The 57,671-nt window shown below is 53.9% G+C and carries 52 protein-coding genes and 4 tRNA genes (1 of these 56 running past the window's edge); 17 read left to right on the top strand and 39 right to left on the bottom strand.

Features of this window, described 5'->3' with window-relative positions; all coding sequences use genetic code 11:
* Positions 1-21 precede the first annotated feature (21 nt).
* The 17 genes from KCR01S_RS14445 to mngA all read right to left on the bottom strand — a co-directional run bounded on the left by KCR01S_RS14445 (position 22) and on the right by mngA (position 14,953).
* Positions 22-97 (bottom strand) — tRNA-Val (locus KCR01S_RS14445).
* 52 nt (positions 98-149) lie between these two features.
* Positions 150-225: transfer RNA gene (locus tag KCR01S_RS14450), tRNA-Lys, on the bottom strand.
* 2 nt (positions 226-227) lie between these two features.
* A tRNA-Val gene (locus KCR01S_RS14455) sits at positions 228-303 on the bottom strand.
* Positions 304-328: 25 nt separating this feature from the next.
* Positions 329-404: transfer RNA gene (locus tag KCR01S_RS14460), tRNA-Lys, on the bottom strand.
* Positions 405-569: 165 nt separating this feature from the next.
* The gene (gene cpoB, locus KCR01S_RS14465; RefSeq protein WP_061283403.1) at positions 570-1,355 is read right to left on the bottom strand and encodes a cell division protein CpoB; all 786 of its coding nucleotides are present in this window, start codon (positions 1,353-1,355) and stop codon (positions 570-572) included.
* A 9-nt stretch (positions 1,356-1,364) separates the two neighbouring features.
* Positions 1,365-1,886: a peptidoglycan-associated lipoprotein Pal gene (pal, locus tag KCR01S_RS14470; RefSeq protein WP_061283404.1), complete on the bottom strand. Its 522-nt coding sequence runs from the start codon at positions 1,884-1,886 to the stop codon at positions 1,365-1,367.
* Between the two features lie 38 nt (positions 1,887-1,924).
* Complete coding sequence (gene tolB, locus KCR01S_RS14475) at positions 1,925-3,217, bottom strand: Tol-Pal system beta propeller repeat protein TolB (RefSeq protein ID WP_052284871.1); 1,293 nt, start codon at positions 3,215-3,217, stop codon at positions 1,925-1,927.
* 132 nt (positions 3,218-3,349) lie between these two features.
* Positions 3,350-4,621 carry a cell envelope integrity protein TolA gene (tolA, locus tag KCR01S_RS14480; RefSeq protein WP_061283405.1) on the bottom strand — a complete coding sequence of 424 codons (1,272 nt, stop codon included), beginning with the start codon at positions 4,619-4,621 and terminating at the stop codon, positions 3,350-3,352.
* A gap of 94 nt (positions 4,622-4,715) precedes the next feature.
* Positions 4,716-5,141 (bottom strand): colicin uptake protein TolR, encoded by a 426-nt coding sequence (gene tolR / locus KCR01S_RS14485; protein WP_061283406.1) that lies wholly within the window; start codon positions 5,139-5,141, stop codon positions 4,716-4,718.
* Between the two features lie 3 nt (positions 5,142-5,144).
* On the bottom strand, positions 5,145-5,837 hold the full coding sequence (tolQ, locus tag KCR01S_RS14490) for a Tol-Pal system protein TolQ (protein WP_112203650.1): 693 nt from the start codon (positions 5,835-5,837) through the stop codon (positions 5,145-5,147).
* Entirely contained in the window at positions 5,834-6,238 is a 405-nt protein-coding gene (ybgC, locus tag KCR01S_RS14495; protein WP_035892730.1) for a tol-pal system-associated acyl-CoA thioesterase, read from the bottom strand. The genes tolQ and ybgC overlap by 4 nt, the downstream gene beginning before the upstream one ends.
* A gap of 146 nt (positions 6,239-6,384) precedes the next feature.
* Positions 6,385-6,681, bottom strand: a complete 297-nt coding sequence (gene ybgE / locus KCR01S_RS14500) for a cyd operon protein YbgE (protein WP_061283407.1) — start codon at positions 6,679-6,681, stop codon at positions 6,385-6,387.
* The gene (cydX, locus tag KCR01S_RS14505; RefSeq protein ID WP_003858598.1) at positions 6,681-6,794 is read right to left on the bottom strand and encodes a cytochrome bd-I oxidase subunit CydX; all 114 of its coding nucleotides are present in this window, start codon (positions 6,792-6,794) and stop codon (positions 6,681-6,683) included. Before cydX ends, ybgE begins: the two co-directional genes overlap by 1 nt.
* A gap of 14 nt (positions 6,795-6,808) precedes the next feature.
* Positions 6,809-7,948 (bottom strand): cytochrome d ubiquinol oxidase subunit II, encoded by a 1,140-nt coding sequence (cydB, locus tag KCR01S_RS14510; protein ID WP_061283408.1) that lies wholly within the window; start codon positions 7,946-7,948, stop codon positions 6,809-6,811.
* 15 nt (positions 7,949-7,963) lie between these two features.
* Positions 7,964-9,532, bottom strand: a complete 1,569-nt coding sequence (gene cydA / locus KCR01S_RS14515; protein ID WP_061283409.1) for a cytochrome ubiquinol oxidase subunit I — start codon at positions 9,530-9,532, stop codon at positions 7,964-7,966.
* An 845-nt stretch (positions 9,533-10,377) separates the two neighbouring features.
* Positions 10,378-13,011: a mannosylglycerate hydrolase gene (gene mngB / locus KCR01S_RS14520; RefSeq protein ID WP_061283410.1), complete on the bottom strand. Its 2,634-nt coding sequence runs from the start codon at positions 13,009-13,011 to the stop codon at positions 10,378-10,380.
* A gap of 25 nt (positions 13,012-13,036) precedes the next feature.
* The gene (gene mngA, locus KCR01S_RS14525) at positions 13,037-14,953 is read right to left on the bottom strand and encodes a PTS 2-O-a-mannosyl-D-glycerate transporter subunit IIABC (protein WP_061283411.1); all 1,917 of its coding nucleotides are present in this window, start codon (positions 14,951-14,953) and stop codon (positions 13,037-13,039) included.
* 181 nt (positions 14,954-15,134) lie between these two features.
* Between mngA and KCR01S_RS14530 the strand changes: the two genes are divergently transcribed.
* On the top strand, positions 15,135-15,851 hold the full coding sequence (locus KCR01S_RS14530) for a GntR family transcriptional regulator (RefSeq protein WP_167348829.1): 717 nt from the start codon (positions 15,135-15,137) through the stop codon (positions 15,849-15,851).
* A gap of 98 nt (positions 15,852-15,949) precedes the next feature.
* On the opposite strand, the gene sucD is transcribed toward KCR01S_RS14530, so the two are convergent.
* From sucD to sdhC, 8 genes are all read right to left on the bottom strand, one after another.
* Positions 15,950-16,819, bottom strand: coding sequence for a succinate--CoA ligase subunit alpha (sucD, locus tag KCR01S_RS14535; RefSeq protein ID WP_052284862.1), 870 nt, complete (start codon positions 16,817-16,819; stop codon positions 15,950-15,952).
* Positions 16,819-17,985 carry an ADP-forming succinate--CoA ligase subunit beta gene (gene sucC, locus KCR01S_RS14540; RefSeq protein WP_003022927.1) on the bottom strand — a complete coding sequence of 389 codons (1,167 nt, stop codon included), beginning with the start codon at positions 17,983-17,985 and terminating at the stop codon, positions 16,819-16,821. Before sucC ends, sucD begins: the two co-directional genes overlap by 1 nt.
* A 108-nt stretch (positions 17,986-18,093) precedes the next feature.
* The gene (gene odhB / locus KCR01S_RS14545) at positions 18,094-19,314 is read right to left on the bottom strand and encodes a 2-oxoglutarate dehydrogenase complex dihydrolipoyllysine-residue succinyltransferase (protein ID WP_061283412.1); all 1,221 of its coding nucleotides are present in this window, start codon (positions 19,312-19,314) and stop codon (positions 18,094-18,096) included.
* Positions 19,315-19,327: 13 nt separating this feature from the next.
* Positions 19,328-22,129: a 2-oxoglutarate dehydrogenase E1 component gene (gene sucA / locus KCR01S_RS14550; protein WP_061283413.1), complete on the bottom strand. Its 2,802-nt coding sequence runs from the start codon at positions 22,127-22,129 to the stop codon at positions 19,328-19,330.
* 261 nt (positions 22,130-22,390) lie between these two features.
* Complete coding sequence (gene sdhB, locus KCR01S_RS14555) at positions 22,391-23,107, bottom strand: succinate dehydrogenase iron-sulfur subunit SdhB (protein WP_061283414.1); 717 nt, start codon at positions 23,105-23,107, stop codon at positions 22,391-22,393.
* Between the two features lie 15 nt (positions 23,108-23,122).
* Positions 23,123-24,889: a succinate dehydrogenase flavoprotein subunit gene (sdhA, locus tag KCR01S_RS14560; RefSeq protein ID WP_052284858.1), complete on the bottom strand. Its 1,767-nt coding sequence runs from the start codon at positions 24,887-24,889 to the stop codon at positions 23,123-23,125.
* A complete protein-coding gene (gene sdhD, locus KCR01S_RS14565; protein ID WP_052284857.1) occupies positions 24,889-25,236 on the bottom strand; it encodes a succinate dehydrogenase membrane anchor subunit in 348 nt (115 codons plus the stop codon). The genes sdhA and sdhD overlap by 1 nt, the downstream gene beginning before the upstream one ends.
* A complete protein-coding gene (gene sdhC / locus KCR01S_RS14570; RefSeq protein ID WP_052284856.1) occupies positions 25,230-25,634 on the bottom strand; it encodes a succinate dehydrogenase cytochrome b556 subunit in 405 nt (134 codons plus the stop codon). Before sdhC ends, sdhD begins: the two co-directional genes overlap by 7 nt.
* Positions 25,635-26,271: 637 nt before the next feature.
* Between sdhC and KCR01S_RS14575 the strand changes: the two genes are divergently transcribed.
* The gene (locus tag KCR01S_RS14575; protein ID WP_061283415.1) at positions 26,272-27,555 is read left to right on the top strand and encodes a citrate synthase; all 1,284 of its coding nucleotides are present in this window, start codon (positions 26,272-26,274) and stop codon (positions 27,553-27,555) included.
* Positions 27,556-27,631: 76 nt separating this feature from the next.
* Here the strand turns inward: KCR01S_RS14575 and nei are convergent, their stop codons facing one another.
* The 6 genes from nei to KCR01S_RS14605 form a co-directional block, all read right to left on the bottom strand.
* The gene (gene nei, locus KCR01S_RS14580) at positions 27,632-28,423 is read right to left on the bottom strand and encodes an endonuclease VIII (RefSeq protein WP_061283416.1); all 792 of its coding nucleotides are present in this window, start codon (positions 28,421-28,423) and stop codon (positions 27,632-27,634) included.
* A gap of 77 nt (positions 28,424-28,500) precedes the next feature.
* The gene (locus KCR01S_RS14585; protein WP_167348830.1) at positions 28,501-29,370 is read right to left on the bottom strand and encodes a DUF1266 domain-containing protein; all 870 of its coding nucleotides are present in this window, start codon (positions 29,368-29,370) and stop codon (positions 28,501-28,503) included.
* A 217-nt stretch (positions 29,371-29,587) separates the two neighbouring features.
* Complete coding sequence (gene pxpA, locus KCR01S_RS14590) at positions 29,588-30,322, bottom strand: 5-oxoprolinase subunit PxpA (protein WP_061283418.1); 735 nt, start codon at positions 30,320-30,322, stop codon at positions 29,588-29,590.
* Positions 30,312-31,244 carry a 5-oxoprolinase subunit PxpC gene (gene pxpC, locus KCR01S_RS14595; protein WP_061283419.1) on the bottom strand — a complete coding sequence of 311 codons (933 nt, stop codon included), beginning with the start codon at positions 31,242-31,244 and terminating at the stop codon, positions 30,312-30,314. Before pxpC ends, pxpA begins: the two co-directional genes overlap by 11 nt.
* Positions 31,238-31,894, bottom strand: a complete 657-nt coding sequence (gene pxpB / locus KCR01S_RS14600; protein WP_061283420.1) for a 5-oxoprolinase subunit PxpB — start codon at positions 31,892-31,894, stop codon at positions 31,238-31,240. The genes pxpC and pxpB overlap by 7 nt, the downstream gene beginning before the upstream one ends.
* A gap of 15 nt (positions 31,895-31,909) precedes the next feature.
* Complete coding sequence (locus tag KCR01S_RS14605; RefSeq protein WP_061283421.1) at positions 31,910-32,653, bottom strand: type 2 GTP cyclohydrolase I; 744 nt, start codon at positions 32,651-32,653, stop codon at positions 31,910-31,912.
* 281 nt (positions 32,654-32,934) lie between these two features.
* Here KCR01S_RS14605 and dtpD point away from each other — a divergent pair, with 281 nt between their 5' ends.
* Positions 32,935-34,416 (top strand): dipeptide permease DtpD, encoded by a 1,482-nt coding sequence (gene dtpD, locus KCR01S_RS14610; RefSeq protein WP_061283422.1) that lies wholly within the window; start codon positions 32,935-32,937, stop codon positions 34,414-34,416.
* Between the two features lie 70 nt (positions 34,417-34,486).
* On the opposite strand, the gene phrB is transcribed toward dtpD, so the two are convergent.
* Both phrB and KCR01S_RS14620 read right to left on the bottom strand, forming a co-directional pair.
* A complete protein-coding gene (gene phrB, locus KCR01S_RS14615; RefSeq protein WP_061283423.1) occupies positions 34,487-35,908 on the bottom strand; it encodes a deoxyribodipyrimidine photo-lyase in 1,422 nt (473 codons plus the stop codon).
* A gap of 170 nt (positions 35,909-36,078) precedes the next feature.
* On the bottom strand, positions 36,079-36,285 hold the full coding sequence (locus KCR01S_RS14620) for a YbfA family protein (RefSeq protein WP_061283424.1): 207 nt from the start codon (positions 36,283-36,285) through the stop codon (positions 36,079-36,081).
* Positions 36,286-36,591: 306 nt separating this feature from the next.
* Here KCR01S_RS14620 and kdpF point away from each other — a divergent pair, with 306 nt between their 5' ends.
* The 10 genes from kdpF to KCR01S_RS14665 all read left to right on the top strand — a co-directional run bounded on the left by kdpF (position 36,592) and on the right by KCR01S_RS14665 (position 49,055).
* Positions 36,592-36,681 carry a K(+)-transporting ATPase subunit F gene (gene kdpF / locus KCR01S_RS24920; RefSeq protein ID WP_077625464.1) on the top strand — a complete coding sequence of 30 codons (90 nt, stop codon included), beginning with the start codon at positions 36,592-36,594 and terminating at the stop codon, positions 36,679-36,681.
* Entirely contained in the window at positions 36,681-38,360 is a 1,680-nt protein-coding gene (kdpA, locus tag KCR01S_RS14630; protein ID WP_061283425.1) for a potassium-transporting ATPase subunit KdpA, read from the top strand. Before kdpF ends, kdpA begins: the two co-directional genes overlap by 1 nt.
* A gap of 20 nt (positions 38,361-38,380) precedes the next feature.
* Positions 38,381-40,429: a potassium-transporting ATPase subunit KdpB gene (gene kdpB / locus KCR01S_RS14635; RefSeq protein ID WP_061283426.1), complete on the top strand. Its 2,049-nt coding sequence runs from the start codon at positions 38,381-38,383 to the stop codon at positions 40,427-40,429.
* Positions 40,430-40,439: 10 nt separating this feature from the next.
* On the top strand, positions 40,440-41,015 hold the full coding sequence (kdpC, locus tag KCR01S_RS14640; RefSeq protein ID WP_061283427.1) for a potassium-transporting ATPase subunit KdpC: 576 nt from the start codon (positions 40,440-40,442) through the stop codon (positions 41,013-41,015).
* A gap of 2 nt (positions 41,016-41,017) precedes the next feature.
* A complete protein-coding gene (gene kdpD, locus KCR01S_RS14645) occupies positions 41,018-43,705 on the top strand; it encodes a two-component system sensor histidine kinase KdpD (RefSeq protein WP_061283485.1) in 2,688 nt (895 codons plus the stop codon).
* A complete protein-coding gene (gene kdpE / locus KCR01S_RS14650; protein WP_061283428.1) occupies positions 43,702-44,379 on the top strand; it encodes a two-component system response regulator KdpE in 678 nt (225 codons plus the stop codon). Before kdpD ends, kdpE begins: the two co-directional genes overlap by 4 nt.
* Before the next feature lie 279 nt (positions 44,380-44,658).
* On the top strand, positions 44,659-44,763 hold the full coding sequence (gene speFL / locus KCR01S_RS25165; protein WP_006819052.1) for a leader peptide SpeFL: 105 nt from the start codon (positions 44,659-44,661) through the stop codon (positions 44,761-44,763).
* A gap of 242 nt (positions 44,764-45,005) precedes the next feature.
* The gene (gene speF, locus KCR01S_RS14655) at positions 45,006-47,201 is read left to right on the top strand and encodes an ornithine decarboxylase SpeF (RefSeq protein WP_061283429.1); all 2,196 of its coding nucleotides are present in this window, start codon (positions 45,006-45,008) and stop codon (positions 47,199-47,201) included.
* Complete coding sequence (potE, locus tag KCR01S_RS14660; RefSeq protein WP_061283430.1) at positions 47,198-48,514, top strand: putrescine-ornithine antiporter; 1,317 nt, start codon at positions 47,198-47,200, stop codon at positions 48,512-48,514. The genes speF and potE overlap by 4 nt, the downstream gene beginning before the upstream one ends.
* 64 nt (positions 48,515-48,578) lie before the next feature.
* Positions 48,579-49,055 carry a pyridoxamine 5'-phosphate oxidase family protein gene (locus KCR01S_RS14665; protein ID WP_061283431.1) on the top strand — a complete coding sequence of 159 codons (477 nt, stop codon included), beginning with the start codon at positions 48,579-48,581 and terminating at the stop codon, positions 49,053-49,055.
* Between the two features lie 35 nt (positions 49,056-49,090).
* Here the strand turns inward: KCR01S_RS14665 and KCR01S_RS14670 are convergent, their stop codons facing one another.
* The 3 genes from KCR01S_RS14670 to seqA all read right to left on the bottom strand — a co-directional run bounded on the left by KCR01S_RS14670 (position 49,091) and on the right by seqA (position 51,840).
* A complete protein-coding gene (locus KCR01S_RS14670) occupies positions 49,091-49,423 on the bottom strand; it encodes a DUF1294 domain-containing protein (protein ID WP_061283432.1) in 333 nt (110 codons plus the stop codon).
* A 174-nt stretch (positions 49,424-49,597) separates the two neighbouring features.
* Positions 49,598-51,238 (bottom strand): phosphoglucomutase (alpha-D-glucose-1,6-bisphosphate-dependent), encoded by a 1,641-nt coding sequence (pgm, locus tag KCR01S_RS14675; protein WP_061283433.1) that lies wholly within the window; start codon positions 51,236-51,238, stop codon positions 49,598-49,600.
* Between the two features lie 32 nt (positions 51,239-51,270).
* Entirely contained in the window at positions 51,271-51,840 is a 570-nt protein-coding gene (seqA, locus tag KCR01S_RS14680) for a replication initiation negative regulator SeqA (protein WP_061283434.1), read from the bottom strand.
* A gap of 182 nt (positions 51,841-52,022) precedes the next feature.
* On the opposite strand from seqA, the gene ybfF reads away from it, so the two are divergent.
* The 4 genes from ybfF to fur all read left to right on the top strand — a co-directional run bounded on the left by ybfF (position 52,023) and on the right by fur (position 54,642).
* Positions 52,023-52,787, top strand: coding sequence for an esterase (gene ybfF / locus KCR01S_RS14685; protein WP_061283435.1), 765 nt, complete (start codon positions 52,023-52,025; stop codon positions 52,785-52,787).
* A 130-nt stretch (positions 52,788-52,917) separates the two neighbouring features.
* Positions 52,918-53,211: a LexA regulated protein gene (gene ybfE / locus KCR01S_RS14690; RefSeq protein ID WP_052284878.1), complete on the top strand. Its 294-nt coding sequence runs from the start codon at positions 52,918-52,920 to the stop codon at positions 53,209-53,211.
* Between the two features lie 151 nt (positions 53,212-53,362).
* Positions 53,363-53,893 carry a flavodoxin FldA gene (gene fldA / locus KCR01S_RS14695; RefSeq protein ID WP_061283436.1) on the top strand — a complete coding sequence of 177 codons (531 nt, stop codon included), beginning with the start codon at positions 53,363-53,365 and terminating at the stop codon, positions 53,891-53,893.
* A gap of 296 nt (positions 53,894-54,189) precedes the next feature.
* On the top strand, positions 54,190-54,642 hold the full coding sequence (fur, locus tag KCR01S_RS14700; protein WP_061283437.1) for a ferric iron uptake transcriptional regulator: 453 nt from the start codon (positions 54,190-54,192) through the stop codon (positions 54,640-54,642).
* A gap of 114 nt (positions 54,643-54,756) precedes the next feature.
* Here fur and KCR01S_RS14705 read toward each other — a convergent pair whose 3' ends face one another.
* The 3 genes from KCR01S_RS14705 to glnS all read right to left on the bottom strand — a co-directional run.
* Positions 54,757-55,092, bottom strand: coding sequence for a ChiQ/YbfN family lipoprotein (locus KCR01S_RS14705; RefSeq protein WP_061283438.1), 336 nt, complete (start codon positions 55,090-55,092; stop codon positions 54,757-54,759).
* 50 nt (positions 55,093-55,142) lie between these two features.
* Complete coding sequence (gene chiP, locus KCR01S_RS14710) at positions 55,143-56,549, bottom strand: chitoporin ChiP (RefSeq protein ID WP_061283439.1); 1,407 nt, start codon at positions 56,547-56,549, stop codon at positions 55,143-55,145.
* Positions 56,550-56,976: 427 nt separating this feature from the next.
* Positions 56,977-57,671, bottom strand: partial view of a glutamine--tRNA ligase gene (gene glnS, locus KCR01S_RS14715; RefSeq protein WP_061283440.1) — the final stretch only. Its footprint extends 964 nt past the window's final position; 695 of the gene's 1,659 nt are visible here — the last part of the coding sequence; its start codon lies off the right edge, out of view — the gene reads right to left on this strand; its stop codon occupies positions 56,977-56,979.

A 57,671-nucleotide genomic window follows, 5' to 3' on the forward strand; every position in this document is an offset into this window, starting at 1 on the left:
CAACTGAGCTAACGACCCGAGTGGTGGGTGATGACGGGATCGAACCGCCGACCCCCTCCTTGTAAGGGAGGTGCTCTCCCAGCTGAGCTAATCACCCAATACTGCGCTGGATACTACCGGTACTGCTTCCACCGTGCCCACCGATGAAATGGTGGGGCGTGCAGGATTCGAACCTGCGACCAATTGATTAAAAGTCAACTGCTCTACCAACTGAGCTAACGCCCCGGTGGTGGGTGATGACGGGATCGAACCGCCGACCCCCTCCTTGTAAGGGAGGTGCTCTCCCAGCTGAGCTAATCACCCGATACTGCGCTGGATACTGCTTTAGTGGTGGGGCGTGCAGGATTCGAACCTGCGACCAATTGATTAAAAGTCAACTGCTCTACCAACTGAGCTAACGCCCCACTATTTTCGTCACTTTCGAGCTGTTTGATATCCCTTGGCAACGGCGGCATATATTACTGAATTCAGAATTCTGCGCAACAAAAATTTCGACAAAGATCACTTAACTGCTTATGTTTCATGCGGCAAGACCAGAAATAACACGATTTCTGGTCTTCCTTTACGCATTACAGTCCGCTAAGACGTTTTTGCGCTTGTTTCGCACCATCAGTACCTGGGTACTTGCTGACAACCTGCTGGTATACCGCTTTCGCTTTTGCGGTGTCACCCTTGTCCTGCATGATAACCCCAACCTTAAACATTGCGTCTGCCGCCTTCGGCGACTTCGGATAGTTTTTCACCACCGATGCAAAATAAAAGGCCGCATCATCTTTTTTACCCTTGTTGTAATTCAACTGTCCCAGCCAATAGTTAGCATTTGGCTGATAGGTTGAATCAGGGTACTTCTTGATGAAGTTCTGAAACGCCACAATTGCGTCATCCTGACGAGCGCTGTCCTTCACCAACGCGATCGCCGCGTTGTAGTCGGTATTCGCATCGCCGGTTTGCGCAGGCACGCCGGAGGCCGCCGTAGCGCCGCTAGCAGGCGCTGCTGTCGCCGCCGCATTGCTTTGGTCACCCGAAGCTTGCTGCGTCTGGGCACCGCCGCTGAGGCTGTCGATTTGCAGCATGATCTGTTTTTGACGATCCACAATCTGATTCAGCTGATACTGACTTTCCTGGATTTGGCCTCGCAGGGCGTCAATATCGGTCTGATTATCGGAGAGTTGTTGCTGGAGTTGGGTCAAAAGCTGACTGTGAGCATTAGAAATACGCTCGAGTTGAGTGACACGGTCTTCGACCGAGCCTGAGCCGACACTACTGATTGGCGCCTGAGCAAAAGCGGCCCAAGGGGCCGCTATGCCAACCAGTAACGACAGACTCAACAGGTGATGTCTGAAGTTACTGCTCATGCAATTCTCTTAGTAAACCAGTACGGCACGACGGTTTTTGGAGTAAGCCGCTTCGTCATGACCCAGTACTGCAGGTTTTTCTTTACCGTAAGAAACGATGGAGATCTGGTCAGCAGAAACGCCTTTACCCTGCAGGTACATCTTAACGGCGTTAGCACGACGTTCACCCAGGGAGATGTTGTACTCAGGAGTACCACGTTCGTCCGCGTGACCTTCTACGGTGACTTTGTAAGACGGGTTGCTACGCAGGAAGTTTGCGTGAGCATCCAGCATTGCAGCGAAATCAGAACGGATATCGTACTTGTCCAGATCGAAGTAAACGATGTTGTTCTGCTGCAGCTGCTGCATCTGAAGACGCGCTTGCTCTTCGGATGACATGTTGCCGTTACCGTTCGCATCCATACCAGTGCCGGCACCCAGCATGCCTTCGCCGCTCTGGTCATTGCTAGCGTTCTTGTTAGAAGAACATGCCGCGATTGCCATTACAGGCAGAGCGATCATCAGCCCTTTCAGCACTTTGTTCAGTTGCATTTCTATGATTCCTTTAGTAATCAATTCATTAATTATTATTACAGATACGGCGACCAGGCAGGGAATTTAACCTGTCCATCAGTTGCCGGAAGACGCGCTTTGAAACGCCCATCTGTAGAAACCAGATTCAGCACGGATCCCATCCCCTGAGAAGAGCTGTAGATTACCATAGTGCCGTTAGGTGCCAGACTTGGCGTTTCGTCCAGGAACGTTGACGACAGTACTTGTACGCCACCTGCTCCCAGATCCTGCTTAGCAATGTGCTGCTGGCCGTTAGCCGAGCTGACCATTACCATAAACTTACCATCGCTGCTGACATCAGCATCCTGGTTCTGTGAACCTTCCCAGGTAATACGCTGCGGAGCACCGCCGTTAACATTAACTTTATACACCTGCGGACGACCTGCCTGGTCAGAGGTAAAGGCCAGGTTCTGGCTGTCCGGGAACCAGGTTGGTTCAGTGTTGTTGCTACGACCATCGGTGACCTGACGGATCTGGCCAGAGCCGATATCCATCACATACAGGTTCAGACTACCGGTTTTAGACAGGGCAAACGCCAGTTTGCTGCCATCCGGAGAGAACGCAGGTGCACCGTTGTGACGCGGGAACGAAGCGACCTGACGTACCGCACCGTTAGCCAACGTCTGGATAACCAGCGCAGAACGGCCGCTTTCGAAAGTGACATAGGCCAGTTTGGAGCCATCTGGAGACCACGCCGGAGACATCAGCGGCTGCGGTGAACGGTGAACCACGAACTGGTTGTAGCCATCGTAATCGGAAACGCGCAGCTCATACGGGAACTGACCGCCGTTGGTCTGAACCACGTAAGCGATACGGGTACGGAAAGCGCCCTTAATGCTGGTCAGCTTTTCGAACACTTCGTCACTCGCAGTATGGCCGGCATAGCGCAACCACTGCTTGTTCACTTTATACGTGTTCTGCGCCAGTACGGTACCCGGTGCAGCACCGGTATCCACCAGCTGATAAGACACATTATAGCTGCCGTCGGCGTTAGGGCTTACCTGACCGACAACAACGGTATCAATACCCAGCGCAGACCAAGCCGCTGGCTGAACTTCCTGAGCGGTACCCGGCTGCTGCGGCAGACGAGAGCGATCTAATGGGTTGAATTTCCCGCTGTTACGCAGGTCGGCACCAACGATGCCACCGATGTCTTCAGGCGCAGCACCCGGCCCAGCCCACTGGAACGGAACGACGCCAATCGGACGCGCAGAGTCCACCCCTTGGGTGATCTCGATACGTACTTCTGCGTGCAGCACTGCTGCCCACAGCATCAGAAAACCAAATGCTACTCGTAATGCCTGCTTCATCATTTCTCCCTTATCCAGGCGGAAAGCCCACGATAATTTAGCAGAATGTTAACAAACTAAAATACACAAAACTACCAAAACCCTGCGAGGATCCCGCCTTTATTTTTCACGTACTGACGCGAAAAACAATCTTTATGGCTTGAAGTCCAGAGGCGCATTTTTAAAGGTCTGCCACACCGCTTGTGACGGTGGTTTCGGGAACTTGGTCATCCGATTTGTTGCCGCCAACATCTGCTGACAGAACGCCGGATCGCCGCCTTCCTGAGTCACTTTCAGTACGGTACCGTCTTCGGCCATGTTGACCCGAAGCGTACAGGTTTTCCCTTTATAGGTGTCCCAGTCATACAGGTGGCCTTTGATTGCAGCCTGAACCTGCGCAATATAAGACGCAATTTCAGCCTGCGATGCCCCACCCTGCCCAGGTTTGCTACCTTTAGCAGGAGATGAGCCCCCTGCGCTACCGCTGGTACTGCCTTTCGGCGCATTCTTACCTGAACTGAGATCGCCCAGCAGGTCATCAACACCAGAAGCCGCAGCGGCCTTCTCAGCTGCGGCAGCCTTCTTCGCTGCAGCCGCTTTTTTATCAGCAGCCGCTTTATCGGCAGCGGCTTTCTTATCTGCGGCAGCCTTTTCGGCAGCAGCAGCTTTGTCAGCAGCGGCTTTTTCTGCCGCGGCGGCCGCTTTGTCTGCCGCTGCTTTTTCAGCGGCGGCTTTCTTCGCAGCTTCTGCAGCGGCTTTTTTCTCAGCGGCTGCGGCGGCTTTCTTCTCAGCATCAGCAGCCGCTTTGGCAGCTGCCGCTTCAGCAACTTTTTTCGCATCCGCAGCAGCCTTGGCCGCTTCCGCTTCAGCTTTTTTCTGCGCATCAGCAGCGGCTTTCTTCGCGGCTTCCGCAGCGACTTTGGCCTGGGCATCAGCTTTTGCTTTCGCGTCGGCCGCAGCCTTAACGGCAGCTTCCGCGGCTTCTTTGGCCTGAGCGTCAGCTTTTGCTTTTGCATCTGCCGCCGCTTTGGCAGCCGCCTCTTCAGCCTGTTTCTGCTGTTCCTGCGCCTGTTTTGCCGCTTCCTGCGCCTGCAGACGCTCTTTTTCCAGCGCTTTTAAGCGAGCCTGCTCCGCTGCTTGTTTTTCACGCAGTTCTTCGGCCTGCTGCTCAGCCTGTTTTTCACGTTGCTCTTGAGCACGTTTTGAACTGGCCTGCTGCTGCTGAGTACGATTATAGTTCTCGACGACCGCGCCGGGATCGACCATCACAGCGTCGATGGACGAACCGCCGCCACCGCCCGCCGCAGCGTCTAAATGTTCATCGAACGAACTCCAGATCAGCGCCGCAAACAGAATGACGTGCAGCACTGCTGAAATAATTATCGCTCGTTTAAGCTTGTCGTTTTGTTCGGTTGCCTTTGACACTCTCGGTTCCCAAAAACTGTTCACCCATTACCCTGCAACAAACTGCGTAGGCTGTCGCCAACCTACGCCCGATTATTGCGCGGCATGTCGGCGATTAAATTGGCTGGGTCATTAACCCGACCGATTTCACCCCGGCGCTGTGTAACAGGTTAAGCGCTTTAATTATTTCATCATAAGGCACGTCTTTCGCGCCCCCAATTAAGAAGACCGTCTTAGGATTTGCCTCTAAACGGCGCTGCGCTTCAACAACAACCTGTTCAGGCGGCAGCTGCGGCATCTTCTCCGGGCCAACGTTCACGCTGTACTGCCCTACTCCGGACACTTCAACAATGACCGGTGGATCATCATTCGTACTGACAGCCTGTGATTCGGTGGCATCAGGGAGATCGACTTCCACGCTCTGCGTAATGATCGGCGCTGTCGCCATAAAGATCAGCAGCAGCACCAACAACACATCCAGCAGCGGAACGATGTTAATTTCGGACTTCAGTTCGCGACGTCCGCGTCCACGTCTGGCCATGGTTTACCCCTTGTTGCTTTCGCTGCTGGTAAACGCCTGACGGTGCAGAATGGCGGTGAACTCTTCCATAAAGTTGTCGTAGTTCAGCTCCAGTTTGTTCACGCGCTGGTTCAGACGGTTGTACGCCATTACCGCAGGAATTGCCGCAAACAGACCGATTGCGGTGGCGATCAGCGCTTCCGCGATCCCTGGTGCAACCATCTGTAGCGTTGCCTGCTTCACCGCACCCAGTGCGATAAAGGCATGCATAATCCCCCAAACGGTACCAAACAGACCGATATACGGGCTGATAGAACCGACGGTACCGAGGAACGGAATGTGCGTTTCCAGCGTTTCCAGCTCGCGGTTCATCGAGATGCGCATCGCACGCGACGCCCCTTCGACCACCGCTTCCGGCGCATGGCTATTGGCGCGATGCAGACGAGCAAACTCTTTGAATCCGCTGTAGAAAATCTGCTCAGAACCCGCCAGGTTATCACGGCGCCCCTGGCTTTCCTGATACAGGCGAGACAGCTCGATACCGGACCAGAATTTATCTTCAAACGCTTCTGCCTCGCGGCTAGCCGCGTTAAGGATGCGCGTTCTCTGGATGATGATGGCCCAGGATGCGATTGAAAAACCAATCAAAATCAACATGATAAGTTTAACCAGAAGGCTAGCCTTCAGGAACAAATCAAGGATATTCATGTCAGTCACTGCTTAAACTCCGCGACAATAGACTTGGGAAGCGCACGAGGCTTCATGATGAGTGGATCAACACAGACAATCAGGACTTCTGCTTCGTTCAGAACCTTATTCTCAGCGTTGACTATTCTCTGCGTAAATACCATTGACGTACCACGCATTGATGTAATTTCTGTTTGGACTTCGAGCATATCGTCGAGTCTGGCAGCTGCAAAATACTCCAGCGTCATTTTACGCACGACAAAGGCCACGCGTTCAGCCAGCAAAACCTGTTGGCTGAAGTGATGATGACGCAGCATCTCAGTACGTGCTCTTTCATAGAAAGCCACATAGCTGGCGTGGTAAACCACACCACCGGCATCGGTATCTTCGTAGTAGACCCTGACCGGCCATCGAAACAGCGTTGTATTCACTTTACGTCCCAGTAATGCAAAAAATTTTTTGGGTTTTTGAACTTCGCTACTATACGCGCGGGAATGATGGTTTGGAATGGGGAGAAGTAAACGGAGAGTAAATTTTTATGGGCTTGTGCAAGCCCATCATTATCCGGCGAGATTTTTTACTGGTAGAAGAAAAAAATCAGGCCAGCAAATAAGACCAAATCAGCGATAAGCGGACAAAATATCCCCTGCCAGTGAATCGCGCGTGGGCGGAACCCCACTCCGTGAATCACACCTGTGCAGACTGACCACATCAGCAGAAAACCGTGCCAGATTTCCAGCTCGCTGGTCTTCGCCGCAAAACGCGTCGGATCCCAGAAGATGCAGCCCGCTAACGCCAGGGCCATAACAAGGGAAAGCGCCCGCAGGGGGCGCTTATCCATTATCGCGTACAGCATTGCGATAATATTTTTCATTAGTGCTTTTCTTCACCCGCTTTGGTCGCTTCAACGTGCTCCAGCGCCAGGGCGGTGATCACGCCGAATGCACAGGCAAGAAGCGTTCCCAAAATCCATGCGAAATACCACATATTCAGCTCCTTACTTAGTACAGAGAGTGGGTGTTACGTTCGATATCTTCTTTGGTGATACGACCGAACATTTTCCAGTAACACCAGGTGGTGTAGGCCAGAATAATCGGTACGAAGACAATCGCGACATAGGTCATCAGGTTCAGCGTCAGCTGGCTGGATGTTGCATCCCACATGGTCAGGCTCGCGTTCATCATTGTGCTGGAAGGCATAATGAATGGGAACATGGCGATACCGGCAGTCAGGATAATGCACGCCAGCGTCAGCGAGGAGAACAGGAACGCCCATGCGCCTTTATCCGCTTTGGTGGTCGCGATAGTCAGCAACGGCAGTACTACGCCCAGAGCAGGAATCGCCCACAGCGCCGGCATGTTGTTGAAGTTCACCATCCATGCACCGGCTTCACGCGCCACTTCTTTGGTCAGCGGGTTAGACGGGCCGGTGTGATCCAGTACCGATTTCACCACATAACCATCGATGCCGTAGTAAACCCAAACGCCTGCCAGTGCGAAGCACACCAGCGTGACCAGCGCCGCCACCATAGAGACGTTGCGAGTACGCAGGTGCAGTTCACCGACGGTACGCATTTGCAGATACGTTGCACCCTGAGTCAGGATCATCGCGGCGCTAACAATACCGGCCAGCAGGCCAAACGGGTTCAGCAGTTGGAAGAAATTGCCGGTGTAGTACAGACGCATATATTCATCGACATGGAACGGCACGCCCTGCAGCAGGTTACCGAACGCCACGCCAATGACCAGCGGTGGCACAAAGCTACCGATGAAAATGCCCCAGTCCCACATGTTACGCCAGCGGGTGTCTTCAATCTTCGAGCGGTAGTCAAAACCAACCGGACGGAAGAACAAAGAAGCCAGCACCAGAATCATCGCCACGTAGAAGCCAGAGAAGGCCGCCGCATAGACCATCGGCCATGCAGCAAACAGCGCGCCGCCGGCGGTGATGAGCCATACCTGGTTACCGTCCCAATGTGGTGCGATGGAGTTAATCATAATTCGACGCTCGGTGTCGTTACGACCGAGGAACCGGGTGAGCATGCCCACCCCCATGTCGAAGCCATCGGCGACAGCAAAACCAATCAGCAGGATACCGATCAGCAGCCACCAGATAAAACGCAATACTTCATAATCGATCATTTGACGACTCCTGTCTTAGCGTGCCGGCTGAGTAGTCGCGGTAGACTGCTCATAGTGGTAACGACCGGTTTTCAGGCTGCTTGGGCCACGGCGGGCAAATTTGAACATCAGGTACAGCTCCGCCACGAGGAACAGGGTGTACAGACCGCAAATCAGCAGCATCGAGAAGATCAGATCGCCCGGAGTCAGGCTGGAGTTGGCCACTGCCGTTGGCAGTACCTCACCAATCGCCCACGGCTGACGGCCATATTCAGCGACGAACCAGCCGGACTCAATGGCAATCCACGGCAGCGGGATCGCATACAGCGCGGTGCGCAGCAGCCATTTTTTCTCGCCGATCTTGTTACGAATAACGGTCCAGAAGGAAACCGCAATAATCGCCAGCATCAGGATGCCGCACGCCACCATGATACGGAAGGCGAAGTACAGCGGTGCAACGCGTGGGATCGAGTCTTTAGTAGCCTGGCTAATCTGCGCTTCCGTCGCGTCAGCAACGTTGTCGGTATAGCGTTTCAGCAGCAGACCGTAGCCCAGGTCTTTCTTAACGTTGTTGAACTCATCGCGAACGGTCTGGTCAGTCGAGCCACCGCGCAGCTGTTCCAGCAGCGAATAGGCTTTCATCCCGTTACGAATACGCTCTTCGTGCTGCACCATCAGATCTTTCAGGCCGGTCACCTGCTTATCAACCGAACGGGTAGCAATGATGCCCAGCGCGTAAGGGATCTGAATCGCAAAGTGGTTTTCCTGCGCATCCTGGTCCGGAATACCAAACAGGGTGAAGGCTGCCGGAGCCGGCTGCGTTTCCCATTCGGCTTCAATCGCGGCCAGTTTGGTTTTCTGTACGTCACCCATTTCGTAGCCGGATTCATCACCCAGAACGATAACGGAGAGGATAGCCGCCATGCCGAAGCTCGCTGCAATCGCGAACGAACGTTTCGCAAAGGCGAAATCACGGCCACGCAGCATATAGTAGGAGCTGATACCAAGAACGAACATCGCGCCGCAAACGTAGCCAGATGCCACGGTGTGGACGAATTTAACCTGCGCAACCGGGTTGAGGACCAGCTCAGAGAAGCTGACCATCTCCATACGCATGGTTTCAAAGTTGAAATCGGAAGCGATTGGGTTTTGCATCCAGCCGTTCGCTACCAGAATCCACAGTGCGGAGAGGTTGGAGCCAAGCGCCACCAGCCAGGTGACAGCCATGTGCTGGACTTTACCCAGACGATCCCAACCGAAGAAGAACAGACCTACAAAGGTAGATTCGAGGAAGAAGGCCATCAGACCTTCGATGGCCAGTGGCGCACCGAAGATATCACCCACGTAGTGGGAATAGTATGACCAGTTTGTCCCGAACTGGAACTCCATCGTCAGACCGGTAGCCACACCCAGCGCAAAGTTGATACCAAACAACTTGCCCCAGAACTTGGTCATATCTTTATAAATCTGTTTGCCGGAAAGGACGTAAACCGTTTCCATGATTGCCAGCAGGAACGCCATACCCAGCGTCAGCGGAACAAACAGGAAGTGGTACATCGCGGTCAAGGCAAACTGTAAGCGCGACAGTTCGACTATATCTAACATCATGACTCCTTGCTCATCGCATGAAGACTCCGAGATTGAACCCGTTATCAGGATTCAAACACATGCCCCAATACAAATTTATTTGTCCCCTTCCCTACTGCCACCCCTTGCGGAAACAGGAAACAGCAATAAGTGAAAGTTACAAACGTGTTAATAAAAAACTCAATTGATCCCTAAAATATATTACGCTGTAAAACCCTTACAATAAACAGGTTTTTATTGGATAAGTTTTACGTTTTTCGACAGTGATCAATTTATAGCGAATCAGGTAGGTTTCAGCCAATTTGATCCACGACAATTTAACGGTTTTGGCAAGTTATATCCAGTCATTACATATTGATTTAAATCAACTTAACGCAATATTGTTAATTATGTTTTTAATTAAGACTCATGGTAAATTTAATGTTAATGGCGTGTTTTCTAATTTACATTGACGGTTATCAAGTAAGGGGAAACCTGGAGAGAAGGTAATTGAATTTAACTATTGGCAGGATCAATAACGAGGAAAGCCCCGTATAGTTTAAAGTAGACCGTCCGTCATTTTTTTCCAGCGCAAATCCTATCGCCGCTTAAAGCAACATTTCATTAACCAATAGAATTATTAAATTAACATTCGCCGCGATGGCTGTAGAGAACCGCCTCGTCGGGATGGGAATTCCTCGTTAACTGAATGCGCGAATAATGAACGGTTAACTATCGCGACAGTGCACTCTGCTACTGAGTAACGAGCCGGGCGTGGCTGGGAAAGGAACGGTAGGTAAATCATCCCTACACCGCTATTGTCCAATGTGATGTGCAGCGTAGCCCCCAACAACGCCGATAATGCTGGCGTTGTTGGGGCTCGGTTATTTCAACTTAAGGCTAAAGGTCCGCGATTGCCCTGGACGGAATACACCAGCAATCCCCTGCGAATTCGCCTGTTCGGAGTACGGCACTTCGTCCATACCCGTTTCCCGACACTGCACCACTTCACGGCTAAACGACACTGCCGCTTCACTGCCAATGGATTCTGAAGGGTTATACAAACGCAGGATGAGTTCGTCGCGGTCCTCCGATTTTTTCAGTGCGCTCAGCTGGCAGCCAACCGGCGACATACTCAATAGACTAAAGCTTGTCGGGGAGGTCACCCCGGCTTTATTGAGTTTCATCGCATCCCAGGGAATTTTGTTATAGCACTGAATTGGCGTAAGCCAGGAGCGCGCCTGTTGCGCAAGTCCCACGCTCAGCGGCGATCCGCTGTAGCTGAATAAGCTGAATCGGCCATGCAGCGCACCGCGCATCTGGGAATCAGGCACCCTCATTTTAATCCCCGAAGGCCGCCCCGGACGTAATAGCAGATCTTCTTTGCCGAGTAAGCCCACGCCGCGCAGCAGCGTCAGCGCAAAGGTCTTTCTCTCCTCCCCCAGCACTTCAAACTCTCGCAGCCCTTCACTGAACACTGCCAAACCGTTGCGCCCTTCCTGCAGCGCGGCGTAATTCAGCAGATTCCAGACAGGAACCGGGGCTTCTTTCCAGCCCTCTTCCTGCCAATGCGCCATTGCTTCATCCTGGACAGATCGTGAGATTGTCCCAAACTGCGTGTCAGCCAATACCGTTGATGTGGTGAATGGCGTCGGGATCAGCACCCGTACCCGATGGTCATCCGCTTGGTTATCGAGATGAACATCGACATCAATACGCCGACTGTTGTGGCTCAGCGTAACGACAATTTCAACGCCCAGCTCCCCGTCACGTTGCCGAGCGGCGCGCGATCGCAGATTCGCCGGCACCGCCATCCGGTAGCGAATGATAGCCCGGCTTTGCCAGGCTTCATGGATCACCTCGTGTTCAAAATCTGTTCCTGCTGAAGTGAGCAGCCACTCTTCCCGTGATGGCGAGTAGTCGTATTCATCACCGTCGTCTGCGCTCTCTTCTATCTCCAGTACCCGGGAGTAAATCACCCCAGAGTCCTTATCTCGCAGGCGAAGCGTGCCATCATCATTGAGATCAATCTGCCAGAAAGCATTTTCCAGTAGCGCCGTCGTAGCGGAGACTGGCATTGCCAGCTGACCGGTCACGTACGGTTCGATGTACAAGGTGCGATACCCCATCGACGGCAGTATCTGGTTCACTTGAATGTCGAACTCCATGAAGGGTTCGTAATTACCGTAATGCACAATTTGCCGGTCAATCAGTCCAGGATCCAATTCACGGGCGCTGCGGATAAAGTAAGGAATATCGTTGCCCTTATCATCCAGCAAACGGAACTGGCCAGCGCGCAGACGAATTGTTGTGTTAATCACCTCTTCACGCGGCCACGGCATCAGATTAAACATCACCAGTTTGTCTTGTGCGCTTTGCGGCATATTGTCGACAATTTTACGCAGATAAAAACGAATCAGGCTGTCGGCCATATCCTCAGCCAGCGCAAAGCGTGAGACGATTTCCCGGTGCACCTTATCGCTGCAGCAGCAGCCAATACTGTCATGCGCGTGGTTTTTGAGGATCTCTTTCCACATTTTCTCCAGTAAACCGTGGTGGTATTCGAAACCTAATGTCCAGGCAAGCGTCGCCAGCGGCTCCAGCAGATTGACAATCTTATTTTCAATACGCGCGTGGGCGATTTTGATGTCCATCCGCGTGGAGCCTATCGTGCGGTGCACGCGCATATATTTGCCATCAATAAACTCACCGCGCAGCGTCGCGAGCGCATCGCGGTGTTGCTCAATGGCCGCAAATACCTCTTCAAATCGGCTCATCACAAACTGGCGCTGCGGGTAGATTTCGCGCAACTTGGCCATTACCGCGAAAATATTTTGCTGGAGCGGCATCTGGTCATGACCATTAGGCAGCAAAATCTCTTTAGTGACCGATGCTTTTTCCAGCACGTCAAAATAGCCATCGAGTCTTTTGCGCAGGCCGGCTTCATCCTCCGGTAAGTACTTACCAATCGCGTAGCCCAACGGTAGCACCTGTGCGGCAACTTCACTGCCATCCTGACTCTGCCATAAGAACTCTGTTTTATCGGTGCCATGACGTTCAGAGCAGCCGCGCCAGAAGATAGTCCGCGTGATCCCAAAACCGTTGTAAATATGCGGCAGTTGTCCGGACATCCCGAATGAGTCAGGCAGATAACCTATTTTCATCGGTTCACCCAATGTCAGACAGTCGCGGATGCCGTACATCAGGTTACGCACTATCGACTCGGCGGAGACAATCGTGGTATCCGTTTGCGTATACCACGGCCCGATAATCAACTTCCCGGCTTCTACCAGCGCTTTCACCCGCGGGCGGCTTTCAGGTTTTACGGCGAAGTAATCTTCAAGAACAGCCGTTTGCCCATCAAGAACGTAATATTTGTACTCATCATCCTGCTCAAGGCGAGCGAGGATTTCCTCCATGTTATTAACCAATAAAATACGCGACTCTTCGGTGGTGAAATACCACTCACGGTCCCAGTGCATATGTGGCGTAATGTGAACGCGAGATACTGCTTTCATCTTCGGTTTCCTGTTAAGTAAGTGCTTACGGCATCACGCTATCTGTGGTGTATTTCCCCTGTCTGACCGCCTGACGACGCCAGACCAACAGCACCGCAGTAGAGACCATTGTTCCCACCAGCGCCGCGCCAAACCAACCTGCCGCCGCGACAAACGCGCCATGCCCGGCATCCTGCAGCAAAAAGAGCGAGAAAATACCGGCCCCCGGCGTGGATAAGCCAATGCCCATCGCGCCAACGATCGCGCCCGTCAGCATTGAGCCCAGCACAAAGGAGCCGATAACCCGCAAGGGATCTTCAATCGCCATAGGAATCGCCCCTTCGGTGATCCCGGCCAGCCCGAGTAGCCAGGTTGATTTGCCGGTCTCAATCTCAAACTGCTTGAATAACTGGGGTGCCAGCGAAGTGGAAGCCGTGACGGTAAAAGCCGACACCATTTTGACGGAGGCAAAAATGGCATAAGGTCCATACACACCGTTAGCCATCGCCCCAAGGCAGAACGCATATGCGGCTTTATTGACGGGACCGCCTAAATCAAACGAACACATAAAGCCGAGGATAGCGCCGAGCAGCAGCGCGTTTGCGCCGGATAATCCGTTAAGCCAAGCGGTCAGGGAGTTATTCACCCAGGCAACCGGCTCTCCAATGACAAACAGCATCAGGCTGCCGGCCACTAACGTTCCAATAACCGGGTAGAGGTAAAACGTTAAAAAACCGTTGAATTTACTGCTTAGGCGGAGATGGTTTTTCACCCACCGCATCAGATAGCCGGCAATCAAACCGCCCGCGACGCCGCCAAGAAAACCGGAGCCAATCAGGTTTGCGGCTAAACCGGCTGCAAACCCTGGGGCCAATGCCGGCTTGTCCGCCAACGAGTACGCCGTATACGCCGACAGCACAGGAACCATGAGCGTACCCAGCATTCCGCCACCCAGTTGGCGATACATCCAAAGCCATGATTTCTCCAGGCTATAGACCTCCTGAAGACCGAAAATATGCGCGATTAAGACCGCTACCGCCAGTACGGTACCACCGGCCACAATCAGTGGGACGGCAAATGAAATCCCGCTCAGCAATGCCTGCTTTAAATCGGCTTTTAGCCCTTTCTTCACCTCAACCGGCGCCGCGCTAATCCGCGGTCCTGTCGCGGGCTCAAGGGCGAGCGCTTGTTGTATGAGCGCCTTTGCATGACGCAGCGGTTCAGCAACCGGAACGGTTATCGCTGGAATACCGTGAAAACGCTCACGCTCTTTAATGGCCACCTCAGCGGCGAAAATGCAGGCGTGCGCCTCGTTAAGCTGCTGGGCCGTCAAACGCCCTTCAATGCCGTTCGCCCCCTGCTTTTCGACCACCACATTCACTCCTAGCTGCCTGCCCGCTTTCTCCAGATACTCGGCGGCCATATAGGTATGCGCGATGCCGGCGGGGCATGCGGTCACACAGACAATTGTCGGTGCGTTGTCCGCCACGACCTCGTGTTGCACCGCAGGTTTATTGTCCAGGGCAGCCAGCACCTCCTCCGCGCTTGCTGCGGCCATCACCCGCGCGCGTAGGTCATCGTCAGCCAGACGTGTCGTCAATTCAGTAAGGATCTGGATATGCGTGGAACCGGCCTCATCCGGAGGGATCGCCAGTAAAAAGATCAGTTCAACGGGCTCCGGCCCGTCGATCCCCTCCCAGGCCAGCGGCTCCCCTAAGGTAGCAACGGCAAAAGCGGCCTCTTTAACCGCAGACGTTTTGCCATGTGGCACCGCCAGCCCCTCGCCGAGCGCCGTTGGCCCTAGGGACTCCCGGTGAAAAACTTCCGCCAGATAGGCATCGGTATCCGTAATTTTGCCTAATTCAGCCAGCCGCTGAGCAAGCTGGCGAATGGCATCATCCCGATCAATGAATCGCGCATGCAAACAGACCGCACGAGGGTGGGACAGAGTCGTCAGGTTCATCATGATCCTCAGGAGGTATCGTTATTGTGTGTCGGGATTCTGCCAGACAATACAATACCTTTATGTGATCACTTTCACTAACGATGATTATTTGTATTAAATTTGTATTGTTTACTAATTGGCGGATGTCGGCATAATTCATCTTACATATCTGAGATTCATGCCTACAAAAGTGAACGAAATGAGCAAAAAACCGATGTACCGCCAGATCGCAGAGGCCTTACGCGAGCAGATTACTAAAGGGGAACTGAAGCCTGGCGACGCCCTTCCCACCGAATCAGCGCTCCAGGCGGCTTATCACGTTAGCCGCGTCACCGTGCGGCAGGCGCTAAAATCGCTGACAGAACAAGATATTATCGAAAGCATTCAGGGCAGCGGCTGGTACGTAAAAGAAGAGCGCGTCAATTATGATATTTACCAGCTCACCAGCTTTTATGAAAAGCTGGCCGACCGGCATGTCGAGACGCACAGTGAAGTGAAAGTGTTTGAAGTGATCCCGGCCAGGAAAGAGCTTGCCGAGCAGTTGCAGATCGCCGAAACCGATAAAGTCTGGCATATCAAACGAGTGCGCTTTATTAAACAAAAAGCGGTCACGCTAGAAGAGACCTGGATGCCCCTCGCACTTTTCCCCGATCTCACCTGGGAAGTGATGGAGAATTCGAAATATCACTTTATTGAGCAGATCAAAAAGATGGTGATCGAACGCAGCGAGCAGGAGCTGATCCCGGTGATCCCCAATGCGGAAACCGTTGAGTTACTGGGTATCGCCGCGGACAAACCGGTGCTGGAAAAGATATCACGAGGCTTTCTCCAGGACGGTCGCGTGTTTGAATATAGTCGTAACACCTTCAAAAGCGATGACTACAAATTTACGCTCGTGGCAAAGCGTCGCCATTAAAAAAGGCCGCCCAGGGGCGGCCAACCATGTCGAAACTAGACACATAAGGCCTCCTCTTTCCCTGTATGCGCGGGAATTCGCTGAGGAGGCAGAGAGGATTACTTAATAACGGATTTCAGCGCTTCACCGATGTCGGCCAGGCTGCGAACGGTTTTCACGCCAGCGGCTTCCAGTGCGGCAAACTTCTCGTCTGCTGTACCTTTACCACCTGCGATGATGGCACCTGCGTGGCCCATACGCTTGCCTTTCGGCGCGGTCACACCCGCGATGTAGCCAACCACTGGCTTGGTCACGTGATCTTTAATGTAAGCAGCCGCTTCTTCTTCTGCACTACCGCCGATCTCACCGATCATCACGATAGCTTCAGTCTGCGGATCTTCCTGGAACAGCTTCAGGATATCGATGAAGTTAGAGCCAGGGATCGGGTCACCGCCGATACCTACACAGGTAGACTGGCCGAAACCGTAGTCAGTAGTCTGCTTAACCGCTTCATAGGTCAGAGTACCGGAACGGGAAACGATGCCAACTTTACCCGGCTTGTGAATGTGACCCGGCATGATACCGATTTTGCATTCGCCTGGGGTGATAACGCCTGGGCAGTTAGGGCCGATCATGCGAACGCCCGCTTCGTCCAGTTTCACCTTCACGGTCAGCATATCCAGAGTTGGGATGCCTTCGGTGATGGTGATAATCAGTTTGATGCCTGCATCGATAGCTTCCAGAATGGAGTCTTTGCAGAACGGAGCCGGAACGTAGATAACGGTCGCGGTGGCGCCGGTCGCTTCGACCGCTTCACGCACGGTGTTGAACACCGGCAGACCCAGATGCTCAGTACCGCCTTTACCTGGCGTTACACCGCCAACCATCTGCGTACCGTAAGCAATTGCCTGTTCAGAGTGGAAAGAACCCTGGCTACCGGTAAAGCCCTGACAGATAACCTTGGTGTTTTTATCGATTAAAATGGACATTATTTCCCCTCCACTGCGGCAACAACCTGCTGTGCTGCGTCCGTCAGACTTTTCGCTGCAATAATATTCAGGCCGCTGTCAGCCAGTTTTTTCGCGCCGAGTTCGGCGTTGTTGCCTTCCAGACGAACGACAACCGGGACGTTAACGCCCACTTCTGCTACCGCGCCGATGATACCGTCAGCGATCAGGTCGCAACGAACGATACCGCCGAAGATGTTCACCAGAACCGCTTTCACATTGTCATCAGACAGGATAATTTTGAACGCTTCGGTGACGCGCTCTTTGGTTGCGCCGCCGCCAACGTCTAAGAAGTTAGCCGGTTCGCCGCCGTGCAGTTTAACGATATCCATGGTGCCCATTGCCAGGCCCGCACCGTTCACCATACAGCCGATGTTACCGTCCAGCGCAACGTAGTTCAGTTCCCACTGTGCCGCCTGCGCTTCACGTGGATCTTCCTGAGACTGGTCGCGCATTTCGCGCAGGTCAGCCTGGCGGAACAGCGCGTTGCCGTCAGCACCCAGTTTGCCATCGAGGCAGATCAGGTCGCCCTGCTTGGTCACAACCAGCGGGTTGATTTCAATCAGCGCCAGATCGCGCTCAAGGAAAATGGTCGCCAGACCCATGAAAATTTTGGTGAACTGCTGAACCTGTTTACCTTCCAGACCCAGTTTGAACGCCAGTTCACGACCCTGGTAAGGCATAGGGCCCGCCAGCGGATCCAGCGCAACTTTGTGGATCAGGTGTGGGGTTTCTTCCGCCACTTTTTCGATTTCCACGCCGCCTTCAGTAGACGCCATGAACACCACGCGACGGGAGCTACGGTCAACAACCGCGCCCAGGTACAGTTCTTTACCGATATCGGTCGCTGCTTCAACCAGAATCTGGTTAACCGGCTGGCCGTGTGCGTCCGTCTGATAGGTCACCAGACGTTTGCCCAGCCAATGCTCAGCAAACGCGCGGATATCTTCTTTCGAGTTGACGACTTTCACACCGCCCGCTTTACCGCGGCCACCAGCGTGAACCTGACATTTCACTACCCACGGGCCAGCGCCGATTTTTGAAGCGGCTTCTTCTGCTTCGCGCGGAGTAGTACAGGCATAACCCACCGGAGCCGGTAAGCCATAGCGGGCAAAGAGTTGTTTTGCCTGGTATTCATGTAAGTTCATGTGTTCTATCCATCCTATAAAATGTTATTGAGTTGTGGTCTGGATCTTCAGTTCTGCATAGCACTTTGCGAACCCTCTCCCCGCGCGGGGAAAGGGCCGCCAACATCACTACACGTCCAGCAGCAGACGTGTCGGATCTTCCAGCAACTCTTTAATTGCCACCAGGAAGCCTACGGATTCGCGTCCATCGATCAGACGGTGGTCATAGGACAACGCAAGGTACATCATTGGCAGAATTTCAACTTTGCCATCCACCGCCATCGGGCGATCTTTAATGGCATGCATACCCAGAATCGCGCTCTGAGGCGGGTTGATAATCGGGGTAGACATCAGGGAGCCGAAAACACCGCCGTTGGTAATAGTGAAGTTACCGCCGGTCAGGTCTTCTACGGTCAGTTTGCCGTCGCGGCCTTTCAGCGCCAGCGTCTTGATGTTCTTCTCAATGTCAGCCATGCCGAGGGCATCAACATCACGCAGAACTGGGGTCACCAGGCCACGTGGCGTAGAAACGGCCATGCTCACGTCGAAGTAGTTGTGGTACACCACATCATCGCCATCGATAGAAGCGTTCACTTCCGGATAGCGTTTCAGCGCTTCAACCACTGCCTTCACATAGAAGGACATAAAGCCCAGACGGATGCCGTGACGTTTTTCAAACGCGTCACCGTACTGCTTACGCAGATCCATGATTGGCTTCATGTTGACTTCGTTGAAGGTCGTCAGCATGGCAGTAGAGTTTTTCGCTTCCAGCAGACGCTCGGCAACGCGCTTACGCAGACGCGTCATCGGTACACGCTTCTCGGAACGACCCGCCAGCGGTGCAACCGGTGCAGCAGCGGCTGCAGCCGGAGCTGGTGCGGCTTTCGCCGGCGCTTTCGCCAGATGTTTTTCAACGTCTTCGCGAGTCAGACGGCCACCAACGCCAGAGCCTTTAATGGCGCTGGCATCAAGGTTGTGCTCAGCCAGCAGGCGACGAATCGCAGGGCTCAGAGCATCGTTAGACTGTTCTTCCAGAGAAGCCTGCTGGCGCTGAGCCGGAGTAGACTCTTTAGCTTCAGACTTCGCGCTGGTCTCTTTACCGGCGCTGTTGCCTTCGCGCAGGCGACCCAGGATCTGACGAGAGGTCACGGTGGTGCCTTCATCTTCCAGAACGGCATCCAGAATGCCATCCGCCGACGCCGGTACTTCCAGTACCACTTTGTCAGTTTCGATTTCTACCAGCACTTCATCACGAACTACCGCATCGCCGGGTTTTTTATGCCAGGTTGCCACGGTAGCATCTGCTACGGATTCAGGCAGGTCGGGAACCAGAATATCTACGCTACTCATTTTGTATCCTTAATTAATCGACGTTCAGCGCGTCATTGACCAGATCTTGTTGTTGCTTCTGGTGAACAGACATATACCCTACCGCCGGCGAGGCGGAGGCTGGGCGACCTGCGTAACGCAGAGCGGCCCCAAATGGAATCACATCACGGAAATGATGCTGGCTGCAGTACCATGCACCCTGGTTAAGGGGCTCTTCCTGACACCAGACGAAATCATGTACGTGAGCAAATGGTTTCAATGCATCCTGTACTGCCTGGTGCGGGAACGGATACAGCTGTTCGATACGCACAATGGCAACATCTTTCTGGTCGTTTTTACGACGTTGTTCCAGCAGGTCGTAGTACACCTTGCCTGAACACAGTACCACGCGTTTCACGCCCTGCGGATCCAGCTCATCGATCTCGCCGATGGCCGGCATGAAGGTGCCGTTTGCCAGTTCGTCGAGCGTTGAGACCGCCAGCGGGTGACGCAGCAGCGATTTCGGTGACATGACCACCAGCGGACGGCGCATCCCGCGCAGCGCCTGACGACGCAGCATGTGATAAACCTGAGCCGGAGTCGACGGCACGCAAACCTGCATGTTCTGCTGAGCGCAAAGCTGCAGATAACGTTCCAGACGCGCGGAGGAGTGCTCCGGACCCTGCCCTTCATAACCGTGTGGCAGCAGCATCACCAGACCGCACATACGGCCCCATTTCTGCTCACCGGAAGAGATGAACTGGTCAATAACAACCTGAGCGCCGTTGGCGAAGTCGCCGAACTGGGCTTCCCAGATGGTCAGCGTGCGCGGCTCAGCGGTCGCGTAACCGTATTCAAATGCCAGCACCGCTTCTTCAGACAGTACGGAGTCCCAGACCTTAAAGTCGCCCTGGCCGTTATGCACGTGCTGCAGCGGCGTGTAGGTCGAACCGTTAGACTGGTTATGGATAACCGCGTGACGGTGGAAGAAGGTCCCGCGACCGGCATCTTCGCCTGACAGACGAACCGGAACGCCCTCGTCCACCAGCGTGGCGTAGGCCAGGTTTTCTGCACCACCCCAATCGAACAGCTTCTCACCGGCGGCCATCGCCTGGCGGTCACCGTAGATTTTCGCTACGCGAGACTGCATTTCAATGGCGTCAGGCACGGTGCTGATACGGTTAGCCAACTCCTGCAGGCGCTTCATGTCAACCTTGTTCGGGTAGCTTTCGTCCCATTCATGGTTGAGGTATGGAGACCAGGTGAAGGAATGCATGTTCATTGGACGCCACTCTTTCACCACGCATTCGCCCGCGTCCAGCGCGTCGCGATACAGGTTAACCATCTCGGTGGCATCTTCCAGCGTCGCCACTTTGTCGGCTTCCAGCTTGTCAGCATAGATTTTGCGCGGAGTAGGATGCTTTTTGATTTTCTGGTACATCAGCGGCTGGGTTGCGCTTGGCTCGTCGGCTTCGTTGTGGCCGTGACGACGGTAGCAAACCAGATCGATGAACACATCGCGTTTAAAGGTATTACGGAAGTCCAGCGCCAGGCGGGTCACGAAAGCAACGGCTTCCGGGTCATCCGCGTTAACGTGGAAAATCGGCGCCATTACCATCTTACCGATATCAGTACAGTATGGCGTTGAGCGTGCATCCAGTGGGTTCGAGGTGGTGAAGCCCACCTGGTTGTTGATAACGATACGCACGGTACCGCCCACTTCATAACCACGCGCTTTGGACATGTTCAGGGTTTCCTGAACCACGCCCTGCCCGGTCACTGCAGCGTCACCATGAATGGTGATTGGCAGAACCTGGTTGATGCTCGGCTCATCCAAACGATCCAGACGCGCACGAACGGAACCAATAACCACTGGGCTTACAATTTCGAGGTGCGATGGGTTAAACGCCAGCGCCAGGTGAACCAGGCCACCCTCGGTTTCGATATCCGAAGAGAAGCCCATGTGGTACTTCACGTCACCGGTGCCGAGGTGTTCTTTATGCTTACCGGAGAATTCGTCGAACAGTTCCTGAGGCTGTTTACCCAGCACGTTAATCAGTACGTTCAGACGACCGCGGTGCGCCATACCCAGCACCACTTCACGCGTGCCGCTCTTACCCGCATGGCGGATCATCTCTTTGAGCATTGGCACCAGCGCATCGCCGCCTTCCAGCGAGAAGCGTTTCGCACCCGGGAATTTCGCGCCCAGGTAACGTTCTAGCCCTTCGGCCGCGGTCAGTTCGCTCAGGAAACGCGTTTTTTCTTCTGCGCTAAAGGTGGCATGGCCCGCTTCAAAACGCTGCTGAATCCAACGTTTTTCTTCGGTGTTGGTAATGTGCATGTATTCTGCGCCGATGTGACCACAGTAGGTCTGTTTCAGCGCGTCAATCAGCTCACCGAGCTTCATCGTCTCTTTGCCGATAGCAAAAGAACCGACGTTAAAGCTCTCCTGGAAGTCAGCTTCAGTCAGATCGTGGAAAGCGGGGTCTAAATCAGCCACTTTATCCTGCTGCCACAGTCCCAGCGGATCGAGGATCGCATGCTGGTGACCACGGAAGCGATATGCGTTGATAAGCTGCAGGACTTTAACCTGCTTCGCATTCGTATCAGGGTCGGAAACGGAAGAAGAGTAACGCGAGGCGTCCTTCGCCAGACGACGGAAATAATCACGCGTTGTGGAATGGAGTTGATCCGGTTTGACTCCGGTACCAGGTAACTGCTGGAACGTCGAACGCCAGTTAGCGTCTACCGAGTCAGGATCGGTTAAGAAGTCTTCATAGAGCTGTTCTATCCAGCTCTGGTTTGAGCCAGAGAGGTAAGAAGAGTCCAACCAGGCTTTCAAAGCGCTGTTCTGCATCGTGATCCCTTAAGCATTTTTATGCTTACTTCGCCGTGGATACTACCACGCACACCGCTGTGCGTGCCGGGGTTCACCTGTTGCGGACTGTCGTGTCATCTGCGTCCGCTAAGGAACCTTTAAAAACTGTCTAATAATCTTCGTCGTTCTGGCTGCGGCTTGTCGCGCTACAAACGTCTCGATTATTGCTCTCTAATTCATGGCAGTTTTTAGAGGTTTCCTGCATAGCCGGGGAATCGCTTCCCCGGCAACCACTTCTACTTACGCACTACGTTGCAGCAGCATCGACTTAATATGGCCGATGGCACGCGTCGGGTTCAGCCCCTTAGGACATACACTGACGCAGTTCATGATGCTGTGGCAGCGGAATACGCTGAAAGCGTCACTCAGCCCTTCCAGACGGCTTTCGGTTTCGGTATCGCGGCTGTCAATCAGGAAGCGATACGCGGCCAACAAGCCTGCCGGTCCGACGAACTTATCCGGGTTCCACCAGAACGACGGACAAGAAGTAGAACAACATGCGCAAAGAATACACTCGTACAGACCATCGAGCTTCTCACGCTGCTCCGGCATCTGCAGATGCTCACGAGCCGGAGGATTTTGCCCATTATTCAATAAGTAAGGCTTAATCTTCTCATATTGTGCATAGAATTGCCCCATGTCTACCACCAAATCGCGGATAACAGGCAGACCTGGCAGCGGACGGATAACAATTTTCTTGCCCGGCTGATTCAGCGCGGAGATCGGCGTGATGCACGCCAGACCATTTTTGCCGTTCATGTTCAGGCCATCGGAGCCACAAACCCCTTCACGGCAGGAACGACGGAACGACAGAGACGGATCTTTTTCTTTCAGCTGGATCAACGCATCCAGCAGCATCATGTCGCGACCTTCTTCCGCTTCGAGGGTGTAATCCTGCATACGCGGAGCATCGTCGACATCCGGGTTATAACGATAAACTGAAAACTCGAGTTTCATATTCCTGTCTCCGCATTAGTAAGTACGAATCTTCGGCGGGAATGCCGGACGCAGTTTCGGTTCCATATTGACGCTACGACGCGTCATGGATTCCGACTCTGGCAGATACAGGGAATGGCACAGCCAGTTTTCATCATCACGGTCCGGGAAGTCGAAGCGACTATGCGCGCCACGGCTTTCGGTACGGAAGTTCGCAGACACCGCGGTGGCGTAAGCAGTTTCCATCAGGTTATCCAGCTCCAGGCACTCAACGCGCTGGGTGTTGAACTCGCTGGATGTGTCATCCAGACGGGCATTTTTCAGACGCTCGCGAATCGCTTTCAACTGCTCAAGCCCTTTCGCCATCGCATCACCTTCACGGAATACCGAGAAGTTATGCTGCATACATTCCTGCAGCGCTTTGCGAATTTCGACCGGGTCTTCGCCGTCACGGTTACCGTTCCAGCGGTTCAGACGTTCCAGAGAAGCGTCAATTTCTTCTTCGGTGGCGTCACGCAGTACGCCCTGTTCAGCGATAGATTCCTGCAGATGCAGACCCACCGCACGACCGAAGACCACCAGATCCAGCAGCGAGTTGCCGCCCAGACGGTTCGCACCGTGTACCGATACGCAGGCGATTTCGCCCACTGCGAACAGCCCCGGAATCACCACGTCTTCACCCTGCTCGTTCACGGTCAGTGCCTGGCCGCTCACTTTGGTCGGAATACCGCCCATCATGTAGTGGCAGGTTGGGATAACCGGAATTGGCTCTTTCACTGGGTCAACGTGCGCAAAGGTGCGGGAAAGTTCGAGGATACCCGGCAGACGGGACTCGAGAACTTCTTTACCCAGGTGGTCAAGCTTCAGCTTCGCATGCGGGCCCCATGGGCCATCGCAACCGCGGCCTTCACGGATTTCGATCATGATGGAACGCGCCACCACGTCACGGCCCGCCAGGTCTTTCGCATTCGGGGCATAACGCTCCATAAAGCGTTCGCCGTGTTTGTTCAGCAGGTAGCCACCTTCACCACGACAGCCTTCTGTTACCAGAACACCCGCGCCGGCGATCCCGGTTGGGTGGAACTGCCACATTTCCATATCCTGCACCGGCACACCAGCGCGGATAGCCATACCTACGCCGTCACCGGTGTTGATGTGGGCGTTGGTAGTGGACTGATAAATACGGCCAGCACCGCCGGTTGCCAGCACGGTTGCGCGGGCTTTGAAGTAAACCACTTCGCCGGTTTCGATACACAGCGCAGTACAACCTACGACCGCGCCATCGGCGTTTTTCACCAGATCCAGCGCATACCACTCGGAGAAGATCGTGGTGTGGTTTTTCAGGTTTTGCTGATACAGGGTGTGCAACAGCGCGTGGCCGGTACGGTCAGCTGCCGCTGCGGTACGTGCCGCCTGCTCGCCGCCGAAGTTCTTCGACTGGCCGCCAAACGGACGTTGATAGATGGTGCCATTGTCCAGACGGGAGAATGGCAGGCCCATATGGTCCAGTTCCAGAATCGCTTCCGGACCGGTTTTACACATATATTCGATAGCGTCCTGGTCACCGATGTAGTCCGACCCTTTTACGGTGTCGTACATGTGCCATTCCCAGTTATCTTCATGGGTATTACCGAGCGCGACGGTGATACCACCCTGCGCAGACACGGTATGGGAACGGGTCGGGAACACTTTAGACAGCAGCGCACAGCTCTGGCCGCTTTGGGAAATTTGCAGCGCCGCGCGCATACCTGCGCCACCGGCACCAATCACAACAGCATCAAATTCTCTGACTGGCAGTTTCATCACACACCCCACACCACAACAAATCCATAGATAACGTAAACCAGCAGCGCAACAACAATAACCAGTTGCAGCGTCAGGCGCAGAGCCAGAGGTTTAACGTAGTCGGTTAACACCTGCCACATGCCAATCCAGGCATGAATCAAGATCGAGAACAGGGCCAGCAAGGTGAATACTTTGGTGAACGCAGAGGCAAAGAAACCACTCCAGACTTCCCACGTGACGTCCCCCGTTACCGCGAAGAAGCCAACCATGTAGATAATGTAGAGCGTCAGAACGATGGCGGTAGCGCGGACCAGGATGAAGTCATGTACGCCGTTGCGTCCTAATGCTGAGGCGTTGCTTACCATACGAGGACTCCTGCAAGAATTGAAAGCACGACAGTAATAACAAAAGAAATTTTCGCGGAGCGCTTACCGGCTTCGAGGGTTTCTTCCAGATAACCGAAATCCATTAACACATGACGGATACCGACCACGGCGTGATACGCCAGCGCCGTCAGGATGCCCCACATGATGAATTTGGCGAAGAAGCTGCCCATGATGGATGAAGCGGTTTGGAAGCCTTCCGGAGAAGAGAGACTGGTGCCCAGCAGCCACAGCAGAATACCGACCGCCACAAACGTGATCACACCGGATACGCGATGGAGAATGGACGCTATCGCTGTTATAGGGAACCGGATTGTTGTCAAATCCAGATTGACAGGTCTTTGTTTTTTCACATTTCTTATCATGAATAACGCCCACATGCTGTTCTTATTATTTCCTTCCTCCGGTCCGCAGGCGGGTCAAGCAGCGTCCTTTCTATAACTTCGCGTCATGTAAAAATCTGCTCACAGATGCTAAAACGACACGTTGCAACGCTGGGTGGCTCGGGATTGCAGGGTATTCCGGAGACCTGGCGGCAGTATAGGCCGTTCACAAAATCATTACAATTAACCTACATATAGTTTGTCCGGTTTTATGCAGAACAGTGATCATGCTCACGATTAAAACAATTTTTTAAAAATTAACCACGTGATTTGACAAATATTAAACATTATTGTTACAACCATTACCTGTAAAAGCATATAATGCTCAAAAGTTATGGGGTCACTCTTTCACCTGATAATAAGTTATGTAACAGTGTGATGGAGTTGACCTAACCTATCAGGACAGTTATTAGTGTTGTTCAGGTTTGAATCATCGGATTGCTAAGACCCTGATTTGCTGTTGTTTCACTGTAGATTAGACGTGCACCGTCAAGCGCCCTTTGCTCTGTACCCTTGCTTTATTTCTTCAACAGAGCCGTGAGCCAAATAACAAACAGGCAACGTCGAAATATGTTTTGAATTGCAAATCCGGCATCCAGCAGTCTTAAGCAAAAAGGCGCTAAGGAGACCGTAAATGGCTGATACTAAGGCAAAAATCACTGTAACCGGTGAAAATGCTATTGAACTTGATGTGCTAAAAGGTACGCTCGGTCAGGATGTTATTGATATCCGTAGTCTTGGTTCGAAAGGCATTTTTACATTTGACCCTGGTTTTACCTCCACCGCATCTTGTGAATCTAAAATCACTTTTATTGATGGTGATGAAGGGATCCTGTTGCACCGTGGCTTCCCGATTGACCAACTCGCCACCGAGTCTAACTACCTCGAAGTCTGCTACATCCTGCTGTACGGTGAAAAACCTTCTCAGGCTGAATTCGACGAGTTCACCACTACCGTCACTCGCCACACCATGATCCACGAGCAGATTACCCGTCTGTTCCACGCGTTCCGCCGCGACTCTCACCCAATGGCGGTGATGTGCGGTATTACCGGCGCACTGGCGGCGTTCTATCACGACTCGCTGGACGTGAATAACCCACGTCATCGTGAAATTGCCGCTTTCCGTCTGCTGTCAAAAATGCCAACCATGGCAGCGATGTGTTACAAATATTCTATCGGTCAGCCGTTCGTCTACCCACGTAACGACCTCTCCTATGCCGGTAACTTCCTGCGCATGATGTTTGCCACCCCTTGTGAAGAGTATGTGGTCAACCCTGTGCTGGAACGCGCTATGGACCGTATTCTGATCCTGCACGCTGACCACGAACAGAACGCATCAACCTCGACCGTTCGCACCGCGGGTTCTTCCGGCGCTAACCCATTCGCTTGTATCGCGGCCGGCATCGCTTCACTGTGGGGGCCTGCACACGGCGGCGCCAACGAAGCGGCACTGAAGATGCTCGAAGAGATCAGCTCCGTTAAGCACATCCCTGAATTTGTCCGCCGTGCGAAAGACAAGAATGATTCTTTCCGCCTGATGGGCTTTGGCCACCGCGTGTACAAGAACTACGACCCGCGCGCCACCGTGATGCGTGAAACCTGCCATGAAGTACTGCGTGAACTGGGTTCAAAAGACGATCTGCTGGAAGTGGCAATGGAGCTTGAGCACATCGCGCTGAACGATCCGTACTTTATCGAGAAGAAACTGTACCCGAACGTCGACTTCTACTCCGGTATCATCCTGAAAGCGATGGGCATTCCGTCTACCATGTTCACCGTGATCTTCGCGATGGCGCGTACCATTGGCTGGATTGCGCACTGGAATGAAATGCACACCGACGGCATGAAAATTGCGCGTCCTCGTCAGCTTTACACCGGCTACGAGCAGCGTGACTTCAAATCAGACCTCAAGAAATAAGCGAGAGTTTGAGAATAAAAAAAGCGCCTGCGGGCGCTTTTTTTATAGCCGGAGCCAGGCAAACTGGCTCATCAACTTAATGCTGGCAGCCAGGACACCAATAAAACGGACGCGAAGCAAGCAGGGTCCGCTCAATGCGTGTGCCGCATCGTTCACAAGGTTCGCCATCACGATGGAAAACCTTAAAGCGAAACAGTGCGCCGTGGTGTTTATTGTCATCCACCTGCCCACGCGTGTGATAGGACAGCCTTGGGATCTCCAGCAGCGCCTGCGCCAGCGCATCGAGCTGCGCATCACTTAGTTGTGACGCTTTATGGTCGCCGGTAAGCCCAACCTGCCAGAGGATCTCAACGCGTAAATAGTTACCAAGCCCGGCCAAAAATGCCTGATCCAAAAACAGCCCGGAGAACTGCCGGTTACAAAACTTCGTCGACAGCAGTCGCTCTTTAACTTTTCGTGGCGTTAGCGTCATATCGAGCACGTCAGGCCCCACGCGCAGTAAAAATGGATGCGTCTTCAGCTGTTCTGGCGTCAGCATTTCGATATCCGATGCGCTATACAACAGGATCGTGTTATCCGCCGTTTCGAGCTTTACCCGCAGAACTCGCCTGGTCTCTGGTGTATCCCCGGTCTTCACCACGCGCCAAACGCCGTACAGCTGATTATGGCTATACAACGTCAATCCCCCAGAAAAGTGGGTGAGCAGCGCTTTGCCACGCGTTTCAACCTGGGTGACGTGTTGCCCAATAAGCGCAGACGCATAGGTTTTTAATTCGGGAAAAGCGAACCAAACGTCGGTGAGCGGTTTGTTTTTGATAGCCACTTCCAGGCTGTCCGCTGCGCGGCGAATTTCCGGGCCTTCAGGCATGCTCGTGTCCTTAATCAGTCAAAACGCCAACTATCCTGAGCGCCTCAGCCGAGGTTAGCAAGCGTAATGATGCACGATCAGGTACGACAAACCGTAAACTCAAAGGTGCGAAATGGTGAGTTGTTATCCTCCAGCAATAGCTTTGCGCCCTGGAAGTGATTTTTGGCGACAAACGGCGTCCTCAATACGCCTAATGCCCCTTTCCAGGCACCGTTCCATTCCAGGTACATAATTAAATATGAAGCAGTTAACTGTTCCCATGAAGAAAACTGCTGTTGAATAAGATCACCAATGATATTAAGAAACCCTCTTGCTTCACGCTCATCAATATAACCAACTGAAAACCCTATTCGTGTCAACCATGAGGCTCTGACCAGATCAAAACCGGTTATTGGGCAAGTATCAACATTTTGAAACGGCAATCCCTGCTGCTGCAAAAAATCAATATATCGTTCCTTCGCCGCCACGGAGTTAAGGTAAAAGCGAGAAAAATCAATTGAATTATTTATCAATTTTCTAATGACTTTGCGTAGCTTGCGGTCATTATCAATATCCCACACTGTATTCATTAACAGCCGCGCTTCTTTTATATCTTCCTGATTCGTTAAATCCAGTTGTTCAAGTGAATTGATGTAGCTAATTGAGGTTGGGTAACGGCCCGTATCGCCAATCAGAAAGAGTGACTCTGCGCAGGCTGCACGTTGTTCACCGGCTGATTTCAGCGGATAGCAGGGTTGAGTATTATAAAGCTGACCAATGACAAACTCGTGGAGTTCTTTACTCCGGGACGACGCACACACATGAAGGACTAAAGAAAACGCCGCCCACGCCATGAGTCCCCACGTGAGAACATGAAATATAAAATGATTATTTATTAGATGGAATCGCGCCTGTGCAATGCCACCGATAATTAATATAACAATTGGCCACGCAATTTTACGCACCATAAACATCCATCCCTGGTTAATGTGAAGTAACAGCTAACCTCATGCCAGCCAATTCATACTCAACGAATGTAAGCACAACCGGCTCGACTACGCCAGCGGAGAGTTTTACGTCAATTTCAAATAGGAATAAATTAACTATTTAAAAGATATATACCGACACGAAACATATAAAAAATGAATAACGCGAGAAGCTTAATTGATTCTGCTTCTCGCGTTATTATGCCTGAACGATAATGCCCTGAGCGGCGAACGCCGCACGCAGACGCCGCGCAAAGGCCAGCGCATGTTCACCGTCACCATGCAAACAGACCGTTTGCGCATTGACCGATGTCCATTGACCCTCAATGCTGCGTACCCGCCCACGCTGAATCATCTCCAGCGTTTGCGCCAGCGCTTGTTCTTCATTTGCTATCAGTGCACCAGGCTGGCTGCGCGGCACCAATTGTCCACTCGCCTGGTAACCGCGATCGGAAAAAACCTCCTGCCGAGTCGGTAGCCCTAGACGTTCGCCCGCGCGGATCAGTTCGCTGCCTGCCAGCCCAACCAGAATTAAAGCTGGGTTCACAGCCAACACCGCCCTGGCGATCGCATCCGCCAGAACGGAATCGGTTGCCGCCTGGTTGTACAGCATGCCGTGTGGCTTCACGTGACGCAGAAGCCCGCCCTCGGCCTGCACAATCGCCGCCAGCGCCCCCACTTGATACAGCGTTTGGGCGTAAACCGTTTCTGGCGGTAGCTGCATCGCCGTGCGGCCAAAGTTATCCCGATCGGGGAAACTCGGATGCGCGCCCACGGCAACGCCGTTTTTTATCGACTCGCGCACGCATGCCAACATCATTAGCGCATCGCCAGCATGAAAACCGCAGGCAATATTGGCCGAGGAGACCAGCGTCAGCAGCTCCGCATCGCTGTTACAGCCCTCCCCCACATCAGCATTAAGATCAATCATCATCGCCCAATCGCCATGCTAATTGTTCCAGGTAGCGCTGCTGATCGTGACGCGCTTTCAGCGCCTCTTCGAGGCTACAGCGCATAAAGTGAATCGGCTGCCCTAGTGGGATCTGCGCTAGCTGGAACATATCGGCCTCGATAATACAGGCGATACGTGGGTAACCGCCGGTGGTCTGCGCATCGTTCATCAGCACAATCGGCTGACCATTGTGTGGGACCTGTACCACGCCGGGAACCAGACCGTGGGAGAGTAGCTCACGCCCCGCGCTTCGCTTCAACGGCTGGCCGCTCAGGCGATACCCCATGCGATTACTCTGCGGGCTTAGGTGCCACGGCGAACGCCAAAAGCTCTCCTGCGAAATTTCATCAAATTCGTGGTATTCCGGCCCCGGCAACGCGCGAATATGGTTGCTTGGCAGCAGCGGCTTAACCCCGCGCGGTTCTTTAAAGGTTCGCGATGGTTGCCCTAACGGCAGGACGTCACCATCCTGAAGACGGCGTCCTTCCAGCCCACCGATCCCCACATTGAGATCGGTGCTACGCGATCCCATTACCGCAGGAACGTCAATGCCACCCGCCAGCGCCAGATAGCTACGAATGCCATGCTGCGGGCGCTTTAGCGTGAGCGTCTGCCCCGCCTTCGCCCAGTGTAGCCAGCCGCTCCACACCGCTTCGCCGTCGAGAGTGGCTTCACAGCCGGCTCCCGTTAAGGCAAACCAGCCGTCGCGAGCAAAGCGAAATGCCGCCATGCCGAGCGTAATTTCCAGCGCCGCCGCATTGGCATCGTTGCCCACCAGCAGGTTTGCCGTCATGAGTGCAGGTTTATCCATTGCACCACAGCGGCTGACGCCAGACTGCCGAAGCCCATCGCGTCCACAATCTTGTACCGTGGTGTACATCCCCGCTCGCATCACCGTCAGCATATTCCCTCCTTTTGCGGAACAAAACGCACCGTATCACCCGGGCGCAGCAAGATAGGCTCTTCGCGATTCGGCGAAAACAGCGCCAGCGGCGTACGCCCGATCAACTGCCAGCCGCCGGGTGTTGCCAGGGGATAAATCCCGGTTTGTACACCGCCAATGCCCACCGATCCCGCCGGTACCTGTACTCTTGGCTCCGCCCGACGCGGCATAGCCAGCTGAGAGGGTAGCCCACCGAGATACGGGAACCCCGGCTGAAAGCCGAGGAACCACACCACATAGTCAACGGACGCATGCAGCTCAACCACCTGTTTAGGCGTCAGGCCGCTGATGCTCGCCACTTCCGGCAGATCCGGGCCGCTGTCACCGCCGTACACCACCGGAATATCAATACACCGTGATTCAGGCTCCAGCGCTTCGCTCTCTTCCCACCAGCGTTGCAAACGCTCAATCGCATCCAGCGCTTGGGTTTGCGGATCACGTAGGGTGACCGTGATGTTATTCATCCCCGGAATGGCATCGACCACGCCGGGCATCTGGGCCACACGCTGGGCTAAACGCCAGACGCGTTTTTGACTGGTGAGCGTCACCGGCGGTTCCAGTTCCAGCACTACCGCCGTTTCTCCTAATAAATAACAACGCGCTCGCTGCACTTTATTCCCTCATTTTCAGGCCGGGTTGGCGATATCGACAAAGGTGACATCCAGATCGGTTGTCTCATTGAGCCATTCACTCAGCGCGCGAATGCCGCCGCGTTCGGTGGCATGATGCCCCGCGGCATAAAAATGCAGCCCCTGCTCACGGGCGGAATGAATTGTCTGCTCCGACACTTCACCGGTAATAAACGCATCGACGCCAAAACGCGCCGCGCTGTCGATAAAGCCCTGGCCACCGCCGGTACACCAGGCGACGCGCGCGACTTTATCTGGCCCGGTATCCCCGCTCCACAGCGGTTTTCGCCCCAGACGAGCTTCAATCCATGATGCCAGCTCAAGACCGGAAACCGGCATCGACAGCTCGCCCCACGGTACCAGCGCTTCAATCTCCCCTTGAATGTTGATGCCCAGAAGCTGCGCCAGCTGCGCGTTATTTCCCAGCTCAGGGTGCGCATCCAGCGGCAGGTGCCAGCCATAAAGATTGATATCGTTTGCCAGCAGCGCCTTCAGGCGGTTGCGTTTCATGCCGCGAATCACCGGTGATTCGCCTTTCCAAAAGTAGCCGTGATGAACAATCACTGCATCCGCCTGCTGGCGAATGGCCTCATCAATCAACGCCTGGCTGGCAGTGACGCCGGTGATAATTTTTTGCACCGTTTCACGCCCTTCAACCTGCAGGCCGTTAGGCGCGTAATCGCTAAAGGCGGCGCTGTTGAGTTTTTCATTAATCAGTTGTTCTAGCTCAGTATTTTTCATCATCGCTCCCTTTGCCATTGATGCTGTACTACAGAATAAAATAGCGTCCTGCGGCCGCTGCGTCGATACGCAATTCCTCACACACCCTGCCTCACCGCGTAATTACGCGCAATAAGTGCTTAAACAATACGATTTGACTGTTTTAATGTGACGCAGTTAATGTATATTTATGCAACCATACCGCATATTACAAAGATAATACGATTTTCATCGTATGATTACAGTATAGAAACAAAACCTTACGCAGCGTGGCTGTGCCAGGTTTAGAGGTCAGATGTGCAATGAATAAATCACACTCGCAGCCGAAGGCGATTTACTACGTCGTCGCTCTGCAAATCTGGGAATACTTCAGCTTCTATGGCATGCGCGCGCTGCTGATCCTGTATCTCACTAACCAACTCAAATATAACGATACTCACGCTTACGAGCTGTTCAGTGCCTACTGTTCGCTGGTTTACGTCACGCCTATTCTCGGCGGCTATCTGGCCGATAAAGTTCTTGGCAACCGCATGGCGGTGATGCTGGGTGCGCTGCTCATGGTGATTGGGCACATGGTGCTGGGCGCCAGTGAAATCGCCCCCATGTTCCTGTATTTATCGCTGGCCATTATCGTCTGCGGTTACGGTCTGTTTAAATCTAACGTCAGTTGCCTGCTGGGTGAATTGTATGAACCGACCGATCCGCGTCGTGACGGCGGTTTCTCGCTGATGTACGCCGCAGGTAATGTCGGGTCGATCATCGCACCAATTGCCTGCGGCTTTGCTCAGGAACAATACAGCTGGGCGATGGGCTTCACCCTCGCCGCCGTCGGGATGCTGGCCGGTCTGGTGATCTTCATTAGCGGCCGTCGCCACTTTGCCCACACCCGCGGGGTGAACAAAGAGGTGCTGTGTGCAACGCGATTCCTGATGCCAAACTGGGGCTGGCTGCTGGCACTGCTGGTGGTTGCACCGCTGTTTATCACCGTGTTGTTCTGGCAGGAGTGGTCGGTTTACGCGCTAATTGTCGCCTCAATTATCGGTTTGGTGGTGCTGGCAAGAATTTACCGTCGTGCGGAAACCGCTGAGCAGCGTAAAGATCTGCGCCTGATTATGGTGCTGACCTTCTTCAGCCTGCTGTTCTGGGCTTTCGCTCAGCAGGGCGGTAGCTCTATCAGCCTGTATATTGACCGTTTCGTCAATCGCAACGTATTGGGCTATGAAGTACCAACCGCCATGTTCCAGTCGGTGAACGCCTTTGCCGTCATGGCCTGCGGCGTGGTGCTGGCGTGGTTGATTAAAGAACAGGTAACCCGCAACCGCGACCTGCGGATTTGGGGTAAATATGCGTTGGGCCTCGGCCTGATGAGCGCTGGCTTCTGTATCCTGACGCTGAGCGCCCGCTGGTCCGCGACCTACGGTCACTCATCAATGCCGCTGATGCTGCTGGGGCTGTCGGTGATGGGCTTTGCCGAACTGTTTATTGACCCGGTAGCGATGTCGCAAATCACCCGGATTCAGATCCCGGGCGTGACCGGCGTACTGACCGGTATCTACATGCTGCTCTCGGGGGCAGTGGCGAACTACGTTGCCGGTCTTATTGCTGACCAGACGTCGCAGGCCTCCTTCGATGCCGCAGGTGCGGTGGATTACTCCATCAACGCTTACATCGAGGTGTTTAGCCAAATCACCTGGGGCTCCGTCGCCTGCGTCGCCGCCGTATTGGTTATCTGGCTGTACCATTCGCTGAAAGTTCGCAGCCGCCGGTTGGCCGCTGAGGCTTAATGCCACCACGAGGTCTGATAATTCAGGCCTCGCTTCTTTCTACCGCCCGCGATTGCTTGCGAGTGGTTTATCAGCCACCTGACTTTTTCGCCGTTTCATAAGCCGCCAGCGTGGCCACCCGCGCCTGAGCGTGGTCGACAACCGGCTGCGGATAGTCCAACGTTACGCCCTGCTTTTCAGCCCAGGTCCAGGGCTGATGGATCGCTTTATCCGGCACCGATTTCAGCTCCGGCAGCCAGTGGCGAATAAATTCACCGCTTTTATCAAAGCGCTCACCTTGAGTGGTCGGATTAAAGATGCGGAAATACGGTGCGGCGTCGGTGCCGGTGGATGCCGCCCACTGCCAGCCGCCATTATTAGCCGCCAGACAACCGTCCACCAGCTGTGACATAAAGTAACGCTCCCCCGCCCGCCAATCGATAAGTAAATCCTTTACCAGGAAGCTGGCGACAATCATCCGCAGGCGGTTGTGCATCCAACCGGTTGCGTTGAGCTGGCGCATCGCGGCATCAACTATCGGATAGCCGGTTTTCCCCTCTTGCCAGGCCTTTAGTTCGTCCGGCGCCTCGCGCCAGTGGACGTTATCGGTCCAGTCAATAAACGGGCGATGCTTGCACAAGCGAGGGTAATAGGTCATCAGATGGCGGTAAAATTCGCGCCAGATCAGTTCATTAAGCCAAACGCTGCCCGCTCCGCCATCAAGCGCGGCAGGCTGCTCAGCCAGCAGACGGTGCAAACACTGACGCGGCGACAATACCCCCACGGCAAGACATGCGGATAACCGGCTGGTCCCTTCTATGGCCGGGAAATCACGTTGCGATTCATACTCTGCCGCCGACTGCTGGCAAAACTGCCGTAACTGCGCAATCGCCGCGTTTTCATCGGCGGGAAATAACGCCTTATCAAACGGCTGCTGCGGATAATCAAAGGTCATCGCGGACAGGTCGTCCACCGGTGGCGCGTTTCTCGGCGCAGGGGCGCGAACGCACTCCGGCAGATGCTCGCGCAACCGCCGCAGCCAGGCGTTTTTATACGGCGTAAACACTTTATACATCTCGTGGTTACCGGTCATCACCGCACCCGGCGGCAGGATGACGCTATCGTCAAAGCCCTGGCAAACCGTGTCCGTAAGCGCCCGTTCCACTGCCGCATCGCGCTGACGTTCGTTGAATTCATACTGATAGTTGTAAAAAAGCTGCGTCACGCCGTGCTGCTGACAAACAATTTTTACCGCCTCAACGCTGGCGGCAAAATCATCCACCTGCTGAAAAATCAGCGGGATATTCTTTTCGGCCAGCGCCTGGCGGAGAGCATTGAGCTGCGCGGCAATATAGGCCGCCTGGCGCGGGGCCATATGATGTTCAGCCCACTGCTGCGGAGTGGCGATGTAAAGCGCCAGCACCTGGGCATTCGTATCGCGACAGGCGGCGGCAAGGGCAAGATTGTCATGCAGACGTAAATCAGCGCGGAACCAGACCAGATGAGTGGACATACATTTCCTGAATACATTAGTGAATGAATTCAATAGTACACCAAATAATTCATGACGCGCGCGCTCTGCCCGTCGGCGCAACGCGTCTGAGTTCCGGCGCAGAATGCCTATTCTACAGACGAAAAAAAACCGCACCTTCGCAGGCGCGGTTTCGATCGATTATTTACAGATTAATAGAAGTCGCAGGCAGCTTCTTCAGCCTGCTCCATCCATACCGGCTTGTCGCTGGTTTTAGACCAGACGCGGTGCAGATAGCTGTAAAAACGGGCGCGATCTTTCCAGAACAACATCACCGGCAGCGCAACAATCCCCGCCACCACGGCGAAAGTACGGCGCAGCAATACAATGTGTGCAGGATATTTTTTATACAGTTCCATTTTTCTCTCCCCTAAGTTGGCCGGCAATGTGCGCCGGAAAATAAAACTCAGTAATCTGGCTAAAAGAGTACCGCTATTTGTGTAATTTTACTACTCATCCGACCACTTTTTTGTGCTCGTTTTGCCTTTATTTACATTTGAAGCGTAACTCAGTTACGTGATTGTTAAATTAATACTAACCATTAGTTAAATTGTGCCTTTTGCCATTTTTATACTTTTTTTACACCCCGCCCTTCTATTTTTGCGAAATCTTTGCACCCGAAATCCTACCCTTTGCGCAATAACTCAAGAGTCCGGAGGTGGATTGTGACTACAGGCGTAATAGCCGGCGTGGTGCTGGTGTTCCTGTTACTGGCGTATCTGGTTTATGCCCTTTTAAAGGCGGAGGCCCTGTGATGGCTGCTCAAGGATTTTTACTGGTTGCCAGCTTCCTGCTGGTGCTGTTCGTGCTGGCTCGCCCGCTCGGCAAAATGCTAGCCGCAATGATCGTCAATACCCCGTTGCCGGGCGTGGCGCGCTGCGAAAATGTGCTGTGGCGTGCGCTGGGGATATCCGGGCAGGAAATGAGCTGGGGACGCTATGCAGTAGCCATTATACTGCTCAATCTGTGTGGGCTGCTGGCGCTGTTTGCCCTGCTCATGCTGCAAGGCTATCTGCCATTTAACCCACAGCAGTTGCCTGGCCTGTCGTGGCATCTGGCGCTTAACACTGCCGTAAGCTTTGTGAGCAATACCAACTGGCAATCTTACAGCGGTGAAACCACCCTGAGCTATTTGAGCCAGATGGCTGGGCTGACGGTGCAGAATTTCCTCTCTGCCGCGACCGGTATCGCCGTGCTGTTTGCCCTGGTGCGCGCCTTTGCCCGCCACAGTACCAGCACGCTGGGGAACGCCTGGGTCGACCTCACCCGCATTACGCTGTGGCTGCTGCTGCCGATTTCTCTGCTGCTGGCGTTGTTCTTTATCCAGCAGGGCGCGCTGCAAAACGTTCTGCCCTACCAGCCGTTCACCTCGCTTGAAGGGGTCCATCAGGTGCTGCCGATGGGGCCGGTCGCTTCGCAGGAAGCGATTAAGATGCTGGGGACCAACGGTGGCGGTTTCTTTAACGCCAACTCGTCACACCCGTTTGAAAATCCCACCGCGCTAACCAACTTCGTTCAAATGCTGGCGATCTTCCTGATCCCCGCTGCGCTGTGCTTCGCCTTCGGCGAGGCGGTCGGCGACAATCGTCAGGGACGCGCCATCCTCTGGGCCATGGCGCTGATTTTTGTGGTCTGCGTCGCCGTAGTGATGTGGGCGGAAACCAAAGGCAACCCGCATCTGCTGCCGCTGGGCGCAGACAGCGCTATTAACATGGAAGGGAAAGAGAGCCGCTTTGGCATTCTCGCCAGTAGCCTGTATGCCGTAGTCACCACCGCAGCCTCCTGCGGGGCGGTCAATGCCATGCACGACTCGTTCACCGCGTTGGGCGGGATGGTCCCGATGTGGCTGATGCAAATTGGCGAAGTGGTGTTCGGAGGCGTGGGCTCTGGTCTGTACGGCATGCTGCTCTTCGTTCTGCTGGCGGTATTTATCGCCGGGCTGATGATTGGCCGCACCCCGGAATACCTCGGTAAAAAAATTGATGTGCCAGAAATGAAGATGACCGCACTGGCTATTCTGGTCACCCCGACGCTGGTCCTGCTCGGTACGGCGCTGGCCATGATGACCGACGCTGGACGCAGCGCAATGGCCAACCCGGGTTCGCACGGTTTTAGCGAAGTGCTCTACGCCGTGTCGTCAGCAGCGAACAATAACGGCAGCGCCTTTGCCGGGCTAAGCGCTAATACGCCGTTCTGGAACTGCCTGCTGGCGATGTGCATGTTTGTCGGCCGCTTTGGCGTCATCCTTCCTGTGCTGGCCATTGCCGGTTCACTGGTGACCAAAAAGATCCAGCCCGCAACCCCTGGCACGCTGGCAACGCACGATGCGCTGTTTATCGGCCTGCTGATCGGCACCGTACTGCTGGTTGGCGCCCTGACCTTTATTCCCGCCCTGGCCATTGGCCCGGTGGCGGAACATCTTTCCCTGTTTTGAGTGATGCGGAGCTATTGGTTATGAGTCGCAAACAACTGGCCCTGTTTGAGCCCTCTTTGGTTCGCCAGGCGCTGATCGACGCCGTGAAGAAACTCAACCCCACCATCCAGTGGCGTAACCCGGTGATGTTTATCGTCTGGCTGGGGAGCGTGCTGACCAGCGGTTTGGCCATCGCCATGGCGATGGGTATTTTGCCCGGCAACGTCTGGTTTAGCGGAGCGATTGCCCTGTGGCTGTGGTTTACCGTGCTATTTGCCAACTTTGCCGAAGCGATGGCGGAAGGCCGCAGCAAAGCGCAGGCCAACAGCCTGCGCGGGGTGAAAAAGACGGCATTTGCCCGCAAACTGCGCGAAGCACGCTACGGTGCGCAAATGGATCACGTCCCAGCCGATGAACTGCGTAAAGGCGATGTGGTGCTGGTGGAAGCCGGCGACATTATCCCCTGCGACGGTGAAGTAATTGAAGGCGGTGCATCCGTTGATGAAAGCGCCATCACCGGCGAATCTGCACCGGTGATCCGCGAATCCGGCGGCGACTTCGCGTCGGTGACCGGCGGGACACGCATTCTCTCCGACTGGCTGGTCGTGCGCTGTAGCGTTAACCCAGGGGAAACTTTCCTCGACCGGATGATCGCCATGGTTGAAGGCGCACAGCGTCGTAAAACACCGAACGAGATTGCCCTGACCATACTGCTGGTGGCCTTAACCATTGTGTTCCTGTTGGCGACTGCCACTATCTGGCCGTTCTCCGCCTGGAGCGGCACGCCGATTAGCGTCACCGTGCTGGTCGCGCTGCTGGTATGCCTGATCCCCACCACCATCGGCGGACTGCTGTCGGCCATCGGTGTCGCCGGGATGAGCCGCATGCTGGGCGCTAACGTTATCGCCACCAGCGGGCGCGCAGTGGAAGCTGCAGGTGATGTTGACGTTCTGCTGCTCGACAAGACCGGCACCATTACCCTCGGCAACCGGCAGGCATCGCAGTTCCTGCCCGCTCAGGGCGTGGACGAAAAAACGCTGGCCGATGCCGCGCAGCTCTCTTCACTGGCGGATGAAACCCCGGAAGGCCGCAGTATCGTGGTACTGGCCAAACAGCGCTTTAATCTCCGCGAACGCGATGTGCAGGCGCTGCACGCCACCTTCGTACCCTTTACCGCCCAAAGCCGAATGAGTGGTATCAACATCGATAACCGCATGATCCGCAAAGGCTCGGTGGATGCTATTCGTCGTCATATTGAAAGCAACGGCGGCCGCTTCCCGCTCGACGTAGAGCAAAAAGTGGAAAGCGTTGCAAGCCTGGGCGCGACGCCGCTGGTGGTAGCCGAAGGCGCCCGCGTGCTGGGCGTGATCGCCTTAAAGGATATCGTCAAAGGCGGTATTAAAGAGCGCTTTGCCCAGCTGCGGAAAATGGGGATCAAGACGGTGATGATCACCGGTGATAACCGCTTAACCGCCGCCGCCATTGCCGCCGAAGCGGGGGTCGATGATTTCCTCGCCGAAGCGACGCCGGAAGCGAAGCTGGCGCTGATTCGTCAGTACCAGTCGGAAGGCCGGATGGTGGCGATGACCGGCGACGGCACCAACGACGCCCCGGCGTTGGCTCAGGCCGATGTCGCGGTTGCCATGAACTCCGGTACCCAGGCGGCGAAAGAAGCCGGCAACATGGTCGACCTCGACTCCAACCCGACCAAGCTGATTGAAGTGGTGCATATCGGTAAACAGATGCTGATGACCCGTGGTTCGTTGACCACCTTCAGCATCGCCAACGACGTGGCGAAATATTTCGCCATTATTCCCGCGGCGTTTGCCGCCAGTTGGCCGCAGCTTGGCGTGCTGAACATTATGCATCTGCACTCGCCTAACTCGGCCATTCTCAGCGCCGTTATCTTCAACGCGCTGATAATTGTCTTCCTGCTGCCGCTGGCGCTAAAGGGCGTCAGCTACCGCCCGCTGTCGGCCTCGGCGATGCTGCGCCGCAACCTGTGGATCTACGGTGCAGGTGGCCTGGTGGTGCCGTTTATTGGCATTAAAATCATTGATGTGCTGTTAACCCTTCTGGGTTTGGTGTGAGGAAATAACCATGTCTGCATTACGTCCCGCGATTGTCATTTTTCTGTTTCTGACGTTAATCACCGGCGGCGTTTATCCGCTGGTGACCACCGCACTAGGGCAGTGGCTGTTTCCCACTCAGGCCAACGGATCGCTGATCTTTGAAAACCACGAGCTGCGCGGATCGCAACTGATCGGCCAGAACTATAGCGATCCGGGCTACTTCCAGGGCCGCCCTTCGGCGACGGCTGACATGCCTGATAACCCGATGGCTTCCGGCGGTAGCAACCTCGCCGCCAGCAATCCGGCGCTGGACAAGCAATTTGCCGATCGCATCACGGCGCTGCGCGCAGCTAACCCGGATGCCAGCGCCACCGTGCCGGTGGAACTGGTGACCGCATCCGCCAGTGGGTTGGATCCTAACCTGACGCCTGCTGCCGCGCTGTGGCAGGTGCCGCGTATTGCCAAAGTCCGTAACGTTTCTGCCGCCTGGCTGAGAGAGAAAGTGGTGGCCGCAACGCATACGCCGCTGCTCGGCTTTCTCGGCCAACCTGTGGTAAATATTACTGAGCTGAATATGGCGCTGGATGCCCACAAGGATAATTAATGATGACCGACGAGCCGCTGCGTCCTAACCCGGATCGCCTGCTGGAACATACCGCCGAAGCGCACCGAGGCAAGCTGAAGATTTTCTTCGGCGCCTGCGCCGGTGTCGGCAAAACCTGGGCGATGCTGGCAGAAGCGCAGCGTCTTCGTTCGCAGGGGCTGGATGTGTTGGCCGGAGTAGTGGAAACACACGGCCGTAAAGAGACGGCGGCAATGCTTAAAGGGTTGAGCACGTTGCCGCCGAAACGTACCGCCTACCGCGGGCGCTACGTGGTGGAGTTCGATCTTGACGCCGCCCTCGCCCGCCGTCCGGCACTAGTGCTAATGGATGAGCTGGCGCACAGCAATGCCCCTGGATCCCGCCACCCTAAACGCTGGCAGGATATCGACGAGCTGCTGGAAGCCGGCATCGACGTTTTTACCACCGTCAACGTTCAGCATCTGGAAAGCCTGAATGACGTGGTCAGCGGCGTTACCGGCATCCAGGTCCGCGAAACCGTGCCCGACCCCTTCTTTGATGCCGCCGATGAAGTGGTATTAGTTGACCTTCCCCCGGACGACCTGCGCCAGCGCCTGAATGAAGGCAAGGTGTATCTTGCCGGCCAGGCCGAGCGGGCGATTGAAAACTTCTTCCGCAAAGGTAATCTCATCGCCCTGCGTGAACTGGCGCTGCGCCGCACCGCCGAACGCGTTGACGACCAAATGCGCGCCTGGCGCGATACCCAGGGACAGGAAAAAGTCTGGCACACCCACGATGCGATTTTGCTGTGCATTGGCCACCACACCGGCAGTGAGAAGCTGGTGCGCACTGCCGCACGTTTGGCGGCAAGATTGGGCAGTACCTGGCATGCGGTGTATGTCGAAACTCCCACGTTACATCGCCTGCCTGAACCGCAGCGACGGGCGATTCTTAACGCTCTGCGGCTGGCGCAGGAGCTCGGCGCCGAGACGGCAACCCTTTCAGAGCCCTCGGAGGAAGCCGCCGTCATTCGTTATGCCCGTGAACATAACCTGGGCAAGATTGTCATTGGCCGTCAGAAAAAGCGGCACTGGTGGCGCGGCGAACGTTTTGGCGATCGCATTTCCCATCACGCGCCGGAGTTGGATCTGCTGGTCGTCGGCATCGATGAATCCCCGCTGCCACTACCGGACAGCGCTCACGATCGGCGACCGTTTATCGACAAATGGCGCGTGCAAATCCGCGGTTGCCTGGTGGCGCTAAGCCTGTGCGCCGCCATTACGTTTATCGCCGCACAGTGGCTGGTGGCCTTCGAAGCGGCAAACCTGGTGATGCTGTATCTGCTGGGCGTGGTGATCGTTGCGCTGTTTTACGGCCGCTGGCCGTCGGTTCTGGCGACGGTGATTAACGTGGTGAGCTTTGACCTGGTGTTTGTCGCTCCGCGCGGGACGCTGGCGGTATCCGACGTTCAGTATTTGCTGACGTTTGGCGTGATGCTCACCGTCGGTCTGGTTATCGGGAATCTGACCGCAGGGGTTCGCTATCAGGCTCGGGTAGCGCGCTACCGCGAACAGCGTACCCGCCATTTGTACGAGATGTCCAAAACGCTCGCGGTCGGTCGCAATGCCCTCGATATCGCCCGCACCTGCGAGCAGTATATCCGCTCCACTTTCCATGCCCGCAGCCAGGTACTGATGCCTGATGAACACGGCAAGCTGACTGCGCTCACCCAGCAAGAGGGAATGACGCCGTGGGATGAAGCCATCGCCCACTGGAGTTTTGATAAAGGGCTACCCGCCGGGGCCGGCACCGATACCCTGCCCGGCGTTCCCTATCTGATGCTGCCGCTGCGCAGCGCCGACAGCACCCACGGACTTATCGTGGTCGAACCGCAGAATCTGCGTCAGCTGATGATCCCTGAACAGCAGCGATTACTGGAGACCTTTACCCTACTGGTCGCCAGCGCGTTAGAGCGACTAGCGCTCACCGCCAGCGAAGAACAATCGCGACTTATCAGCGAACGAGAAAGCCTGCGCAACTCGCTCCTGGCGGCGCTTTCTCATGACTTGCGTACGCCGCTCACCGTGCTGTTTGGTCAGGCTGAAATTCTGACGCTCGATCTTGCCAGCAGCGGTTCCCCTTATGCCCCGCAGGCGAATGAAATTCGCCAGCACGTGCTCAATACCACCCGCCTGGTGAACAACCTGCTGGACATGGCGCGCATTCAATCCGGTGGATTCAATCTGCATAAAGAGTGGCTGACGCTCGAGGAAGTCGTCGGCAGCGCGCTGCGGATGCTGGAGCCGGGATTAAACGGTCGGCAGATTACGCTCGCCCTGCCCGACCCGCTAATGCTGGTACACCTGGATGGCCCGCTGTTTGAGCGGGTGCTGATAAATCTGCTGGAAAACGCGGTGAAATATGCGGGAAGTGAGGCGGAAATCGGCATCACCGCCGCCCGCGAAAACGGTCATCTGCTGCTGGATGTGTGGGATAGCGGGCCGGGGATCCCGAGCGGGCAAGAACAGCAAATCTTCACCAAATTCTCCCGCGGCCATAAAGAGTCCGCCATTCCCGGTGTCGGGCTGGGGCTGGCTATCTGCCAGGCCATCGTTGAGATCCACGGCGGCACCCTTTCTGCCCGCAACCGGCCGGAAGGCGGCGCGTGTTTTCGTGTTACACTTCCACAAGATAAACCGCCTGAACTGGAAGAGGCCCCGGAAGATCTGTGACCAGCGTTCTGATTGTTGAAGATGAAGATGCTATCCGCCGTTTTCTGCGCACCGCGCTGGAAGCCGAAGCCTTGCGCGTATATGACGCCCCGACTCTACAGCGTGGTTTACTGGAGGCGGCAACGCGTAAACCGGACCTGATTATCCTCGACCTTGGATTACCTGACGGCGACGGTCTCGATTTTATTCGCGATATTCGTCAGTGGAGCCCGGTACCGATTATCGTGCTGTCGGCGCGCAGTGAGGAAAGCGATAAAATTGCTGCGCTGGATGCTGGTGCGGATGATTATCTCAGTAAGCCATTTGGCATCGGCGAACTGCAGGCGCGCCTGCGCGTGGCGCTACGCCGTCATGCAGGGGCCCAGCCGAACGAGCCGGTTGTCACCTTTTCCAGCATTACCGTTGATCTCGCTGCCCGCCGAATCGTACGCGGCAGCGAGGAGGTTCATCTCACCCCCATTGAGTTCCGCCTGCTGGCGGTTTTGCTCAACAACGTGGGGAAAGTGCTCACCCAGCGACAACTGTTAAACCAGGTATGGGGACCCAATGCGGTAGAACATAGTCACTATTTACGCATTTATATGGGGCACCTTCGGCAGAAACTGGAAATAGATCCCGCGCGCCCTCAGCATTTATTAACAGAAACCGGTATCGGCTATCGATTTATGTTATGAATATTTATTCATATTAATAAGATAATCCTCTAACATTATTATCAGCGTACCACTAGCAATGCTAAAAATATCAATATCAGCCACACCATCTTTATTTAAATAAAACTTAAAACACTTTGTTTACATAAAATACACAATTCAGCATTTCATCCTGGCAGCTCACCTACTAACAATGGATTATTTTATAAATGATCTCTCGTTATTGATCATCATCACAGTTTTAAGCCTACCTGGAGATAAAATGACTCCGCTTTAGGATATTTCTCGGAGGTATACGAAATGGAAAATAATAACCGAATGATGCCCCATATAAGGCGGACAACACATATTATGATGTTTGCCCACCGCAATAGTTTCGACTTTCACTTCTTTAACGCCCGATAAGTCTTCCGACTTCGGGCGCCTCGCAGTTATTCCTTGCTAATACAGGCTCTCGCCTGCTGCCAGCGCTCGCCATAACAAACCTCAATTTTCCGGCCACCGGACCGGTTGGGTTTGTGACATCCTGAAAAAAGTGACGCCCTGATTTTATCATCAGCGGGATCGTATTACTTTTTTTCCGGCGATATCAATTTCTCATTTGAGAAATTGAAGGACTGCTATTACCTAAAATAAAGAGTCGAAAAATGTCTGAATTAAAAATTGCCGTCAGCCGTACATGCCCGGACTGTTTTACTACCCAGCGCACGATTATCAATACCTGCGACACGAATTTTATTGATGTTGCCGCCGCCGTATTATCTATTGAAGACATTGAGTGCGGTAAACTCGATGAAATAGATGCCACGGGTTATAACCTGCCAGTTTTTATTGCTATTAATAAAGAACAAATCGTCCCATCTGAATATCTCTCACGTATTCAAGGGGTGTTTGAACATGATGAAACGCGCAATGACTTCTATGGTCGTCAACTGGAAGCCGCTGCGCACAAGTATGAAGTGCAACTGCGTCCGCCATTCTTTAGCGCATTGGTTGATTACGTCGCGCAAGGTAACAGCGCATTTGACTGCCCGGGGCACCAGGGCGGTGAATTCTTCCGCCGTCACCCGGCCGGTAACCAGTTCGTTGAATACTTTGGCGAAACACTATTCCGCTCTGACCTGTGTAACGCCGACGTCGCCATGGGTGACCTGCTGATTCACGAAGGTGCACCATGCATCGCCCAACAGCACGCTGCGAAAGTATTTAACGCCGATAAAACCTATTTCGTCCTGAACGGAACCTCCTCTTCCAACAAAGTGGTGCTGAATGCGCTGCTGACGCCAGGGGATTTGGTCCTGTTTGACCGTAACAACCACAAGTCCAACCACCACGGTGCGCTGTTACAGGCTGGGGCAACGCCGGTGTATCTGGAAACCGCACGTAACCCGTACGGCTTTATCGGCGGTATTGATGCTCACTGCTTCGAAGAGAGCTACCTGCGTGAACTGGTTGCTGAAGTGGCGCCAAATCGCGCACGTAATGAACGTCCGTTCCGCTTGGCGGTGATTCAGCTCGGCACCTATGACGGCACCATTTATAACGCCCGTCAGGTCGTCGATAAAATTGGTCATCTGTGCGATTACATTCTGTTTGACTCCGCCTGGGTGGGTTACGAACAGTTTATTCCGATGATGGCCGACTGCTCGCCGCTGCTGCTTGAGCTGAACGAAAATGACCCTGGTATTCTGGTCACTCAGTCCGTGCACAAACAGCAGGCCGGTTTCTCCCAAACGTCGCAAATCCACAAAAAAGACAGCCATATTAAAGGCCAGCAGCGCTACGTTCCGCATAAGCGTCTGAACAACGCCTTTATGATGCACGCCTCCACCAGCCCGTTCTACCCACTGTTTGCCGCCCTGGATATCAACGCCAAAATGCATGAAGGTCAGGCTGGCCGCAACATGTGGATGGACTGCGTCTCTAACGGTATCGAAGCCCGTAAGCTGATCCTCGATAACTGCCACCACATTCGCCCGTTTGTTCCAGAACAGGTTGACGGTAAACCATGGCAGTCCTTTGAAACCAAAGAGATCGCCAATGACCTGCGCTTCTTCCACTTCGTCCCTGGCGAACGCTGGCATGGTTTTGAAGGTTATGCGGAGCATCAGTACTTTGTCGACCCATGCAAATTGCTGCTGACCACGCCGGGTATCGATGCTAACGGCGAATACGACACCTTTGGCGTACCGGCGACCATTCTGGCGAACTTCCTGCGTGAGCACGGTGTGGTACCCGAAAAATGCGACCTGAACTCCATCCTGTTCCTGCTGACGCCAGCCGAGGATATGGCTAAGTTGCAGCAACTGGTGGCCCTGTTGGTCCGTTTCGAAGCGCTGTTGGAAGCCGATGCCCCGCTGAAAGATGTACTGCCATCACTCTACGGTCAGCATAAAGATCGCTACGCCGATTACACCCTGCGCCAGCTGTGCCAGGAGATGCATAACCTGTATGCCCGTCATAACGTGAAACAGCTGCAAAAAGAGATGTTCCGTAAATCACACTTCCCGCGCGTCAGCATGAATCCGCAGGATGCCAACTACGCCTATCTGCGTGGTGAAGTCGAGCTGGTCCCTCTGTCACAGGCAGAAGGTCGTATCGCCGCCGAAGGTGCTCTGCCATATCCTCCAGGAGTGCTGTGCGTCGTCCCTGGTGAAATCTGGGGTGACTCTGTGCTGCGTTACTTCACCGCGCTGGAAGAAGGGATCAACCTGCTGCCGGGCTTTGCGCCGGAACTGCAGGGTGTTTATATCCAGGAAAATGACGGTCGCAAACAGGTGTGGTGCTACGTCATTGAATCTCAGCTGCCGCAACCTGCGCTGCTTAAAGGTGAGAAATTATGAGCAAAGCTAACAACAAAATGGGTGTTGTTCAGCTCACCATCCTGACGATGGTGAACATGATGGGCTCCGGCATTATCATGCTGCCCACCAAGCTTGCTGAAGTCGGCACCATTTCCATTATCTCCTGGCTGGTGACCGCCGTCGGTTCGATGGCGTTAGCCTGGGCCTTCGCTAAATGCGGGATGTTCAGTAAGAAATCCGGTGGGATGGGCGGTTATGCCGAGTATGCCTTTGGTAAGTCGGGCAACTTTATGGCCAACTATACCTACGGCGTTTCGCTGCTGATTGCCAACGTGGCTATCGCCATTTCCGCTGTGGGTTACGGCACCGAGTTATTCGGTGCCACGCTGAGTCCGGTGCAAATCGGGCTCGCCACCATCGGTGTGCTGTGGATCTGTACCGTTGCTAACTTCGGCGGTGCACGTATTACCGGCCAGCTCAGCAGCATTACCGTTTGGGGGGTGATTATTCCGGTGGTCGGTCTGTGCGTTATCGGCTGGTTCTGGTTCAGCCCAACCATGTACGCTGAGTCCTGGAACCCGCATCACGTGCCATTCTTTACCGCTGTAGGGTCGTCCATCGCCATGACGCTATGGGCCTTCCTCGGTCTGGAATCCGCCTGTGCTAACGCCGAAGTGGTTGAAAACCCGGAACGTAACGTACCGATCGCGGTACTGGGCGGTACGCTCGGGGCTGCGGTGATTTATATCGTCTCTACCAACGTGATTGCCGGTATCGTGCCAAACATGGACCTGGCGAACTCCACCGCGCCGTTTGGCCTGGCCTTCGCGCAGATGTTCACTCCGGAAGTCGGGAAAGTGATCATGGCGTTGATGGTGATGTCCTGCTGTGGTTCTCTGCTCGGCTGGCAGTTCACCATCGCCCAGGTCTTTAAATCCTCTGCGGATGAAGGCTACTTCCCGAAAGTATTCTCTCAGGTAAGCAAAGCCGATGCGCCGGTGAAAGGGATGCTGGTGATTGTGGTGATTCAATCCGGATTGTCATTGATGACCATCAGCCCGTCGCTGAACAATCAGTTCAACGTGCTGGTCAACCTGGCTGTCGTCACCAACATTATTCCATACATCCTGTCGATGGCCGCACTGGTGATTATCCAGCGCATGGCGAATGTTCCTGCTGGCAAAGCCCGTATGGCCAACATTGTGGCATTCATTGGTGCGATGTATAGCTTCTACGCCCTGTTCTCCTCCGGTGAAGAAGCGATGCTGTACGGTTCTATCGTGACCTTCCTTGGCTGGACGCTGTACGGTCTGGTATCACCACGTTTTGAACTGAAAAACAAGCACAGTTAAGTCCTTTACGGGTTGCCGGCAACGGCAACCCGTTTCCTTCACCCTCCTCCATAAGACCATTATCATGAGCAATCCACAGCGCATCGTTTCCGATATCGATACCACGCTTGCCATTATTCAGCGCCACCCTATCTGCCGTATCGCACTCAACGATGAAAGTAGCCCGTATATCGTGCCGGTCAATTTTGGCTATCAGTTTCAGGATGGACGTTGGACAATCTATTTTCACGGCGCGCGCTGCGGCAAAAAGATGCGCCTGTTACGGAAGAACCCGGCGATTAGCGTTGAGATCGATGGCGACCATCGGTTGATTCAGGCCGAAGAGGCCTGCGATTACAGCTACGGCTATACCAGCATTATCGCCAAAGGACGGGCAACCATTTTGCAGCAGCCTGAAGAGATGAAACGGGGCCTCGACCTCATCATGCGTCAGGCCGTACCGGGAAAAACCTTCAGCTACCGTGACGACATGATGAAAGCCGTTTGCGTGGTGCGTATCGATTGTGAGGAATTAACCTGCCGCCGGAATCAGGCGGAATAGCGGGACATCGCAATATTAGTGGGGAAGCGGCGATGCTAGGCCTGCCAATATCCCCATCCCACCAGCGCCACCACATTGACCACCACGCTCAGCATAAACCAGCTGCGAAACGGCTGTTTCTGGGTTTTGTGGCGGAACACCTGCTGCGCAACCAGTGCCCCGACCCAACCACCAACAAGTCCAAACATCAATAGCGTCATTTCAGGTACCCGCTGCCAGCTTTTACGGGCGGCAAATTTATCGATACCGTACAGCAACAGCGTGGCGATGTTGACCATCATCAGCCACGCCCAAAACGAATGAAAATGGAAATAGCTGGCTGCCGCTAAGAGGGCCAACAGGCCATAACAAAACGGATTAAATCTCATCTCTCTATACATCCTTTAATCATCGACTCACCCTGGATACACCGAGAATGAATCGTCTGCGTATTTCTGCCCATAAAAAAATCCGTAATCCCGAGGGGACTACGGATTCTTGTGCCACCGGGCGTTCAGGAAACCCTTAATCGCGCGGTATTAAGCCTGTCGACGCTTTCGCTATCAGGCGTTTTTCAGCACTTCACTCACAATCTCTACCGCTTCTTTCTCGATCTGCTGACGATGTTCAGCGCCGAGGAAGCTTTCACAGTAGATTTTGTAGGCGTCTTCGGTGCCCGACGGACGCGCGGCGAACCAGCCGTTGTCCGTCATCACCTTCAGGCCGCCAATCGACGCGCCATTACCCGGCGCCGCCGTCAAACGCGCGGTGATAGGATCGCCTGCCAGGGTGCTGGCGCTGACCATTTCCGGAGACAGCTTAGACAACGCCGCTTTCTGTGCGGAGGTTGCGCTCGCCTGCAGACGGTTGTAGCTCGGCGCACCAAAACGAGCCGCCAGCTCGTTGTAGTGCTCCTGCGGGTTCTTACCGGTCACAGCGGTAATTTCCGCCGCCAGCAGGCACATAATGATACCGTCTTTATCGGTAGACCATGGCGTACCGTCAAAGCGCAGGAAAGAAGCCCCCGCGCTCTCTTCGCCGCCGAAGCCAAAGCTGCCGTCGAACAGACCATCAACAAACCACTTAAAGCCGACCGGCACTTCCACCAGCTTGCGGCCCAGATCGTTGACCACGCGGTCAATCATCGCGGAGGAGACGAGGGTCTTGCCAACCGCTACATCTTTGCCCCACTGCGGACGATGCTGGAACAGGTAGTTGATAGCCACCGCCAGATAATGGTTCGGGTTCATCAAACCGGCCGGGGTCACGATACCGTGACGGTCGTAATCCGGGTCGTTGGCAAAGGCCAGGTCGAACTTATCACGCAGCGCCAGCAAACCTGCCATGGCGCACTCGGAGGAACAGTCCATACGGATTGCGCCATCTTTATCGAGGTGCATAAAGCGGAAAGTCTGGTCAACGTGATCGTTCACGATGGTCAGATTCAGGTTGTAGTGTTTGGCGATACGTTTCCAGTATTCAATACCGGAGCCGCCCAGCGGATCAACGCCCAGCGTCAGGCCCGCTTTCTGGATAGCCGCCATATCGACGATATCCGCCAGCCCTTCAATAAACGGCTGCACCAGATCCACTTCCTGAACGTGGCCGGAAGCCAGCGCCGCAGCGTAGGAAATGCGCTTCACGCCGTTAAGGTCGGCTGCCAGCAGTGCGTTAGCGCGATCTTCAACCACCTTGGTGACGTTGGTATCAGCCGGACCGCCATTCGGCGGGTTGTACTTGATACCGCCATCGTCCGGCGGGTTATGGGACGGAGTGATGACAATCCCATCGGCCAGCGGGCCGCCTTTTTTGTTATGCACAAGGATTGCATTGGAAATAGCCGGAGTCGGCGTAAAACCATTGTTTTCCTGCACAATGACATCAACACCATTTGCTGCCAACACCTCGAGAACAGAGATAAACGCAGGCTCGGAGAGCGCATGAGTATCTTTCCCGACGTAGCATGGGCCCGTAATTCCATTTTTCGCGCGCTCTTCAGCGATTGCCTGAGCAATGGCCAAAATATGCTTTTCGTTGAAGCTGTGACGACCTGCGCTCCCGCGGTGACCGGAAGTACCGAATTTCACCGCATGTTCCGCATTGCCCACTTCCGGCTGCAGCACGTAGTACTGAGACGTCAGTTGAGCAACGTTGATCAAATCACTTTGCTGTGCAGGCTGACCCGCACGGGTATGGTTTGCCATTGCCTGGTCCTTCTTATGCAAGGGTTAGATTTTCAGTATGAAATGGTACCGCAAACCTTTTCAATCAGCTCCACCGGGAACTGCATTGACTGCATGATATGTTCGACCATGCTGCATTTACGGCCTGTATTCGTGTTGGTAATGACCCAGTATGGCGTATCCGGTACCTGTTTAGGCTTCGTCTGGTTACCGTTTTTCAGCAGCGTCTGCTCATCGGCAGCAAAGTAGACGCGGGTGCGACCATGGAGCGATTCGGTGGCCTCAGCAAAGGCTTTGTTGTCCAGCGAATAGAGCGTGGTCAGGATCAGCATAAAGCGGTTAACCGCTTTCTTCTGCTCGGCATATTCGTCTGAAAGCAGCAGCTCGCGCATCGCACGGACTTTGTCTTTCGCCGTTTTTACCGTCTTAACTTCAGCAACGGGGGCAGCAGTTGGCGCTGGCGCCGCTTCTGCTTTGACGACCGGCGCTGCGGTAACGGCAGGCTGTGTAGCGGCGGTAAATTTCAGCATACGCCGTAAAATGTCGGACGCGCTCTCGCCAATGTGCAGAGTGTGAGCCGCAATATAGCGATAGAGCTCGTCATCAACTTCGATCGTTTTCATCTTAATCCGGTGCAATAATTTTTCTGAATACAATTCATTGGGATTATAAAGTCAAAACCCAACAGCGGGTAGCGCCAAACCAGGAACACGGCAAAATTCGGATGAGTTCCTTACTTGCCCCTGAGCGTTAGAATGTCCAACATGATACCCTAACCCGACAACGCGAAAAAAAGAACTTTGCTATGAAATTGAATGTCCGAGCGCAATCTGCACAAAACCTGCACAATAATTCCCCCATCGTCCTCGTCCACGGCCTGTTTGGCAGTCTGGATAATCTCGGCATCCTGGCGCGCGACCTGGTCGCCGACCACGATATCATCCAGGTCGATATGCGTAACCACGGTCTGTCACCTCGTTCCGAAGAGATGAACTACCCGGCCATGGCGCAAGATCTCCTCGATACGCTTGATGAGCATCATATTGAAACGGCGACCGTGATTGGCCACTCCATGGGTGGAAAAGCGGTCATGGCGCTGACCGCATTGGCGCCAGAGCGTATCGATCGCCTGGTGGCGATTGATATTGCGCCGGTGGATTATCACGTTCGTCGTCATGATGAGATTTTTGCCGCTATCAATGCGGTCACCAACGCGGGCGTGGCAACACGTCAGCAGGCAGCCACGGTAATGCGGGAGTTTCTCAAAGAGGAAGGCGTGATTCAGTTTCTGCTGAAATCCTTCGTTGATGGTGCCTGGCGCTTTAATGTTCCGGTGCTGTGGGAACAATATCCGCACATCGTCGGTTGGGAGGCAATCCCCGCATGGGATCACCCGGCGCTATTTATTCCCGGCGGCAACTCACCGTACGTCACCGAAGCCTATCGCGACGATCTGCTCGCGCAGTTCCCGCAGGCCAAAGCGCACGTGATTGCCGGGGCTGGCCATTGGGTTCACGCTGAAAAACCCGATGCCGTGCTGCGCGCCATTCGCCGTTATCTCGCCGAATGATTAAAAATGCATCGACTGCGCGCCAGAATGGCCGCGGTCGTTGGCGTGCGGGTTTCACTGATGTATGATTGCGCGCTGTCTGCGCTGGGCACTGCCCGGTAGCTTGTTTTCCCCGAAGTCACTCAGAATCATGGCAAAAGAACAAACGGACCGTACGACACTAGATTTGTTCGCAAATGAGCGTCGCCCGGGAAGACCAAAAACCAATCCGCTTTCGCGTGACGAACAGCTCCGCATTAATAAGCGTAATCAGCTAAAACGCGATAAAGTTCGCGGACTTAAGCGCGTCGAGTTGAAGCTCAACAACGACGCCGTTGATGCGCTTAACGAGCTGGCGACTGCCCGTGATATGAGCCGTAGTGAACTCATCGAAGAGATGTTGATGAACCAGCTCGCGCTGCTGCACGGACAAGGGAAAGTCTGAAAAATCCCCCCAAAACACGCTTTCATGTAGCAGAGTGTGCAGTACGGCACGATTGCTGTTTCCGCACGTTGACCTGTTCTGCTATCATTGCCCTTATCTGTGGGCAATAAGCCACCACCATATCATTAAGTTTCAAGAGGTTATTTTACTCATGGCAATCGTTGGCATCTTCTTCGGTAGCGATACCGGAAACACCGAAAATATCGCAAAAATGATTCAAAAACAGCTTGGTAAAGATGTCGCTGACGTTCATGACATCGCCAAGAGCAGCAAAGAAGATCTGGAAGCATTCGATATTCTGCTGCTGGGTATCCCAACCTGGTACTACGGTGAAGCACAGTGCGACTGGGATGATTTCTTCCCAACCCTGGAAGAAGTGGATTTCAACGGTAAACTGGTGGCCCTGTTTGGCTGCGGCGACCAGGAAGACTACGCAGAATATTTCTGTGATGCGCTGGGTACCATTCGCGACATCATTGAGCCACGCGGCGCGACCATTGTCGGCCACTGGCCAACGGCGGGCTACCATTTTGAAGCGTCTAAAGGTCTTGCCGATGACGATCACTTTGTCGGCCTGGCCATTGACGAAGACCGTCAGCCAGAACTGACCGCCGAGCGCGTTGAGAAGTGGGTGAAACAAGTTGCAGAAGAACTGCACCTGGACGAAATCAAAAACGCCTGATAGCGATAATGAGGTGTGATAATTGAATCGCACCTCATTAATAGGTAAAAGCAATTAAAATAATAGCTACAAATTTTTAACTTTTTATCGCATACCTGTACAATATCTTCAGATTTGGCGCAGGTTCATCGCTCAGTTTGTCGGTGAAGCCTCGTTTTTGAAAGCTTAGCTTACCCGGGCCTTGCTGTTTTCATTTTGATAGGGCCATTCTATAATGAGACGCATTAATTCGGGTGCATTCTCTGTGAAACTTTCGCTGATGGAAGTTAATCGTTTAGCAACAGGACAGATTCCGCATGACTGACAATAATACCGCATTAAAGAAGGCTGGCCTGAAAGTCACACTTCCACGGTTAAAGATTCTGGAAGTTCTTCAGGAACCTCATAACCACCATGTCAGCGCGGAAGACTTATACAAACGTCTGATCGACATGGGTGAAGAGATCGGTTTAGCCACGGTTTACCGCGTACTGAACCAGTTTGACGATGCAGGTATCGTCACACGCCATAATTTCGAAGGCGGTAAATCCGTATTCGAACTGACCCAGCAGCATCACCATGATCACTTGATCTGCCTCGACTGCGGCAAAGTTATCGAGTTCAGCGATGATTCGATTGAAGCGCGTCAGCGTGAAATCGCCACCAAATACGGTATTCGCTTAACTAACCATAGCCTTTACCTTTATGGCCACTGTGCTGAAGGCGACTGCCGCGAAGACGAACATGCTCACGACGGCATCGAAAAGTAACCTCCCGCCGATCGTCAAAAAGCCAGCCGTTATGCGCTGGTTTTTTTTTGCTTTTTAATTGGCTACTGGCATAAAAAAACCGCTGCAAGCAGCGGTTCTTGTTTACGGATAAGACTATTTTTGCGGCGTATTGTTACTACGAATTTCCTGCCAAATCTTATCGCACTTACTGGCTACGGCCTGGTCGTTACCGGTTTTTCTAGCCAGAATACACTGTTGATAGTCCAGAACGCGCACGCTTTCCTGAGTGGCGAACTGTTCGTGCTTCTTATCCTGTTTCAGCACGTTTAACACGCTCTGACAGGCCTGGATCTTATCCGGATTACCTTCCGCCGTGTTGATGCAGGCGCTGTAGGCATCTTTCAGCTTAGTGTCTTCTTTCGGTGCAGGTGACTGGGCACAGGCGGTGAGGCCAGCAGCCATTAAAGCAACAAGAATCAGTTTTTTCATGCGATGAACCTCTTAGCCGCGGCAGAGGTTTCCCTCTGCCGCGTCATGCATTAGAAAATAGTGAACGGGGCGATAACCATGAATTTCACGTCACGCTCGTCCTGGAAGATGTTGCCATAACCGCCGCCCCAGCTTGGGATATCGGAGTGGTTGTCATACTGCGTGAAGTGCAGTTTGAACAGCGTGCCCTTCGCACGACCATCCTGAACGGTGTAAGCCACATCGAGGCTGTAAGCAGATTCTCTGATTTTGTTGTTTTTGTCGTAGTAAGCATCCGGGTTCATCTGCCAGGTTGATGGCTTAGCATCCCATGCGTAGACGTAAGATGCACCCACCGCCCAGCCCGGGAGATCCCAGTTTTTCAGGTCATACATAGAGCCGAAGAACACCGCTTTTTCGCCGTTGGCGTTGAAGTCAGAGCGGTTATCCCACCAGATATCCAGACGACCGTTGGAGGATGCGTAGGTTGGAGTCATACGCTGCAGGAAGAAGCCCTGCTGGCCTTCTGCTTTTACCCAGGTCCCTTCCAGACGGAAGTCGAAGACCTCTTTCAGCTTGTAGCCGAAGGTTAACGCCTGCAACCATGCGGTGCCGTCGTAAATATCGTTTACGCCATGATCGCTCACTTTGTCACGGGTACCGTAGAACTGATAGCTGGTGGTCAGCGGGCCGCCAGGGATATCAAATTTGTAGCTACCTTTGGCGAAGTACTGATCAACATAGCCTTCTGCCTGACCAAATGCCGCTTCCAGCACCAGGTCATTTTTGAAATCGTATTTAGCACCGATGGAGTGCAGGTAATCGACCTTGGTCTTCTTATCGTTCTGATAGAAGTTATCCATTTCCAGATGCCAAGGCGCCTTGTACTCGTTGGTCCACATGTAGGAGAAGCTCAGTGCACCGTTGTCGCCGTAGTCAAAGTTAGCCCCGGCTTCAGCACCCTGATAGGTACCTGGCATAAAGCTCCAGTGTGGTGCTAACAGAGTCTGACCGGTTGGCTGGATGTAACCTGCGCGTGCCCAGGTCGGGCCGAGTTTGAATTTAGCCGCCGCTTTATACAGGCTGATACCGGATTTGTCGCCGCTATAGTCTTCGCTGTAGCCTTTGTTTTTAGCAGAGAACGCGATTTCGTTCGGGTGGCCGCTTTCGCTGCTTTCCGCCATTTCAATTGCGGTGAATGCCGCAATATCAATACCGAACATGTCAGCAGCATAGCCGGACTGGAAGTCGAGGTTGGCGTTCCAGGTGGAGTGAGACAGGTTGGTTTTATATTTATCATGATCGGTGACATCTTTACGGTCACGCTCACGCTGCCAATAATAGATGCCGCCAGTTAATGTTGAATCGTCAATGAACCCTTCTGCTTTTGCATCCGGCGCCATTGTAAAGCCTGACAGTGCTGTCACACCGGCGATAGCCAGCGCCAGCGTACTACGTTTGCCACTAAACGTACGCATAGTTATATCCTCTTTGACTTTTAAAATGCCGCCGCAAAGCAGAGGCAAAAAATAAAAACTTTAAAAAAAATGAACTTCTGGAAAATGGTGTTTCACTACACCGATAGACTATTTTTCGCGACGCGAATTATCAATCCTTTTCCGCAACAAGAGTGCAGGATTATGACAAAGCGCACATATTTGGTTTCAATGTGTAACTGAGTGCGTTGTTAACATTTTTCTCTCCAACCCTTGCAGGGTCAGGGCCAAATGTTAATGAGACCGTTTACATCATATTTGCGGGACGAAACGACGAGCGTCGCCAGAGAGTATGAGAAGTAAAATTATCGTATTAATTCGCTACGCGAATCTACAAACGTAAAACAGGGCATGAATGGATATAAAAAAACGCCGCAATCGCGGCGTTTTTTAGGCGTGCTATGACCGTTTAGCCAACCCAGGTATCACGTAAACCGACGGTGCGGTTAAATACCAGCTTGTCTGCGGTGCTGTAGCGGCTGTCCAGGCAGAAGTAACCCTCACGCTCGAACTGATACGCTTTGCTGGCCTCAGCGGCCTGCAGAGATGGCTCACCGTAGCCCTGAGTGATCACCAGTGATTCTGGATTCATCACCGACAGGAAGTCTTCCTCTGCCCCCGGGTTAGGTACGCTGAACAGACGATCGTACAGACGGATTTCAATCGGCAGCGCATGCGCAGCGCTTACCCAATGGATCACACCCTTCACTTTACGGCCATCGGCAGGATCTTTACTCAGAGTGTCGGCATCGTAAGTACAGAAGATAGTGGTGATATTGCCTTCAGCATCCTTCTCCACGCGCTCTGCCTTCACTACGTAGGCATTACGCAGGCGAACTTCTTTACCCATCACCAGACGTTTGTACTGTTTGTTCGCTTCTTCGCGGAAATCCGCGCGATCAATCCAGATTTCTGCGCTAAACGGCACTTCACGGCTACCCATCTCCGGTTTGTTCGGATGATTAGGCATAGAGACCATTTCGCTTTCGCCCTGCGGGTAGTTTTCGATAACCAGTTTCACCGGGTCGATAACCGCCATCGCGCGCGGTGCGTTTTCGTTCAGGTCTTCACGAATACAGGATTCCAGAGACGCCATCTCAATGG

This window comes from Kluyvera cryocrescens NBRC 102467, assembly GCF_001571285.1.
GTDB lineage: Bacteria > Pseudomonadota > Gammaproteobacteria > Enterobacterales > Enterobacteriaceae > Kluyvera > Kluyvera cryocrescens.

Excerpts from the sequence above, each read along its gene's own strand:
- cpoB (WP_061283403.1), bottom strand. The coding sequence starts at position 1,355 with ATGAGCAGTAACTTCAGACATCACCTGTTGAGTCTGTCGTTACTGGTT.
- pal (WP_061283404.1), bottom strand. The coding sequence starts at position 1,886 with ATGCAACTGAACAAAGTGCTGAAAGGGCTGATGATCGCTCTGCCTGTA.
- tolB (WP_052284871.1), bottom strand. The coding sequence starts at position 3,217 with ATGAAGCAGGCATTACGAGTAGCATTTGGTTTTCTGATGCTGTGGGCA.
- tolR (WP_061283406.1), bottom strand. The coding sequence starts at position 5,141 with ATGGCCAGACGTGGACGCGGACGTCGCGAACTGAAGTCCGAAATTAAC.
- ybgE (WP_061283407.1), bottom strand. The coding sequence starts at position 6,681 with ATGAAAAATATTATCGCAATGCTGTACGCGATAATGGATAAGCGCCCC.
- cydX (WP_003858598.1), bottom strand. The coding sequence starts at position 6,794 with ATGTGGTATTTCGCATGGATTTTGGGAACGCTTCTTGCCTGTGCATTC.
- cydB (WP_061283408.1), bottom strand. The coding sequence starts at position 7,948 with ATGATCGATTATGAAGTATTGCGTTTTATCTGGTGGCTGCTGATCGGT.
- cydA (WP_061283409.1), bottom strand. The coding sequence starts at position 9,532 with ATGTTAGATATAGTCGAACTGTCGCGCTTACAGTTTGCCTTGACCGCG.
- mngB (WP_061283410.1), bottom strand. The coding sequence starts at position 13,011 with ATGAAAGCAGTATCTCGCGTTCACATTACGCCACATATGCACTGGGAC.
- mngA (WP_061283411.1), bottom strand. The coding sequence starts at position 14,953 with ATGAACCTGACGACTCTGTCCCACCCTCGTGCGGTCTGTTTGCATGCG.
- KCR01S_RS14530 (WP_167348829.1), top strand. The coding sequence starts at position 15,135 with ATGAGCAAAAAACCGATGTACCGCCAGATCGCAGAGGCCTTACGCGAG.
- sucD (WP_052284862.1), bottom strand. The coding sequence starts at position 16,819 with ATGTCCATTTTAATCGATAAAAACACCAAGGTTATCTGTCAGGGCTTT.
- sucC (WP_003022927.1), bottom strand. The coding sequence starts at position 17,985 with ATGAACTTACATGAATACCAGGCAAAACAACTCTTTGCCCGCTATGGC.
- odhB (WP_061283412.1), bottom strand. The coding sequence starts at position 19,314 with ATGAGTAGCGTAGATATTCTGGTTCCCGACCTGCCTGAATCCGTAGCA.
- sucA (WP_061283413.1), bottom strand. The coding sequence starts at position 22,129 with ATGCAGAACAGCGCTTTGAAAGCCTGGTTGGACTCTTCTTACCTCTCT.
- sdhB (WP_061283414.1), bottom strand. The coding sequence starts at position 23,107 with ATGAAACTCGAGTTTTCAGTTTATCGTTATAACCCGGATGTCGACGAT.
- sdhA (WP_052284858.1), bottom strand. The coding sequence starts at position 24,889 with ATGAAACTGCCAGTCAGAGAATTTGATGCTGTTGTGATTGGTGCCGGT.
- sdhD (WP_052284857.1), bottom strand. The coding sequence starts at position 25,236 with ATGGTAAGCAACGCCTCAGCATTAGGACGCAACGGCGTACATGACTTC.
- sdhC (WP_052284856.1), bottom strand. The coding sequence starts at position 25,634 with ATGTGGGCGTTATTCATGATAAGAAATGTGAAAAAACAAAGACCTGTC.
- KCR01S_RS14575 (WP_061283415.1), top strand. The coding sequence starts at position 26,272 with ATGGCTGATACTAAGGCAAAAATCACTGTAACCGGTGAAAATGCTATT.
- nei (WP_061283416.1), bottom strand. The coding sequence starts at position 28,423 with ATGCCTGAAGGCCCGGAAATTCGCCGCGCAGCGGACAGCCTGGAAGTG.
- KCR01S_RS14585 (WP_167348830.1), bottom strand. The coding sequence starts at position 29,370 with ATGGTGCGTAAAATTGCGTGGCCAATTGTTATATTAATTATCGGTGGC.
- pxpA (WP_061283418.1), bottom strand. The coding sequence starts at position 30,322 with ATGATGATTGATCTTAATGCTGATGTGGGGGAGGGCTGTAACAGCGAT.
- pxpC (WP_061283419.1), bottom strand. The coding sequence starts at position 31,244 with ATGCTGACGGTGATGCGAGCGGGGATGTACACCACGGTACAAGATTGT.
- KCR01S_RS14605 (WP_061283421.1), bottom strand. The coding sequence starts at position 32,653 with ATGAAAAATACTGAGCTAGAACAACTGATTAATGAAAAACTCAACAGC.
- dtpD (WP_061283422.1), top strand. The coding sequence starts at position 32,935 with ATGAATAAATCACACTCGCAGCCGAAGGCGATTTACTACGTCGTCGCT.
- phrB (WP_061283423.1), bottom strand. The coding sequence starts at position 35,908 with ATGTCCACTCATCTGGTCTGGTTCCGCGCTGATTTACGTCTGCATGAC.
- KCR01S_RS14620 (WP_061283424.1), bottom strand. The coding sequence starts at position 36,285 with ATGGAACTGTATAAAAAATATCCTGCACACATTGTATTGCTGCGCCGT.
- kdpA (WP_061283425.1), top strand. The coding sequence starts at position 36,681 with ATGGCTGCTCAAGGATTTTTACTGGTTGCCAGCTTCCTGCTGGTGCTG.
- kdpB (WP_061283426.1), top strand. The coding sequence starts at position 38,381 with ATGAGTCGCAAACAACTGGCCCTGTTTGAGCCCTCTTTGGTTCGCCAG.
- kdpC (WP_061283427.1), top strand. The coding sequence starts at position 40,440 with ATGTCTGCATTACGTCCCGCGATTGTCATTTTTCTGTTTCTGACGTTA.
- kdpD (WP_061283485.1), top strand. The coding sequence starts at position 41,018 with ATGACCGACGAGCCGCTGCGTCCTAACCCGGATCGCCTGCTGGAACAT.
- speFL (WP_006819052.1), top strand. The coding sequence starts at position 44,659 with ATGGAAAATAATAACCGAATGATGCCCCATATAAGGCGGACAACACAT.
- speF (WP_061283429.1), top strand. The coding sequence starts at position 45,006 with ATGTCTGAATTAAAAATTGCCGTCAGCCGTACATGCCCGGACTGTTTT.
- potE (WP_061283430.1), top strand. The coding sequence starts at position 47,198 with ATGAGCAAAGCTAACAACAAAATGGGTGTTGTTCAGCTCACCATCCTG.
- KCR01S_RS14665 (WP_061283431.1), top strand. The coding sequence starts at position 48,579 with ATGAGCAATCCACAGCGCATCGTTTCCGATATCGATACCACGCTTGCC.
- KCR01S_RS14670 (WP_061283432.1), bottom strand. The coding sequence starts at position 49,423 with ATGAGATTTAATCCGTTTTGTTATGGCCTGTTGGCCCTCTTAGCGGCA.
- pgm (WP_061283433.1), bottom strand. The coding sequence starts at position 51,238 with ATGGCAAACCATACCCGTGCGGGTCAGCCTGCACAGCAAAGTGATTTG.
- seqA (WP_061283434.1), bottom strand. The coding sequence starts at position 51,840 with ATGAAAACGATCGAAGTTGATGACGAGCTCTATCGCTATATTGCGGCT.
- ybfF (WP_061283435.1), top strand. The coding sequence starts at position 52,023 with ATGAAATTGAATGTCCGAGCGCAATCTGCACAAAACCTGCACAATAAT.
- ybfE (WP_052284878.1), top strand. The coding sequence starts at position 52,918 with ATGGCAAAAGAACAAACGGACCGTACGACACTAGATTTGTTCGCAAAT.
- fldA (WP_061283436.1), top strand. The coding sequence starts at position 53,363 with ATGGCAATCGTTGGCATCTTCTTCGGTAGCGATACCGGAAACACCGAA.
- fur (WP_061283437.1), top strand. The coding sequence starts at position 54,190 with ATGACTGACAATAATACCGCATTAAAGAAGGCTGGCCTGAAAGTCACA.
- KCR01S_RS14705 (WP_061283438.1), bottom strand. The coding sequence starts at position 55,092 with ATGAAAAAACTGATTCTTGTTGCTTTAATGGCTGCTGGCCTCACCGCC.
- chiP (WP_061283439.1), bottom strand. The coding sequence starts at position 56,549 with ATGCGTACGTTTAGTGGCAAACGTAGTACGCTGGCGCTGGCTATCGCC.